The sequence below is a fragment of the Rhodococcus sp. 14-2496-1d genome, assembly GCF_002259365.1.
In the GTDB taxonomy this organism is placed as follows: domain Bacteria; phylum Actinomycetota; class Actinomycetes; order Mycobacteriales; family Mycobacteriaceae; genus Rhodococcoides.
Genome location: NZ_NPFV01000013.1, coordinates 1 through 57,355 on the forward strand (window position 1 = coordinate 1; position 57,355 = coordinate 57,355).

The following is a 57,355-nucleotide window of genomic DNA, read 5'->3' on the forward strand; positions in this document are numbered from 1 at the left end:
ACAACACCGAAAGGACCGCCCCTGACAAACCGGAAACATCAACACGGGCCGGGGCCTTTAACCTGGCCACCAGCGGGGACTTCAACTTGGCCATTGACACTCTGGAAGCCAATTTGAATCGCCATCTGTCGATGGCGAAGGAATGGCATCCGCATGATTACGTTCCGTGGGATCTGGGTCGGAACTTCGCGGCGATGGGTGGGCAGGACTGGTCTCTGGAGCAGTCGTCGTTGTCGGAACTGGCTCGCACGGCGATGATCACCAATTTGCTCACCGAGGACAATCTGCCGTCGTATCACCGGGGGTTGGCAGACAACTTCTCGTTGGACGGTGCCTGGGGGACGTGGGTGGGGCGTTGGACTGCGGAAGAGAATCGCCACGGCATCGTCATGCGCGACTATCTGGTCGTGACCCGAGCGGTCGACCCGGTGGAGCTGGAGCGGGCTCGAATGCATCACATGACGGTGGGCGTCGATGCGCCGATGGATGGCGCGAATTTTCTCCATTCGGTGGCGTATGTGACGTTTCAGGAGTTGGCGACGCGGGTGTCGCACCGGAACACGGGTCTGGCGTGCGGAGATCCGGTGGCGGATCGAATGTTGGCTCGTGTTGCCGCGGACGAGAACCTGCACATGATCTTCTATCGGAACCTCGGTGAGGCGTCGCTGGATCTGGTGCCCGATCAGATGGTCCGCGCCATCACCGATGTCGCGACCGACTTCCAGATGCCCGGTCTGAACATGCCCAATTTCCGCAAGAATGCGATGACCTTGGCCAAGCACGGGATCTACGACCTGCGGCAGCATCTGGACGAGGTGTTGATGCCTGTCTTGCGCAAGTGGAAGATCTTCGAGCGCAACGATTTCACGGGTGAGGGCGAGCGGGATCGTGATCGGCTGGCAGCCTTCGTCGAAGACCTGGCAGTCAAGGCGACCAAGTTCGAGGAGTCTCGCGATCGTCTGCTTGCCAGGGAGGCGGCACGCGCCGAGAAGGCGTCCTGACCTGCTACGTCTTCGCCGGCCAGAGTCGTGATCACGTCTCGGAGGTGTTAGAGTCCGGGCATCGTTGGGTCATGTGAGGCGATGGCCGTAGTGCGTGGGGAGGGCCGATGGTGCCTGGGGGGTATCGGGTGAGTGGTGGTGTTCCTTTCGGTGAATGCTGCCTCCAGTCGGCCGAATCATGGTCTTGCACGGTTGGAATCGACTGGTGAGCAGGCTCAGGTTCGACGAGTCCGGACGCATGCTCGCCGTGTTCGCGGCGGTCACCACGGTTCTGTACGCCGCCAGCGCGATAGCGTCGTGGTCTAATCTGACCGGTGCGCAGCAGGTTCTGGCCGCTTTGGCTCTGATACTCGGTCCGACGGCGATCGTGGTGCTGGCAAGGGCGGGTGTGCCGAGCCCCAAGCAGGCGGTGGGATTGGCGACCGCATTGTCGGTGATGGCCCTCGCCTGTGCCCTGGGGAGCAGCGACACCATGCCGGCGTTCTTGATCTGCGTCCAGGCGGCCATGTTCCTCGGCATGCACATCGGTGCGTTCTGGTCCGAACGCAGTGCAGGCATTTGGGTTGCAGTGCTTGCTGTTTCAGCGGTCATCGGAGCCGCGATCGCGCCGTACGGCACGCCGTTCATCAGTTACATCCTCGTGGCGCTCGGCATCGTCGGTGCCACGGAGGTGTTCGGTGTCTTCGCGCGCCGAATGCGCTATTCCGCGACGCACGACGCTCTGACCGGCCTGCTCAACAGATTCGGGTTCGAGTCCAAGATCGAGAAGATGTTGCCGGCATGTGCCGCTCGCGGATTGTCGGTCAGCCTCGCCGTGCTCGACCTGGACAATTTCAAGGAGATCAACGACGAGTACGGCCACATTGCCGGTGATGTCCTGCTCGCCCGGGTCTCGAAGGCATGGAAGGGGCAGTTGACCCGACGTGACGTTCTCGGTCGGCTCGGCGGAGACGAGTTCGTGCTGTTCATGCCGGGGGTTCTCGAAACGGAGGCCTGGCAGATCATCGAGCGACTGCGCCGCGCTCATCGTGCGGAGTGGAGCGTCGGATTGGCCTGCATGCCCGCGGGTCGCCGCTGGGGTGAGATATATCGGGCAGCCGACGCCGATCTGTACCGGGCGAAGCGAAGCCGGCCGCCGAGGACGAGTCGGCCGTCCGATCCCGACGCCGGGTACAGCGGACCGATTCGCAGGATCGCGCAGTAGCACTCCGCCGATGCAGCGTTGATCCCCAGATTTCATCCACAGGCTGGGGATAGATTTTCCCGCGCGGTGCACTTCTCGCGTTGACTCGTCGACAACGACGATGCTGCGGGGGATACGCGATGGTCACTCTCGACGAGTTCAGAACATGGGACAGCCGAGTGCTGGCAGCCGCGTCCGAAGCCCTGATGTGGCGGTGGCGTGAAGTGACTGCCGTGCACGATTCGGTAGCGGACGCGGCCATGGGCACAGGCTGGGACGGTCCTGCGGCCGAGGCGGCGCGTGAGGCGATGAGCCGCATCCGATCCGATCTGGCAGACATCGCAGCCGAGTTGCTTCGGATCGCGACCTGTACCGCGGATGCCTCGATCGACATGCAGAGTCTGGTCGCTGCCCTCCGCTCGGTGGAGCAGAGAGCGGCGGACGAGCGATTCGCGGTCGAATCCGATGGCTCGGTGTCCGACGCTGCAGCGTCGTATTCGGTTGCGCTCGTGGATCTGTGGTCGACGATGCGAGAGCGGCGGCGGTGCCGTGACGAGCTCGCCGAGCGAATCGCGCAGCTGATTCGTACGGCTACGGACTTCGACGACTTCCTTGCCCGACGCCTCGCCGGGGAAACGTCCGCAGCCTCCGTCGCGGCGGCAGTTGCGGCTTCGGTGCCGCGCGACGGGTCACCGGCGGCCAATGCTGCCTTCTGGAGCGCGCTCTCGCCTGCGGCACGAACCAGGTTGCTCGTCGAACAGCCCGCGCTGATCGGCAATCTCGACGGCCTGCCTGGACGGGTACGGGACAGCGCCAACCGCCGAGTGTTGGCCGCCGAGCGTATCCGCCTCCGCGCCGTCGAGGCCGAACTGCAGAAAGAGTTGGACGACAACGTGTTCGGCGGAATCTTCAGTGACGCCGATGCCGGACTCGAGCAGACTCGCACACGGCTGGCATCACTCGATGCGATCGACGCGACGCTGGCGCAAGGAGCTCGACAGCTTCTTGTCCTCGACAATTCCTCGTACGAGGAGACGATGGCGGCCGTGGCGGTCGGCGATGTCGACACCGCAACCCATGTCGCCGTCTTCGTGCCCGGTCTCGGCTCGACGGTGCACGGTCATCTTCTCCGCTACGACGGCGACATGGAGGACCTCGAAAGCACTGTGCAGCAACTTGTTTCGCAAGACGCACCGCAATCTGCGGCTGCCGTGACCTGGCTGGACTACCAAGCCCCTCAGGTGGGGTGGAGCTTGCTCGATCCGAATCGGACCGTGGTCTCGGGTGCGGCTGCGCAGGCGGGAGCCGATCGACTGGTTCCGTTTCTGAACGGTCTCGACGCCGCGCGTGCGAGCGATCCGCATCTGTCGGTGTTGGCCCACTCCTACGGATCCCTCACGGCAGCATCCGCGCTCCGAGGTGACACGGGAGTCGACGAGTTCGTAGCTCTCGGGTCACCGGGGCTCGGCACCCACAGCCTCGCAGACCTTCAGCTTCCCGTCGGACACGCCTTCGTAGCGGAGGCCCAGGGCGATATCGTCGCCGATCTCGCCGCGTTCGGCCGCGATCCGGGCGCACTCGACGGAGTCACACTGCTGTCCACCGAGCCGTCCGACGGTGCCCGCGGCTCGATCGGTCACAGCGACTATCTCACCGAGGGCACCACCAGCGGACACAACACGGCACTGGTCGTCGCCGACCGCGGCGCTGAGGCCGTGATCAGAACGAGGCCGGGTCTGCTCGACCTGCTGCAGAAAGCTCTGTACCTATGACGGCGTGTCGTCGTAGTCGGCCAGACTCGGCGGAACGTCGGCAGGCGGGGGCACCTCGTTGCGACGGCGACCGAGGAAGAACACGACACCTCCGACGACGGCAGCAGCGGCACCGAACACCAGTATTCGGCGGGTCCGACGCGATCCGGCGTCGACCGTGACCAGCGCTGGGGTGCGATTCGCTTCGGCAATACGTTCCGCGGTCACCGCTCGCCGCTGCGCGGCCTGCTTGCGTGCCAGCCCGTAACCCTGTCTGGCCAACAGCAGGCCCACTCCGGCCGGACCCTTGCTTGCGGCAGATGCGGCTCCGAGCAGCGCGGACGCTGCGGTACCGGTGGTCGACCGACCCCGGTCGGGCTTCGTTGTGCTCGTCATACCCTCACTGTTCCACAACACGCCCCCGCTGAACCCTTCCGATACATCCGACTCGATGCCCGTTGTGAACTGCCCGATCACCCGAGATGGCACGATGGAGGGCGTGACTTCACCAAACAAGACCCAAACGGCCACGCTGCACACCAACCGCGGCGATATCGTCATCGAACTGTTCGGCAATCACGCCCCCAAGACCGTCGCGAACTTCGTCGGTCTCGCGGACGGATCCAAGGAGTACACGACGCAGAACGCATCGGGTGCCAAGACCGGACCGTTCTACGACGGCGCGGTCTTCCACCGCGTCATCGACGGCTTCATGATCCAGGGCGGCGACCCGACCGGCACCGGTGCAGGCGGACCGGGCTACAAGTTCGAGGACGAGTTCCACCCGGAGCTCTCCTTCGATCGCCCGTACCTGCTGGCCATGGCGAACGCCGGCCCCGGCACCAACGGCTCGCAGTTCTTCATCACCACCGGCAAGACCCCGCACCTCAACCGCAAGCACTCCATCTTCGGTGAGGTCACCGACGAGGCGTCGAAGAAGGTCGTCGACGCGATCTCGAGCACGCCGGTCGGCCGCGGAGATCGCCCGGTGGACGAGGTCGTCATCAACAACGTCACCATCTCTTGATCTGACCGAAGGACTCTCGACAAGATGACGAACCCCGGCTGGGGTGGCGCCTACGGCGACCAGCCCAACCCACCCCAGTCGGTGTGCGTCCGACATCCCGATCGCCCCACCGGCCTGGCCTGTTCGCGCTGCGGCCGGCCGGCATGTCCGCAGTGTCTGCAGGCCGCCGCCGTCGGACAGCACTGCGTCGATTGCGTGCGCGAGGGCAACAAGAACATCCGCACTGCGCAGACCGTCGCCGGTGCACCCATGGCACGATCGGCCAAAACCCCACTGACGTACGCCCTCATCGCCGTCAACGTGATCGTCTACGGCATCACGGTGGCACAGTCCGGCGATCCGATGAACAACACCTCCGGATCCGCGCTCGCGCGCAGCTGGGCTCTCAACAGCCTGCTCGTCTCCGACGGCGATGTGTTCCGGTTGATCGGCAGCGGCTTCGTCCACTACGGGCCGATCCACCTGCTCGTGAACATGTTCGCGCTGTACATCATCGGTCGCGACGTCGAACTCGTGCTCGGCCGAACCCGCTACCTGGTCGTCTACTTCCTCTCGCTCCTCGGCGGAAGCGCGTCGGTGATGCTGCTGGAGAACCCACTGGCGCTCACCGTCGGCGCGTCCGGTGCCGTCTTCGGCCTCCTCGGCGCGCAGGCCGTCATCCTGCTGCGGCTCAAGCGAAGCCCGGCACCCATCCTCATCGTCATCGCAGTGAACATCTTCATCAGCATCTCGATCCCCAGCATCTCGCTGTGGGGACACATGGGCGGACTCGTCGCCGGAGCCGCCGCAACCGCCGGTCTGGTGTTCCTCTCCCGACGAACCCCGGACACGGGTCGACAACGAACCATGGCCGGCGTGTCCATGGCCTGGCTCTCGGTCATCGCCGTCGCTCTGGTGTCACTGGGCATCATCGCCATCCGTGTACTCGACCTGCGCGCCCACATGGGCCTCTAGCCAGTCCACTCGATGTGACATCGACCCCCCAAAAGGCCACTGAATGTCACATTGAGTGACCCCTGGGGGCCGGGCGGTCAGGAGTTGCGGGGCACCAGACCGTGTATTTCGAGTGCGTCGTACACATCTCGGGGGTCGGTTCCGAGGTCCCATCTGCCGAAGATGATGAGTCGGTCGTCGTCTTCGCCGGGTGGGCGGACGTCGAGTTCGAGCATCGGGACGCGTCGGCCCAGTCGTGGGTATTTCACGATTTTGATGCGGACGATGTCATTGCGGGTGTACGTGCGTTTGCCGCCGAGGCGTTTCATCACCAGTGATCCGTCGTGGGTGATGGCCAGTCGGGGGCGTTGTGCGGCGGCGAGTGCTGCGATGATCCACATTCCGACGGCGGCGAGGCCGACGAGGAATGTTCCGGCTGCGTCGGTGGATGAGAGTGCAGCTCCGATTCCGAGCGCAATTCCGCCCACGACCAGGGCTGCGACGGCGACGAGGGGCGTCGCCCACTGCTGTTCGTACACACCCTGTGGATCGTTCGTAGAGTTATCCACAGGGTTTATCCACATTGGGGATGAATGACATCGATGTAACTCGGTCGGCTCTCAGCGCCACCGCATGGTCATCACGAGTCCGACGACCATGAACCCGAAGCCGATCAGGAAGTTGTAGGCACCGAGGTTCCCGATGAAGGCGATGTCCTCGGAAGCCAGGTAGTAGACGATCAGCCACAGCAGCCCGACCAGCATGAATCCCAGCATCAGCACCACATACCAGACCGGTGACGGCCCGGCGTTGACCTTGACCGGCGTACGGTTCGCCGGGTTAATCGTGTAGTCGTTCTTCTTCCGTACCTTCGACTTCGGCATTGCTTCCTCTTCGTGTTCGTGACGGCCGGTGGCACTGCGGCCGTACCTGTGGACAACTTACGGTCGGAACCTGTGGATCGGCGGGTGCCGCGCATCCCCAGGCTATTGTCACCTCGAGGACCGTGACGGTCACCGAACCGGTTGCTGTACACGCTAACGCAGGTGAGCCCAGCACCGACCCACCGGACAAATTGCGAGCACCCGTGAGACGACGATCGACTGCCCCCGCCGACACGCGCTGGTGGGTGCTCGCCGTGGTGGTCTGCTCTGTCGTGGGTCTGCTGCTCGGCACCACCAGGCATGTCTCGGACGGCTCCGAGCTGCGCGGCGGCGACACCACTCGGCTCGCGGATCTGGTCGATGCGGCCCGACTCAGCAGTGACGATGCTCAGCGGAGCCGGGACGCGCTCGAGCAGCAGGTCGAGTCCATCCAGCAACGCACTGCGACGGGGGACACCGAGGTTGCCGATGCGTTGGTGCGTATCGATTCCCTGGCCGACGCGGCGGGACGCGAGCCCGCGTCCGGTGGGGGTGTGACCGTCACGATGGCCGACGCTCCCCGTGGACCGGACGGCTCGTATGCGTCCGACGCGTCCGTCGACGATCTGGTGGTTCATCAGGTCGATGTCCAGAGCGTGCTCAACGCGTTGTGGGCCGGCGGCGCGTCGGCGATCGCGATGCAGGATCAACGCCTGGTGGCCTCGTCGGCTCCGCGGTGCATCGGAAACACCCTTCTGCTCGGCGGGCGGACGTACAGTCCGCCGTACGTGATGACGGCGATCGGAGATTCGGATCGGTTGCGCGCGGCCTTGAAGAACGAGCCGGGTGTGCGGTTGTACGAGCAGTACGCGCTTCGATACGGCCTCCGTTACGACGTCGCTGCGTCCGAGAACCTCTCGGTGCCCGCGTACTCCGAATCGGTGCGCATGCGGTATGCACAGCCTCGCTGAGTACGCTGTCCACATGCGTATTCTCGTCGTCGACAACTACGACAGCTTCGTCTTCAACCTCGTCCAGTACCTGGGCCAGTTGAATGCCGATGTCGAGGTCTGGCGCAACGACGACGAGCGCCTCACCGACCGTGACGCCGTTGCTGGCCGGTTCGACGGCATTCTGCTCAGCCCCGGGCCGGGCACGCCGCAGCGCGCGGGTGCCACGATGGATCTCGTCTCGGCCAGCGCTCGCGCGAAGACGCCCCTGCTCGGGGTCTGTCTGGGCCATCAGGCGATCGGTGCAGCCTTCGGTGCGACGGTGGAGAAGGCCCCGGAACTGCTGCACGGTAAGACCAGCCTGGTGCACCATTCGGGCGTCGGAGTTCTCGAGGGGATGAACGAGCCGTTCACGGCCACTCGCTACCACTCGCTGACCGTCCGGGAGGACACGATCCCGGACGAACTCGAGATCATCGGGCGCACCGAATCCGGTCTGGTGATGGCCATGAGGCACGCCGAACTACCGATTCACGGCGTCCAGTTCCATCCGGAGTCCATCCTCACCGAGGGCGGTCACCGCATGCTGGCGAACTGGCTGACCGTCTGCGGGATGCCCACCGACCAGGGTCTGGTTTCCAAGCTCGAAGCCCAGGTCGCCGAGGCGTTCGCCTGAGCCGGCCTCGACGCGGCTAGTTGCCGCTGGGGATTCCCAGCGCCCCGATGCTCACAGTGATGGTGTCGGTCTTGCTGATCTCCGAGCCTGCCGGTTGCGTCTGGTTGACGATTCGCCCGACCATCAGTGGGTCGAGTGTCGACTGCCTCGACGTCGACAGGTTCGATGCAGTTCCGGTCCACCCCGCCGATTCCAGCGCTGTCAGGGCCTGAGCCTCGGTGAGGCCGGACAGGTCCGGCATCGGGATCTTGTCTCCGTTGGAGACCCTCAATGTCACGACGGTGTTCTCGGCGACGTTGGCACCACCGGTCGGGTCCGTCGAGACGACCTGTCCCACCGGCTGACTCGAGTCGATGTTCTGTATCTGGACACGGAGCCCAGCACCCTCGACGTTCGGCTGCGCGACGTCGACGAGCTGGCCGACGACGTTGGGCATCCGGACCTGTGCAGGCCCCGAACCGAGCGTGATGCGAACCTGCGAGTCGGCGTTCATGCTCACGCCCGAGGACGGGTTCTGCTCGATGACCTTGTCGAGGTTCTCCGGCGTCGACGGCGCACGGGCGACGGTGGGATCGAGTTCGAGGCCCACCTCGTTCAAGGCGTCTGCCGCCTCCTGTTGCGTTCGTCCGGTCAGCCGCGGCACCTGCACCTGCTGCGGGCCCGAGGAGACATCGAGCTGAATGTCTCCCGGTGATTCGGTCTGCGACCCTGCGGCCGGGTTGGTGCCTATCGCCGAACCCTCGGGGACCGACGCATCCGGCCTCTCCTGCACGGTGACGCGTAGTCCGACGTTCTCGAGTTCCCGCTGGGCCTCGTCCGCGACGAGTCCGGCGACGGACGGCACGGTGACGGACGTGGGCTCCGCTCCGGGACCGAGGGACCACAGGAATGCTCCGACGATCGCGACGACGATGATCGACGCCGCGGAAACGAGGGCGATCTTGAGGCCGCGACGGCTCCTGGGTTCGTCCTCGCGTTCGGCGTGCCTCGACGCACGGGGTGCGGCGGCTGCGGCCGGTTTGTCCGCGCCGGAGAAGTCTGCCTGCCGTGAGTCGACCGATCCGAGGATCGTGGTGCGGTCCTCGTCGTTCATGACCATCGGGGCGCTCGGGCGTTGACCTCCGAGGACACGGACCAGGTCGGTACGCATCTCGGCGGCGCTCTGGTAGCGGTTGGCGGGGTTCTTGGCCATCGCCTTGAGGATGATCGAGTCGAGTTCGCGCGGCACGGTGTCGTTCACCAGCGACGGCAGCTGAGGATCCTCGCGCACGTGCTGGTAGGCGACGGCGACCGGTGAATCACCCTTGAACGGCGGTTCGCCGGTGAGGATCTCGAACAGCACACATCCGAGCGAGTAGACGTCCGATCGAGCGTCGACCTGTTCGCCGCGGGCCTGCTCGGGTGAGAGATATTGAGCGGTCCCGATGACGGCGGCGGTCTGGGTCATCGGCGACGACGAATCGGCGATGGCACGCGCGATGCCGAAGTCCATCACCTTCACGGCGCCCGCGTTGTTGATCATGATGTTCGCGGGTTTGACGTCGCGGTGCACGATTCCGTTGCGGTGGCTGAAATCGAGTGCAGCACAGACGTCGGCGATGACCTCCATGGCCCGACGCGGCGCCATGGGTCCCTCGGCGCGCACGATGTCGCGCAGGGTGTCGCCGTCGACGTACTCCATGACGATGAACGGGAGCGGTCCGGCCTCGGTCTCGGCCTCGCCGGTGTCGTACACGGCGACGATGGCGGGGTGGTTCAGGGCGGCCGCGTTCTGGGCTTCGCGTCGGAAGCGCAGGTAGAACGTGGGGTCGCGAGCGAGATCGGCGCGCAGGACCTTGATGGCGACGTCGCGATCCAGCCGAGTGTCACGTGCCAGATGAACCTCGGACATGCCGCCGAAACCGAGTATCTCGCCCAGCTCGTAGCGAGAGGACAGCGTACGGGGAGTCGTCATTGTTGTCCTCGAGGATCTTGCTGGAATGGAATCTCGATCAGCGGCCGTCTCGTCGTCGTCTGCGTCGGCTCGGCCGTGGTCGTCGTGGTTTCCTCGGTGGTCGTCGGCACCTCGGTTGTGGTCGTCGTCGTGGTCGTCGTGGTTTCTTCGGTGGTGGTTTCTTCCGTGGTCGTCGTGGGTTCGGTGGTTGTGGTCGTGGTGGTGGTCGGCTGCGTGGTCGTGGTGGTCGGCGGCACGAACGGAGTCGGCGTGTCGTCCCTGCCCCCGGTCAACAGCACGTAACCGCCGATGAGGATGGCCAGCAGCAGCAGTCCGGCGCCGCCCCAGGCGAGGGCCTTCTGCGCCGACGACATTCCGGTGGACTCGGGGACTGCGGCGGCTGCCGTTCCGGTGACCGGTCCGCGGTACTCGCGCTGCGATGTCGGCATCATCTGGGTGCTCGACGGCGGTGCCGCAGGGCTGGGTACGACGCCCGGCATCATGACCCGGCCGGTGCCCGTACCGCGGGAGTTTCCGGGTGCGGGCGGGCGACGGCCTGCACGGACCGCGGCGACGGCGTCGGCGAACTCGCCACCGTTGGCGTAGCGCGCGGCGGGGTCCTTGACCATCGTGATCTCGATGAGTTCGCGTACGGCAGGGGGCAGGTCGAGCGGCATGGGTGCCGGCGTCTCGCGGACGTGCTTCATGGCCACGGTCAGGGCGCCGTCGCCCACGAACGGCCGCGTGCCCGCGAGTACTTCGTATCCGACGACTCCGAGCGAGTAGACGTCGGAAGCCGAGGTGGCCTCTTCGCCGAGTGCCTGTTCGGGGGCGATGTACTGCGCTGTGCCCATGACCATTCCGGTCTTGGTGACCGGCGACGCGTCGACCGCTTTCGCGATGCCGAAGTCGGTGATCTTGACCTGCCCGGTGGGGGTGATCAGGATGTTGCCCGGCTTGACGTCGCGGTGGACGACGCCTGCGGTGTGCGCGATCTGCAGGGAGCGGCCGGTCTGTTCGAGCATGTCGAGGGCATGGCCGAGCGGCAACCGGGACATCCGGCCCAACACCGCGTTCAGCGGCTCACCGTTGACCAGTTCCATCACCAGGTAGGCCAGTGATTCGCCCGCGCCGTCACGGGTCTCGCCGTAGTCGTAGACCCCGGCGATTCCGGGGTAGTTCAGCTGTGCGGTGGTGCGCGCCTCGAACCTGAAGCGCTGCAGGAATTCCGGGTCCTCGGAGAACTCCGCCTTGAGTACCTTGACCGCCACGCGGCGATCCAGGCGGTTGTCCATCGCCTCCCACACCTGACCCATACCGCCGGTGGCGATCAGGCGCAGCAGTCGGTAGCGCTGGGCGATGACAGCCCCGTTGCTCAATGGCACCGTACGTTCACCTCCCCTGCAATGCGGCTGCGATGACGGCTCGCCCGATGGGGGCGGCCACGGATCCACCGGTTGCGGCGAGAGCTCGGTCGCCACCGTCCTCGACGATGACGGCGATGGCGACCTTGGGGTCGTCGGCGGGTGCGAATCCGATGTACCACGCGTGCGGTGGGGTGTTGCGCGGGTCGGAACCATGTTCTGCGGTACCGGTTTTCGACGCGATCTGGACGCCGGGGATCTTGCCTTCGCCGCTGGTGTTGTTCTCGGAGCCGATCATCAGATCGGTCAGCGTCGCCGCGGTCGCCGAGCTGATCGCCTCGCCCATGGCCTTGGGCTGGTAGCTCGACAGGTCCGACAGGTCGGGAGATTGCAGCTGCTGCACCAGGTTCGGGGCCATCCGCACGCCGCCGTTGGCGACGGTGGCGGCGATGACGGCGTCCTGCAGCGGGGTCAGCGCCACGTCGCGCTGGCCGATGCTGGATTGGCCGAGCGCGGCGTCGTCGTCGATGGGCCCGATGGTGCTGTCGGCGACGGTGAGCGGAATGGTCGAGTCCTCACCGATGCCGAATGCCGCGGAGGTCTCACGCATCCTGTCGACCCCGGTGTCGATGCCGAGCTCGACGAAGGCGGTGTTGCACGAGCGTGCGAACGCTTCGCGCAGGGTTGCCGTCTGGCCACCGCCGCACGTCGACCCGTTGTAGTTCTCCAGTGTCGTCGAGGTCCCCGGCAACGTGATGTTCGACGCGGCCGTGAGTTGATCGTCCGGTGTCGCGCCCGCTTCGAGTGCGGCTGCGGTGGTGATCACCTTGAACGTCGATCCGGGTGGGTAGGTCTGCGAGATCGCCCGGTTGACCATCGGCTTCTCGGGATCGTTGCTCAGGTTCTCCCACGCTTCGGTGGTGGTGCTGCCGTCGTGGCTGGCCAACAGGCTCGGGTCGTAGCTGGGGGTGCTGGCCATGGCCAGGATGTTGCCGGTGGCGGGGTCGAGGGCCACTACCGAACCGGTGTATCCCTTGGCGGTCAGCTGGTCGTACGCGACCTGCTGAACGACGGGGTCGATGGTGGTGACGACGTTGCCGCCGCGGGGATCTCGGCCCGAGATGAGGTCGAACAGGCGTCCGCCGAAGAGCCGGTCGTCGGATCCGTTGAGGACGGGATCCTCGGCGCGTTCGAGGCCACTGCTCGAGTACAGCATCGAGTAGTAGCCGGTGATCGGCGCGTTGGCCTGCGGGCTGGCGGGGGAGATCGAATTCTGCGGGTAGGTGCGCAGGTACTTGTAGCGGTCGCCGGTCGGGACCGAGGACGCGAGTACCTGGCCGCCTGCCGAGATCTGACCGCGCTGGCGCGAGTACTCGTCGAGCAGTACTCGCGAATTCCTGGGGTCGGTGCGCAGATCGTCGGCCTTGATGACCTGGAGGTAGGTGGCGTTTGCGAGCAACGCAACGACCATGACCATCACGGCGATGGAGACGCGGCGCAGGGGAGTGTTCATGCGCGCTTCACCATCTCGGTGGGTGCCTCCGCGATGGGCGCTGCGGGAGCGGGCTTCTTCTTGGGCGTTGCCGGCTCACGGGCTGCGTCGGAGATTTTGATCAGCAGCGCGAGGAGCAGGTAGTTGGCGAGAAGCGACGATCCTCCGTAGGACAGATACGGCGTGGTGAGGCCGGTCAGTGGGATGAGTTTGGTGACGCCGCCGACGACGACGAACAGCTGGATGGCAATGGTGAACGACAGACCTGCGGCCAGCAGTTTGCCGAAGCTGTCGCGGACGGCCAGCGCGGTACGCAAGCCGCGAATGATGAACAGCAAGTACAGGATCAGGACCGCGGTCAGGCCGATGAGGCCGAGTTCCTCTCCGACCGTCGCGATGATGAAATCGGTCTTGGCGAACGGAACCTGGGACGGGCGACCGCTGCCGAGCCCGGTGCCGGCCAACCCGCCCGTGGCGAAGCTGAACATGGACTGGACGATCTGGTAGCCGGTGTCGTTGTAGTCGTCGAACGGGTGCAGCCAGGTGTCGGTGCGGATCTTGACGTGGCCGAACACCTGATACGCGAACAGGAATCCGACGAGCAACAGCCCGAATCCGATGATCAACCAGCCGACGCGTTCGGTGGCGATGTAGATCATCACCAGGACGGTTCCGAAGATCAGCAGCGACGTACCGAGGTCCTTCTCGAACACGAGTACGCCGACCGAGACGATCCAGACGACCAGGATCGGCCCCAGATCGCGTGCCCGTGGGAAGTCCATTCCGAGGAAGTGCTTGCCGGCGACGGTGAACAGTTCGCGCTTGGCCACCAGCAGTGAAGCGAAGAAGATGAGCAGCAGGATCTTCGCGAACTCACCGGGCTGAATACTGAAGCCGGGTAGTCGGATCCAGATCTTCGATCCGTTGACCTCGGAGAATGCCGACGGCAGCATGGCCGGGATGGCCAGGAGCACCAGTCCGGCGAGTCCGACGGTGTAGCCGTAGCGAGCCAGGGTGCGGTAATCGCGTAGCAGCACCAGCAGCGCGACGAACCCGGCGATGGCCAGCGTCGTCCACAGCACCTGCTGGTTGGCATCGGGGGACGGAATGGGGTTGCCGAGATACTGGGCCTGCTGCTCGTCGGCCAGATCGAGGCGATGAATGAGCACCAGACCGAGTCCGTTGAGCAACGCCACGATCGGCAACAGCAACGGATCCGCGTAGGGAGCGAAACGGCGTACCGCCAGGTGCGCCACCGTCATCAGCGCGAGATACGCCACCGCGTACTTCGCCAGATCCCAGGTGATGGTCTGTTCCTGACTGGCTTCGACCAGAACCAAGGAGATCGTGGTGATCAGAACGGCAGCGCCGAGCAACAGCAGTTCGATGCCGCGTCGGTTGGATTGAACCGGCGCGGGCGCGAACCCTTCGGGCGGACTCGGAAAGGATCCTCCCGCGGACGGATTGGAACTCATCGAGTACCGGTCCTGCAGTTCTGGCCGGGAATTTGCGGAACCGTCGGTGTCGGCACCGCTGTGGTGGTCGGTGCTGCCTCAGGAGTGGGTTCGACCGTGGGCGGCAGCGGGGCGGCGGGCGGCGGGATGATCGCCGTCGGAGTCGGTTCGACGGTCGTGGTCACGACCGGCTCGGTCTCGCAGACCTGAAGCAGGTCCCCGGAGGCCAACCGCTCGACCTGTCCGCGAGCATCGTCGAGAGATCCCGACGGCAACCCGGCCGTGACCTGCTCACGTGCAGCAGGCAGAAGATCGTCGATCTCGAACGGAACACAGTCCGCCGGGGCGGCATCCGGCGCGGTCAACGTGACGGCTCCGTCGTCGTCGAGGCAGCCGATCAGTTCGACGCTCTGCAGCGAGTACCCCAGCACCGAGCCGGGCAGCCCGCGCAGCACGGTCACCTTGCTGTTGTCGGCACCGACGTAGTAATTGCCCTTGATGATCGAATTGGCCACCACCGCACCGATTCCGGCGAGAACGACCAGGGTCAGGGCAATGAGTGTCCAGCGCAGCTTGTGCGATTTCTTCTCCGGTGCGACAACCGGCGCGGTGACGCGCTTGGGCGTCGTACGGGGGGGACGCATCGCTGCGGCGCGCCCTGCTGCGGTGTTGGGCGGAGGGGCGTCCTCTTCGTCTTCGGTGCTGGCGGCACCGCCGAGGATGGGGTGGCTCTGTCCGTAGTCGAGGTCGATCACATCGGCGACGACGACCGTCACGTTGTCCGGCCCGCCACTGCGAAGCGCGAGTTCGATCAGTCGGTCGGCGCAGGGTCCCGTCTCGCCCTCGTTCAGCGTGTTCTCGATGGTTTCGTCGCTCACGACGTCCGAGAGGCCGTCGGAGCACAGCAGATATCGATCGCCTGCGCGCACTTCCCGAACGGTGAGCGTCGGCTCGATCTCGTTGCCGGTGAGGGCACGCATGATCAAGGACCGTTGCGGGTGTGTGTGCGCCTGCTCGGCGGTGATGCGGCCTTCGTCGACGAGAGACTGAACGAAGGTGTCGTCTCGGGTGATCTGGGTGAGCGAGCCGTCGCGCAGCATGTACGCGCGCGAATCGCCGATGTGTACCAGTCCGATTCGCTTGCCCGCGAACAGGATTGCGGTCAGTGTGGTCCCCATGCCGTCGAGCTCGGGTTCGTCCTCGACCTGATCTGCTATGGACGCGTTGCCTTCGCGGGTGGCTGCCTCGAGCTTGCCCAGCAGATCCTCGCCGGGCTCGTCGTCGTCGAGATGAGCCAATGCGGCGATCATCAACTGCGAGGCCACTTCACCGGCGGCGTGACCGCCCATGCCGTCGGCCAGCGCCAGTAGGCGAGCCCCGGCGTACACGGAGTCCTCGTTGTTGGATCGAACCAGACCGCGATCACTGCGGGCGGCATAGCGAAGGACGAGGGTCACGGGCGCAACTCGATCACGGTCTTGCCGACGCGGACAGGGGTTCCCAGGGGGACGCGAACGGCGGTGGTCACCTTCGCGCGGTCGAGGTAGGTGCCGTTGGTCGAGCCGAGGTCTTCGACGTACCAATCTCCGCCGCGGGGCGAGATGCGCGCATGCCGCGTCGACGAGTAGTCGTCTGTCAGAACGAGAGTGGAGTCGTCCGCTCGCCCGATGAGGACGGGCTGCGTGCCCAGCGATATGCGCGTTCCGGCGAGACCGCCCTGGGTCACCACGAGGTACTTGGCCACCTTCTGCTTGTTGAACGACGGGAGAACTTTCGAGCCGCCGGAGTAGCGAGGAGGCACTCGCATGCCTGCGGCCGCATAGATGTCACTGCGCAAGGTGCGAAGGACGGCCCAGACGAAGAACCACAGCAAGAGCAGGAAGCCCGCCCTTGTCAGTTGCAGAATCAATCCCTGCACGACGATTCACCTCCTCCTTCGCAATCGACCCGTGTTCCGCACACGCGCAAAGTCGCGGCGCGGCAGACATGGTTGCCTCGCAGCATCATAGGGTGAAGCAGCTCGTGTCGACGACATACGGGTGGACGAGAGTGCGAGTCGAACCCCCACCCGAGCCCACGTCGATCGTCAGACGATCCGAACCAGAATTTCGGAGTGACCGGCCCGAATGACGTCGCCGTCGGCCAACTGCCAGTCCTGCACCGGAGCGCCGTTGACGGTGGTGCCGTTGGTGGAACCGAGGTCGGAGAGCATGGCCACGCGGCCGTCCCACCGGATCTCGATGTGTCGACGCGAGACACCGGTGTCGGGGAGCCGGAACTGTGCATCCTGGCCACGGCCGATGATGTTCTGACCGTCACGGAGCTGGAAGTAGCGGCCGCTGCCGTCCTCCAGTTGCAGCGTGGCGGCGAGCGCCTGGCTCCGCCCTGCGTACGAGGCGGGCTGGTCGTAGCCGTAACCGTCCCCGCGGTCGCCCGCACCCTGCGGATAGCCACGGCCGTAGGCGGCCGGCGCAGGCGGGTAGTCGTAGCCGGGCTGCTGGTAGCCGGGCTGTTGATATCCGGCGGCCTGAGGCTCGGCATACCGGCCGGCCGGGTCGTTGTACGCCTGCTCCTGGTAGGGGGCCTCGGAGTACGCGGCACCCTGCTCGGCGGCGTTGTAGTCGTAGCCCTGGCCGTTGTAGCCCTGCGCGTTGTAGGCCTGCGCGTCGTATGCCTGGCCGTCGTACCCCTGCGCGTCGTAACCCTGGGCACCGTAGCCCTGATCCTGGCCGCCGGGCGCGCCGAAGGCGTTGGGGTCGTAGCCCTGTTCCTGGCCGGCCGCGCTGTAGGCCTGACCCTGCTCGGGGTACGACTGCTCGTCGTAGCCACCGTTGTACGGCTGCTGGTCGTAGCGCGGATCGTGATCGGCAGGCGCGTAGGCCTGGGCGTCGTACCCGTTCTGCTCACGTGCGGGGTAGCGCGGATCCTGGCCACCGGCGTAACCGTTGCGCGTGCGCGGATCGGGACGATGGCCGTCCGCGGGATCGCGCTGCGGGTCGTAGCCTGGGTTCTGCGTCATGTGGCCGGCTCCTGGTATCGACATCGGTGGGGCAGACGGTCGCTGCGTAGCTGAAGGGACGGGACTGGGTGCCGGCGGAGCCGATTCGTTCTTCGGGGCCGAGGCACCCTGCTGCGCGTTGCGGCCAGCAGTCGCCGATCGTCCCACATCGGGATCGACCGAGCCACTGGCACGGAACTGTCCGGTGTGCAGGGTGGGCGACGGCTCGAATCGAACCACCACGTCGCCGTAGGTCTGCCAGCCTTGATCGCGGATGTAATCGTCGAGGTGGCGTGAGAACGCCTTGACCGTGAGTTCTCGGTCGCCGGCGAGTTCGTCGTGGTCCGAACTGTTGATGGTGATGACGTAGCTGTTGGGTGCCAGCAGATGCCCGCCGTCCAGGGGCCGAACCAGATCCGACGCTTCCTGCTGGAGCGCTGCCTCCACCTCCGCCGGTACGACGCCTCCGCCGAACACGCGGGCGAAGACGTCGCCGACAGCGCCTTGGAGCTTGCGTTCGAAACGTTGAACGATGCCCATCGTGACCCCTCCTCTCACTGTGTTCTTCCACCGTGTGGTGCCTGCTGGTGTGCAGGACGCGACGGCCGCGTGTCATCACGAAGTCGCGCTGCAAGCATGATATACGGTGCCGCCGACGGGGACTGCCCGCCGCGGTCGGCTCCCGGCTGCCCGACGCGGCGATTTTCGAGCGCGGCATGGTGCGTGTTAGTGTTCTCGCCGTTACCCGGGCGGGTGGCGGAATGGCAGACGCGCTGGCTTCAGGTGCCAGTGTCCTTCGGGACGTGGGGGTTCAAGTCCCCCTCCGCCCACCACACTGGCCGCAGCTGATTCGATCGCTGCGGCCAGTAGTTTCTTCCGGGTCGGTTTCTTCGCGGCCCGTTCCTCGAATCGTCCTACAGGCGTGTGATTCTCGGCCGATGTCGGCCGGGTGGTCCAGTACCCGGTCTCGATGGCGTCTCGTGTACGAGAATTCGCAGGTGAAAGCCCATAATAGGCTTACCTTATTTGCGGGGGCACCCAGGTGCTGACTTATCGTTCGTAGTTGGATCGGCCTCACCACGGCCGGATCCGTCGAGACCCTCACTTTTCTACCATGAGCTCACCCGCTCGTGCAGGGGAAAGCGTCGACGATCGACAGGTGCTGCTTCAACGGCGAGGACGCACCGCAGGCCGTTCGTGCAGCCGGTTACACCACACCGTCGCCGACGAGTATCAAGGCTGGACTTATCCGAAGGCTAGGTATGAAGCACACTCCGGGCCCGCAAGGCCTCTACGATCCCGTCAACGAACACGACTCCTGTGGTGTCGCGTTCGTGGTGGACATGCACGGTCGACGCAGTCGCGACATCGTCGAGAAGGCGATCACCGCACTGGTCAACCTCGAGCACCGCGGTGCTGCCGGCTCCGAACCGAACACCGGTGACGGTGCGGGCATTCTGATCCAGGTTCCGGACGCGTTCTTCCGCGCCGTCGTAGATTTCGAGCTCCCCGCTGCCGGCGCGTACGCGACCGGTGTCGCGTTCCTTCCCCAGGGCCGCAGCGATGCCGCGCGTGCCTGCGAGGGTGTCGAGCGCATCGTCGAGAGCGAGGGCCTGTCGGTTCTGGGTTGGCGTGAGGTCCCCACCGACGACTCCTCCCTCGGAGCTCTGGCGCGCGACGCGATGCCGACCTTCCGTCAGCTGTTCCTCGCGGCCCCCGACGCGTCGGTCACCGACCTCGACCTCGAGCGGCGCGCGTTCGTCATCCGCAAGCGCGTCGAGCACGAGCTGGGCGAAGAGGGCGCGGGCAAGGACGGCCCCGGCCGCGAAACCGTGTACTTCCCGTCGCTGTCCTCGCAGACGTTCGTCTACAAGGGCATGCTGACGACGCCTCAGCTCAAGGGCTTCTACTTGGACCTGCAGGACGAGCGTGTGGAAAGCGCACTGGGACTTGTGCATTCGCGCTTCTCCACCAACACGTTCCCGTCGTGGCCGCTGGCACATCCGTTCCGCCGCGTCGCCCACAACGGCGAGATCAACACCGCCACCGGCAACGAGAACTGGATGCGCGCCCGCGAGGCACTCATCACCTCCGACGTGTTCGGTGGCTCCGAGGCTCTCGAGAAGATCTTCCCCGTGGTCACCCACGGCGCAAGTGACACAGCACGTTTCGACGAGGTGCTCGAGCTGTTGCACCTCGGCGGCCGCAGCCTGCCCCACGCCGTGCTGATGATGATTCCCGAGGCCTGGGAGCGGCACGAGTCCATGGACCCCGCACGTCGGGCGTTCTACAAGTACCACTCCTCGTTGATGGAGCCCTGGGACGGACCGGCCTCGGTGTGCTTCACCGACGGCACCGTCATCGGCGCGGTTCTCGACCGCAACGGCCTGCGCCCGAGCCGGCTGTGGGTCACCGACGACGGTCTGGTCGTCATGGCCTCCGAGGTCGGCGTGCTCGACATCGATCCGTCGAAGGTCGTCCGCAAGGTTCGCCTGCAGCCGGGCCGCATGTTCCTGGTGGACACCGCGCAGGGCCGCATCGTCTCCGACGACGAGATCAAGGACGAGCTCGCCGCCGAGCATCCGTACCAGCAGTGGCTCGACGAGGGCCTGACCTCGATCGACGACCTGCCCGAGCGTCCGCACGTGCACATGCCGCACGACCGCGTCCTCATCCGTCAGCAGATCTTCGGGTACACCACCGAGGAATTGAACGTGCTGGTCTCGCCGATGGCGAAGTCCGGTGCCGAGGCCATCGGTTCCATGGGTACCGATACCCCGATCGCCGTGCTGTCGGCTCGTCCGCGGATGCTGTTCGACTACTTCTCGCAGCTGTTCGCGCAGGTCACCAACCCGCCACTCGACGCCATCCGCGAGGAGATCGTCACCAGCCTCGGCGGCACCATCGGACCCGAGGGCGATCTGCTCAACCCGGGTGCCGACGGCTGCAAGCAGATCGTGCTTCCGCAGCCCATCCTGCACAACGACGACCTCGCCAAGCTCGTCCACATCAACGACGAGGGCACGCAGGAAGAGCTGCGCTCGGTGGTCGTGCGCGGTCTCTACCCGGTGTCCGAGGGTGGTGAGGGCCTCCGAAAGTCGTTGGAGGCCATCCGCGCTCAGGTGTCCGCTGCCATCTCGGGCGGCGCGCGGATCATCGTGCTCTCGGACCGTGAGTCCAGCGAGAAGCTCGCTCCGATTCCGTCGCTGCTGCTCACCTCGGCAGTGCACCATCACCTCGTCCGCGAGAAGACCCGAACCAAGGTCGGTCTGATCATCGAGGCCGGTGACGCCCGCGAGGTGCACCACATGGCTCTGCTCATCGGATTCGGTGCGGCAGCGGTCAACCCGTACATGGCGTTCGAGTCGATCGAGGACATGATCGAGCGCGGTGCCCTCACCGACATCGAGTTCGACAAGGCCGTCGCCAACTACATCAAGGCCGCGGGCAAGGGTGTACTCAAGGTGATGTCCAAGATGGGCATCTCGACCCTCGCGTCGTACACCGGAGCCCAGCTGTTCCAGGTCATCGGCCTCTCGCAGGAACTGGTCGACGAGTACTTCACCGGCCTCAACAGCCACCTCGGCGGTATCGATCTCGATCAGGTCGCCGACGACGTCGCAGCGCGGCACGCGGTGGCGTACCTGGACAACCGTCAGGAGCGTGCGCACCGCGAGCTCGAAACCGGCGGTGAGTACCAGTGGCGTCGCGAAGGGGAGTACCACCTCTTCAACCCGGACACGGTGTTCAAGCTGCAGCACTCCACTCGCACCGGTCAGTACGACATCTTCAAGGAATACACGAAGATGGTCGACGACCAGTCCGAGCGCCTCGCGTCGCTGCGCGGTCTGTTCCGCTTCAAGACCGAAGAGCGACAGGCTATTTCGATCGACGAGGTCGAGCCGGCCAGCGAGATCGTCAAGCGTTTCTCCACGGGCGCGATGAGCTACGGCTCCATCTCGGCCGAGGCGCACGAGACCCTCGCCATCGCGATGAACCGTCTCGGCGGGCGCTCGAACTCCGGTGAGGGCGGCGAGGACGTCTCGCGGTTCGAGCCGGACGAGAACGGTGACTGGCGACGCAGTGCCATCAAGCAGGTCGCGTCGGGACGTTTCGGCGTCACCTCGCACTACCTGACCAACTGCACCGACATCCAGATCAAGATGGCGCAGGGAGCCAAGCCCGGTGAGGGCGGCCAGCTTCCGGCGCACAAGGTGTACCCGTGGGTCGCCGAGGTTCGGCATTCGACGCCCGGCGTCGGCCTGATCTCGCCGCCGCCGCACCACGACATCTACTCCATCGAGGATCTCGCGCAGCTGATCCACGACCTCAAGAACGCCAACCCGCAGGCCCGCATTCACGTCAAGCTGGTCTCCGAGGTCGGCGTCGGAACGGTCGCCGCCGGTGTGTCCAAGGCGCACGCCGACGTGGTGCTCATCTCGGGCCACGACGGCGGCACCGGCGCGACGCCGCTGACGTCGGTCAAGCACGCGGGTGGACCGTGGGAGCTCGGGTTGGCCGAAACGCAGCAGACGTTGCTGCTCAACGGGCTTCGCGATCGGATCGTCGTGCAGGTGGACGGTCAGCTCAAGACCGGCCGCGACGTCATGGTGGCCGCTCTGCTCGGCGGCGAGGAGTTCGGTTTCGCCACCGCTCCGCTCGTCGTCTCGGGCTGCATCATGATGCGCGTGTGCCACCTCGACACCTGCCCCGTCGGTGTTGCAACTCAGAATCCGTTGCTGCGCAAGCGGTTCGCTGGCAAGCCGGAGTTCGTCGAGAACTTCTTCATGTTCATCGCCGAAGAGGTTCGCGAGCTCATGGCCGAGCTCGGGTTCCGCACGCTCGACGAGGCCGTCGGTCAGGTGGGTCTGCTGGACACCACCGCGGCCAAGGAGCATTGGAAGGCGTCGAAGCTGGATCTGGCACCGATCCTCGAAGAGGTCGAGTCGGCGTTCATGAACCAGAATCTCTACAACACCGGCGTCCAGGATCACGGTCTCGACAAGGCTCTCGATCAGCAGCTCATCTCGGCCAGCCGCAATGCGTTGGACAGGGGTGAGAAGGTCGCGTTCGAGTCCAAGATCACCAACGTCAACCGCACCGTCGGCACGATGCTGGGGCACGAGGTCACCAAGGCGTACGGCGGCGTCGGTCTGCCGGACGACACCATCGAGATCACCTTCACCGGCTCGGCCGGCAACAGTTTCGGTGCGTTCGTGCCCTCCGGTATGACGCTCCGACTCAACGGCGATGCCAACGACTTCGTCGGCAAGGGACTCTCCGGTGGACATCTGGTGTTGCGTCCGTCGCTGAATGCTCCGAAGGGATTCGTCGCCGAGGACAACATCATCGGTGGCAACGTGTTCCTGTTCGGTGCCACCAGCGGTGAGGCTCTCATCCGCGGCGTCGTCGGCGAGCGTTTCGCCGTTCGTAACTCCGGTGCCGTTGCCGTCGTCGAGGGCGTCGGAGATCACGGCTGCGAGTACATGACCGGCGGCAAGGTCGTCATCCTCGGCTCGACGGGCCGAAACTTCGGTGCCGGTATGTCCGGCGGAGTCGCGTTCGTCTTCGATCCGAACAAGACGTTCGAGGCCAACCTCAACACCGAGCTGGTCGACATCGAGGAGCTCGAAGGCGACGAGTTCACCTGGCTGAAGGACATCGTCACCCGCCATCAGGAGCAGACCGGCTCCGAGGTGGCCGAGCGGATCCTCGCGGATTGGTCACAGCAGGTGAACCATTTCGTGAAGGTCATGCCTCGCGACTACAAGAAGGTACTGCTGGCCATTTCCGAAGCCGAGAAGAACGGCGCGGACGTGGACGAAGCGATCATGGAGGCAGCTCGTGGGTGACCCACAGGGATTTCTGAAGAACACGGTCCGCGAAGTGCCGAAGCGGCGCCCCGTCGACCTGCGCCTGATGGACTGGAAAGAGGTCTACGAGGACTTCTCGAAGGACACCTTGCGCACGCAGGCCAGTCGATGCATGGACTGTGGTATTCCGTTCTGCCACAACGGCTGCCCGCTGGGTAACCTGATTCCCGAGTGGAACGACCTGGTGTTCAAGGACCGCTGGCGCGACAGCATCGATCGACTGCACGCCACCAACAACTTCCCGGAATTCACCGGTCGGTTGTGCCCCGCCCCGTGCGAGGCGGCGTGTGTCCTGGGCATCAATCAGGATCCGGTCACCATCAAGCAGGTCGAGGTCGAGATCATCGACAAGGCCTTCGAAGAGGGCTGGGTCACGCCGGTCTACCCGACGCATCTGACCGGCAAGACCGTCGCCGTCGTCGGCTCCGGACCCGCGGGACTCGCTGCAGCGCAGCAGCTCACCCGCGCCGGGCACACCGTCACGGTGTTCGAGCGGGCAGATCGCATCGGCGGATTGCTGCGATACGGCATCCCCGAGTTCAAGATGGAGAAGCGCCACATCGACCGTCGCCTGGCGCAGATGGAGGCCGAGGGCACCGTCTTCCGCACCGGTGTCGATGTGGGCGTCGACATCTCGGCCGACGAACTGCGCGAGCAGTTCGATGCCGTGGTCCTCTCCGGCGGCGCCACCGCATGGCGCGACCTGCCCATCGAGGGCCGCGAGCTCGACGGCATCTACCAGGCCATGGAGTTCCTGCCGCACGCCAACCGCGTCCAGCAGGGCGACTTTGCCGCACCGCCGGTGAGCGCCGAGGGCAAGAAGGTCGTCATCATCGGCGGCGGCGACACCGGGGCCGACTGCCTCGGCACCTCGCACCGTCAGGGCGCAGAAAGCGTCCACCAGTTCGAGATCATGGCCCGCCCGCCCGAGGAGCGTGCGACGTCCACCCCGTGGCCGACGTACCCACTGATGTACCGGGTGGCCTCGGCTCACGAAGAGGGTGGCGAACGCGTCTTCTCCGTCAACACCGAGCGTTTCGTCGGCGAGGACGGCAAGGTCACCGCACTCGAGGCCTGCGAGGTCGAGTTCAAGGCGGGCAAGTTCGAGAAGGTCGAGGGCAGTGAATTCACCCTCGAAGCCGATCTGGTTCTGCTCGCCATGGGATTCGTCGGACCGGAGAAGGGCGGCCTGCTGACCGAACTGGGTGTCGACTTCAACCAGCGCGGCAACGTCGAGCGCACCAACGAGTGGGTCACCAACGTCCCCGGCGTGTTCGTCGCCGGCGACATGGGCCGCGGCCAGTCGCTCATCGTGTGGGCCATCGCCGAGGGCCGGTCCTGCGCGGCCGCCGTCGACACCTTCCTGCAGGGAGCAACGGCGCTACCGGCGCCGATCGTGCCCACTCAGGCACCGCAGCGGTAAGTCGCGTTTCTCCGCCGAGCTCGAAGTTGTGGACGGATCGAGGTCCGATTCCGTCCACAACTTCGAGTTCGTCTGCTTTCCGCTGCCATTCGACACACGGTTACGTCCGTTAACCATGTAGGCATCTGATGGTCACAGGCCGCTGTCATTGTGGTGATCGAACAACGAAGCGCGTTCGACCACCAGTGAGGCCCCCTCCCATGAGTGTCAAGAAGATCTGCGCCGGTATCGGCGTCGCTGCAGCTGTTGCATCCGGAATCGTCGTCGGAACGGCATCGCCCGCCGCCGCAGACCCGGCCGATTGTCCGGCGATGTACGTCGTGGCGATTCCTGGCACTTGGGAGACCAGCTCGGGTGCGGCCCCCAAGCCGGGCATGCTGACCGACGTCACCGATCGTCTCGGTGGCGACATCCGCACCGACTACGTCTCGTATCCCGCGACCGCGTTCCCATGGGAGGGCGAGGTTTACGGGCAATCGCGTGCCGAAGCCGTCGCCAACGCGGGCGGCATGCTCGAGGCCATGGCGGATCGTTGTGGCGCAACGAAACTGGGCATCATCGGGTACAGCCAGGGTGCCGACGCGGCGGGCGATCTCGCCGCGGCCATCGGCACCGGAGTGGGCGTGGTGCCCGCGGACAAGGTGGTCGCCGTGGGGCTGATCTCCGACCCGAAGCGCTCCGATACCGACGCTCTCGTGGGACCCGCCGTGGTCGGAACCGGGGTCGGTGGACCCCGCGTCGGTGGATTCGGCTACGTCAGCCCCGTGGTGCGGACGTTCTGTGCCGTCGGCGACCTGTACTGCTCGACGCCCAAGGACGATTACGTCGCGCGGCTGGCCGGCTTCTTGGCCGTCTCGTCCAACCCCGCGCCGAACGTCGCCGATCAGTACTCGCAGGAAGCGCAGTCCCTGATCGCGGACCTCGCCGCGGCCGGTGGTCTGCCGGTGTTGCAGGGCCAGCTCACCGACCAGGCGAACGCTCAGCGTCAGCGTGAGATCGAGGCGTTCTACCGTTCGGGTATCCACCAGGAGTACCAGAGCTACGACGTCGGGGGCGGCCAGTCCGCGACTCGGTGGTTGGCGCGCTACCTCGCCGACGCGGTCTGACGGCGTAGCAGCACGAAAACCGCCACAGCGCTGACGGCCATCAGACCGGCGCTCCAGCCGGCCGCGAGGTTGAAGCCGTCGACGAACGACGAGTTCGCGACGGTGGTCAGTTGCGAGGCGAACGGCTCGGGCAGGTAGTCCGCGACGGCGACGGCACCGCCTATGGTTTCTCGTGCGGGGTCCGCTATCTCGGCAGGGGTGCCCGCGGGGATGGCGTCGTCCATGCGGTGCCGGTAGACGGTGCTGCCGATCGTGCCGAGGATCGCGATACCCACGGCGCCGCCCAGTTCGGCTCCGGTTTCCGAGAGTGCCGATGCGGCACCGGCCTTTTCGGGTGCCGCGGCGGTCAGGACGATGTCGGAGTTGAGCGTCGACGCCGCGCCGATGCCGAACGTCAGCAGAGCCATCCCGGTCAGGAGTAAGGGTAGGCCCGAGTTGCTGGTGACGAAGACCATTGCCACACAACCGAATCCGATGAAAGCCAGGCCGCAGGCGATGATGGTGCCCGTATGGATGACCTTACTCATCGTCGGTGCCAACACAGCTCCGGTCGCTGCAGCCGCGGCGGGAATCAACAACCACAGTCCGGCCTCGAGCGGCCCGAGCCCGACTACCAACTGGAGATACTGCGCGGCGAACAGGCTGAAGCCGGTCATCGCGAAGATCACCAGGAACTGCACGACGACGGCTGCACTGAAGGCACGTTCGGCGAACAGCGTGACGTCGATCAAAGGGTGTGCTGCCTTCCGTTGCCGGACGACGAACACTGCACCGAGCGTCAGCCCGACGAGGGCGGTGACGATCGTTGCCGCGTCGATCCCCTCCTGTGCACCGTGTTTGATGGCGAACACGATCGAGAGCATCGAGGAGATCGCGAGAATCACGCTGATGGGATCGAACTTCCCGGGGTCGGAGTCCTTGAACTCGGGGACCAGAAACGGGGCGGCGACGAAAAGTACCACCATGATCGGAATGTTGATCAGGAACACCGAACCCCACCAGAAGTGTTCGAGCAGAACACCGCCGATGACAGGGCCCACTGCTGCTCCACCGGCGAAGCCGGCAGTCCACAGGCCGATGGCTTCCTTTCGCTGAGTGGGGTCGTGAAACATGTTGCGGATCAACGACAATGTGCTCGGCGCAATGGTGGCTCCGCCGATTCCCAGCAGAGCGCGCGCCGCGAGCAGCATCTCGGGAGAGGTGGAGAACGTCGCGGCCAGAGACGCCACTCCGAACACGACGGCACCGATCATGAGCAGGGTGCGCCTGCCGATGCGATCGCCCAGCGAGCCCATGGTGATCAGTAGGCCGGCAAGCAGAAATCCGTAGATGTCGAGAATCCACAACGACTGATTGCTGGTGGGTTCGAGATCGGCCGTCATGAACGGCAGGGCCAGGTACAACACCGACATGTCCATCGATACGACGAGAATCGGCACCACCAGCACTGCGAGGCCGAGCCACTCCTTACCGGTGGCGCGCTGGTCGGTTGCCGTCTGGCTCACTGTGGTTTCCCTTCCCGAATGGACACCTCAGCTTAGGGGGATCGGGAGTACGTTCGGTGAAGAAACATGTCTCTCGCCGAACGAAGGAAAAATCACCTCATGACCAACGATCTGAAGGTAGTCGCGACGATCATCGCCAAGCCGGATGCCATCGACGCCGTGCGCGACGGCCTCTCCGCTCTGGTTGCCGAATCGCGGAAGGAAGACGGCAACCTCTCGTACGAGCTGTTCGAGTCCGCGATCGAGCCGGGAACCTTCATCACCGTCGAGGTGTGGAAGTCGCAGGAGGACCTCGACGGCCACATGCAGACTCCGCACCTGCAGCAGGCGCTAAGCGAGTTCGGGGCCCACCTCGCGGCTGCGCCCGCCATTCATCCCCTCCGGCCGGTCGGCTGACTCACCCCGCACGCTTGCGTAGACGAGTGTCGACACGATGAGCAGGGCCATCGTGGCCCCGATCGCGAGCCAGCCGGTCCCGCTCATCTCGCCCGACGCGATGACGCGGGCCCCGGCGGCGGTGTAGCTCATGGGCATGAAGGCGGCGAGATCGCCCCAGATCGGTGCCGTCGACGCGTATGCGAAGCCACAGACGACGACCTGCACCGCGAGCGCGGCGACGTTGACGATCTGGCCGATCACGGCACCGAGCACCCGTTGGATCGCTCCCGCTGCGGCGAGGTAGGCCGCAGCCGAGACGATCAGGAACGCACCCGCTCCCAGGACCGGCCCGAGGGCGGCGTCGGTGGCGAAGGCGAACGCAACGGCGGCGCTGATGCCCACTGCGGCGACCGCTGCGGCCTCGGCGAGCCAGCGAGGCTTGCTGTCCCTGCCCAGAACCCGCACGAGACTGACGCACCCGAGAGCACCGAGCGCGATCAGTGCAGCGATCAGATACGGGGTGGCACCGGTTCCGGTGCTCGACGACGTGGCCGCGATGTTCTGGTCCGACGCCGCTTCCTCGGTGCCGGCCGCGGTGCCCGGCGGGAGTGCCGCCGAGGCGTCGCGCACATTGGTGGCGATGCCGTTGACGATTCCCTCGACCGGTTCGACCGACGTCACGAGCTGATCGGTGCCGGCCTTGAGCTGCTGGCCGCCGTCGTCCAGTTGGCCCAGTCCGTCGCGCAACTGCACGGTCGCGTCGCCGAGTTGGGCGGTGGCTCCGAGGAACTGACTGTTGGGGTCGTTGAGTTCGGAGGACAGCTGCTGAGCACCGCTCTTGAGAGTCTGCAGCTGGGCGAGGGTGTCGGGCCCGAAAGCCTGCGTGTTCAGAGTGTCGATGACCCCGCGGATCTCACCGGAGATGGCGTCCGATCCCGGGTGCGGGAATCGATCGACCTGGTCAGCGGTGGCGGCGAGTTTGGCGGTGAAATCGGCCTGCAGAGCGCCGAAGCCGGCGAGCTGATCGACGACCTGGTCGACGCCACCGCTGATCTGGGACGCGCCGTCCCCGAGCTGACCGATGCCGTCGCGGTACTGCCCGAATCCATCGGCGAGCTGAATGGTTCCGTCGTGTGCCTGGGTGATGCCGTCGGCGAGCTGCCCGACGCCGTCGTTGAGCTGCGTTCCGCCGTCGGTCAGCTGGCCGATACCGCTGGAGAGGAACGTGATGGGCAGCGATGCGCTGTTGAGGCTGCTCCTGGCTGCGGCCAGGGGATCGGCCGTCTGCTGGTCCGCTGCCGGTGCCTGCTCGGTGTCGGCGACGACGGTGGTGGTTGCCGCGGACTCGCCACCGAGGTCGTAGCCGGTGCCCAGTGCAAATGCACCTACCGCTACCAGAGGAAACGCCAGCGCAGTGAGAGCAACGGCAGGACGTCGGAAGATACGCAATTCACCCATGATGAGTTCGAGGCTAACCGCACGGTGCAGCGTCGCCGACCAGTCGACGACCGGCGACGCCCTATTTTGTGCCCTCGACCTGGGAGTTTAAGAGGTCTCTGTGGATTACCGATTGCGGGGCAGCAGGTCCCACACGTGCTCGGTTTCGTTCACCGAGGAGACCGACCTCGCGCCGCTGCGCGAGAACAGCACCCGCGTCACCGAGCAGTAGTCGATCGGGAAGCCGAGCACCTTCGGGGTCTGCAGAATGTCCTGCAGCAAGATGTTGATCACGCCGCCGTGAGCGAACAGCGCCACGGTGTCGGTGTGTGCGCTCGCCGAGACGACATCGGCGACACCGTCCAGAACTCGCCGGCGAAACGCCTGCTCGTCGACCTGCTCCGGGAGATGCCCGGCCTTGATGCGATCGAATGCCTCACGGAATTCGGTCTTGGCCGACTCGATCGGAACGTAGCCGCCGAAGTCGCGATCGTATTCGGTCAGGCGATCGTCGGGCTCGACGGTCAGACCGAGCCGATCGGCCAGAGGCTGCGCGGTCTGGACGGCGCGTAGCTGCGAGCTCGAGACGACTCGCGAGATCGGGAACCGGGCGACGGCACCCGGCACTCGCTGGGACTGTTCGACGCCGAGTTCGGCCAGAGCGGGATCGGCCGAGGTCTCCGACCGTTGCGGGAGGGCATGCCGCACCAGAACCAATTGCATCGACTCACCTAATCACGAGTGTTCTGCCGCTGCGCAGCACCATCGATCGAAATGCCGCCACCTGACGCGGCGAATCGGCCCGCGGATCCCACACCATGCCGATTCGCCTGCGCGCGGCCGGTTGGGTGAGTCCGATGTCCACGGTTCCGCCCTCACCGCCGTGCGCGCGTATTCGCGGCAGAATGGCGATACCGAGACCGGCTCCGACGAGTCCGCGCACCGTGTGGGTGTCCTGACCCTCGAAGGCGATACGCGGGCTGAAGCCGGCGTCCGCCCACAACTCGTCGCAGATCGAGCGCATCCCGAAGCCGTGGCCCATCGCGATGTAGTTCTCGTCGGCCGTGTCGGCCAGATCGACCGACCTGCGCGTGGCCAGCCGATGATCGGCCGGAACCACCAGCATCAGTCGCTCGTCGTAGAGCTGGAACGAATTGTGCTCGGTGTGTTCGGCGCTGAGAGAGACGAACGCCAGGTCGGAGACCCCGTCGGCGAGACGGTCGAGGCAGCGTGCCCGGGCACCCTGGTCCAGATCGAACGTGACGGCCGGGTGGTCGACGCGGAACTGGCGGATCAGCGCCGGTACGACGTCCTCGCCCAGGGTGTTCTGAAACGCCACCGCGATACGGCCGCGGGCCCTGGCGTCGTGCTCGGTCATGGCGTCGATGCCGGCGTCGATGTCGCTCAACGCCCGCTGGAGATAAGGAATGAGCACTCGGCCGGTGCTGGTGAGCACGATCCCGCGGCCGCGTCGTTCCACGATGTCGACGCCCAGAATTGCCGAGGCGCGGGCGACCTGCCGACTGACGGTGGGCTGTGGGACGCCCAGCACGTGCGCGGCGTCGGTGATGTGTTCGGTGTCGGCCACTGCGACGAGAGTCGGTAGCAGCGGCAGGAGTTCGATCGTTTCACGACGCATTCGCGAATCATATCGCCGGTGTATCGGTTTGCCCGGTCTCATGCATTGGACGAATATCGTGAGCGCTTCTAACGTGATCTGCATGACCACGACGCAGCCCGAGGTGCTCGGATGGGAGGGACACCCCAGGGGATCGCGCGAATACCGCAGGCTCGTGCTGGCACTGCTGTTCGCCGGAGTCGCAACGTTCGCTCAGCTCTATTCGGTGCAGGGCATCCTGCCCCTCATCGCCGCCAATCTCGACATCACGCCGTCGCAGTCCTCGCTCGCGGTCGGGCTCGCGACGGTAGGCGTTGCGGTGTCCGTCATTCCCTGGTCGGTGGCGGCCGACCGCATCGGTCGTGTTCGGGCCATGACGGCGTCGATCCTCACCGCCACGACGCTGGGTCTGCTGGTTCCGCTCGCGCCGTCGCTCGAAGTACTGCTGGTGATTCGATTCTTCGAAGGTGCTGCACTGGGCGGTCTTCCGGCCATCGCCATCGCGTACCTCAGCGAAGAGATCCATCACAAGCACACAGCCCTGGCTGCGGCGACCTACGTGTCCGGTACGACGCTCGGCGGACTGCTCGGCCGCATCGTCGCGGGACCCGTTGCGGAATACACCAACTGGCGGATCGGCACGTTGACCGTGTCGATGATCGCTGCGTTGGCCGCCGCACTGTTCGTCTGGCTCGCACCGAAGCCGCGAACGACGCTCGTGCACAGCCAAATTCGTGACCTACCCGGACGGCTGTGGGTGAACCTGCGCGAGCCGGGGATGGCGGCACTCTACGGCCAGGGATTTCTGCTGATGGGCGGCTTCGTCGCGATCTACAACTACCTCGGATTTCGTTTGGAGGCCGTGCCTTTCGGGCTCCCGCAGTCTCTGATCAGCCTGATCTTCGTGGCGTACCTCAGCGGTACCGTGTCCTCACGGGTAGCGGGCAATCTCGCGACGAAGCACGGCAGATCGGTGGTGCTCGCCGGATCCACCGCCACGATGATCGCCGGAGTCGCCCTGACGATGGCGTCGAATCTCGCCGTCATTCTGACCGGCTTGGTGATCCTGACCATGGGATTCTTTGCCGCTCACGCCATCGCGTCTGGATGGACCGGACAACGAGCCGTCCACGGCCGAGCCCAGGCGACATCGCTGTACAACCTCTTCTACTACGGCGGATCCTCCGTCGTCGGCTGGATCGGCGGCGTCGTCTTCCAATCCCAGGGATGGAACGCGTTGGCGCTGTTCGTCATTGCGTTGGCAGTGATCGCAGGCGTATGGGCCGCGTGCATGAACGGCCGCTTGGCGAAGCCGGTATCAGTAGGTTGACGTGTTTGCGGCAGCGAGGGCAAAAATGACGATCGCACCCACGATGACGACGAAGAGCGCGATCGAGACGTAACCCACGATCAGGCCCGCCGTCGCAAAACCCGATCCGCCTTCGCCGGTGCGCTTGATCTGACCGCGCGCAATGTGGCCACACACCACCGCGCACACCGACGCAATCAACGGAATGAACGTCAGACCGAGAATTGCCAACACGAGTGACACAATCGCCAAGGTGTTGGTGGACGCCGGAGCCTGATACCCGCCGGCATACGGCGCATTCCCGTACTGCGAATACTGTTGCTGCGGGTTCGGGTACTGGGGGCTCTGTTGCGGGGGGTTCGGGTACTGGGGGTTCGGGTTCTGGGGGTTCGGGTTCTGATAAGGCGGGTACTGCTGCCCGCCGTACGGCTGATCCTTGTTCGCTGCGTCGAACGGATCATTGCTCTCACCCTGCGGATAGCCCATGGCGGGAGTGTGGCACCTGGAGACAGCAGTCGCAACCGCTCTCCCTCGGCGCTACGTGCCGAGCTTGCCCCACCCCACATAGGCGTCGACAGTGACGTACCCGGTCACGCGCGGCTGATCCCGAACCGGATACGGATCGCCGGTGTAATGCGTCGAAATGCGATCGATGTCGACCAGATCGGGATCGTCACGCAACTCGATCGAACCGTGCACCGTCACATGGGTGTACCAACTGGCCTCGTCCAACACCGAAATCGAGACCTTCGGATTCGCCTTGATGTGCTCGAGACGCTTCCGCGACGCATCGAAATTGAGCACGACCTTCCCGTCCTCCCACAGATACCACGTGGGTGCGGTGATCGGCGTTCCATCTGCACGAACCACCGCCATGACCGCGGGATTGGCCTTCTTCAGCAATTCGACAGCGGCATCGGGCAACGGAGGCTTGGGCATACGACAACAGTACGACTCGACCCCCGCCTTGGGTCCCGAATCGCCCCACAGCGTCCCCCGGAGTCCACTCGATGTGCCATTGACTGCCGAAAAGGCCACTCAATGTCACATCGAGTGCACTGGGGTGAAAGGTGTGCACTCGGGAATCGGGTGCATCCGATGTGGATCGGCGACTACAGGTTGGGGAGTTTGACTACCTGTCCGGCGTAGGACAGTCCGGCACCGAAGGCGAGCAGCAATGCTGTGTCTCCTGCTTTTGCTTTGCCGGTGCGCAGTAGTTCTTCCATCGCCAGGGGGATCGAGGCTGCCGAGGTGTTGCCGGTTTCGGCGATGTCATTGGCGACGGGTGTGTCCTCGTTCAGGTTCAGGCTCTTGGCGAGGAGTTCGGTGATGCGGCTGTTGGCCTGGTGGGGGATGAAGGCGTGCAATTCGTCGGTTTTGATGCCCGCGACGTCGAGGACGCGCTGCGCGGCTTTGCCCATCTCGAAGGCGGCCCAGCGGAAGACGGAGATTCCGTTCATCCGGATCCAGGGGCGCTCGAGGCCTTCTTCGGTGATGTAGTCGTACCAGTCGGTGGTCTGGACGATGGCGTCGGATTGCGAGCCGTCGGAGCCCCAGACGGCGGGTCCGATCTCGGTTTCGTCGCTCTGGCCGACGACCACGGCACCGGCGCCGTCGGCGAAGATGAAGCGGGTGGTGCGGTCGTAGGGGTCGGTGGTGACGCTGAGCTGTTCTGCACCGATGACGAGGACGTACTTGGACGTTCCGGCCTTGACCAGGTCCGATGCGACGGCGAGGGAGTAGCAGAAGCCTGCGCAGCCGGCGCAGATGTCGAATGCGGCCGGCCCCTTGGTGCCGAGTCCGTGCGCTACTTTTGCAGCTGCTTGGGGTGTGAGTTCGAGATGCGTCGAGGTGGCGACGATGACGGTGTCGACTTGGTCGGCGGTGATTCCGCTGGCTTCGAGGGCCTTACGACCTGCCGCGATGGACATCTCGACGACGTTTTCCTTGGGATCGGCGAAGCGCCGGTTCTTGATTCCGGACCGCGTCTGGATCCACTCGTCGCTCGAGTCGATGAATTCACAGATCTCGTCGTTGGTCACGACTCTCTCGGGGCGGTGAACGCCGAGTCCGAGTAGTTTCGACTGTCGTCCCTGCGTCGTGCTGATCGCACCCATCTTCAATTTCCTCTCGTGCTACCGCGCCATCGCCGAGCTTCGGCTCGGGTCTTGGGCTACGGGCTCGGTGACACACGTTACGTGCGTCGCCTCGAGGAGTTCACACCAGTTCGGTGATGAGGGCTGCGACCTCGGCGGGCTTGTCGATCATGGCGTGGTGGTGGGCGGGCATGACGACAGTGAAGTCGGCCCGCAGATACGCGGCCAGCTTGCGTTGAGTCTTGATCCATCGCTTGCCCCACGGGGAGGGTCGTCCGGTGTGGGCTGCGGCGACGATGACCGGAACGACGAGGGGCGAACGCTTCCGCATTCTGTTCAGTTCGGCGGCGAGGTCCGGGTAGACGACGTCCTCCACCAGGGCGGCGGCGAGGTAGGTGGGTCGTCGATAGATGTCGTCGACCCAGTCGAACGTCTCCTGCGGTGTGCCGTCGGGCGGTGTCGCCTGATTGAGGACGCGTCGCACACGCGGTCCGACCAGCTTCTGCAGGCCGGTCTTGCTGAGCGCGGTGGCGATGACGTGGGCAGCCTCGACGCGCACGACGGTCGGGACGAAGCGTCTGGGGTCGGATTCGGCGCTGGAATCGAGCAACAGAATTCCGCGGGTGCGCGACGGGTACAGCCGGGCCACAGCTTCTGCGTAGAAGCCGGCTATCGAATGACCTACCACGACGGCCGGGTCGGTGACTCCGAGTGCGTCGAGGACACCGATGATTCGGTCTGCCTCCCCGCGGACGGTAGGTGTGGCACCGGCGGGCAAGGGGTCGCTGAGTCCGAAGCCGGGGCGGTCGAGAACGACCACGTGATGGTGGGCGCTCAGGATGTCGACGGTGTCGTTCCAGTCGAACCAGTTACTGCCGAGGCCTCCGCACAGGACGACCGTGGGGCCGGTTCCGCGTACGAACAGATGCAGACGTTGCCCGTCCACCTCGACGTACTGACCGGGAGGATGTTTCACGGGAAACAACGCACTGCGTTCGGCTCGATCCCCGCTGTCCATGTTTGGTACTCCACGATGCTCTACCGACCTGTCGACTGTTTCACGCTCCAGTTTCCATCATTTTCCCCGTTTTGCACACTCGTGTGCGTGGATCGGTCACGAGGGAAGGTCATTGACGCGGCTTGGCCAGGGGGAACGCGAGCGTTTCCCGAATGCTGCCACCGGTGATGAGCATGACGACCCGGTCGACTCCCATGCCGAGACCGCCGGTCGGCGGCATCCCGTGCTCGAGTGCTTGCAGAAAATCCTCGTCCAGGCTCATCGCTTCCTCGTCACCGCCGGCCGCCAACAGCGACTGTTCGGTGAGGCGCTGTCGCTGATCGACAGGGTCGGTCAGCTCGCTGTACGCGGTACCCAGCTCCACACCCCACGCGACGAGATCCCACTTCTCGGCGACGCCCGGAATGCTCCGATGCGGCCTCGTCAACGGCGACATCGACGTCGGGAAGTCCTTGTAGAAAGTGGGGAATTCGGTGTAGTCCTCGACGAGATGTTCGTACATTCCCTGCGCGACGGCCCCAGCATCCCAGGTCTTCTCGTACGGAATGTCGTTCTCGTCGCACAGGCGTTGCAGCTCCTCCAGAGGAGTCGCCGGTTCGACGGGCACTCCCAACTTCTCGGCGACGGCACCGTGCAACGTCTTGACCGGCCATTCGCCGGAGATGTCGATCTCGATCATTTCTCCGTTCGGGCCGTCCGGGCGCAGGATGATCTCGCGTCCGTGCGCGGCAACGGCTGCTCGCTGAATCAGCTCGCGGCACAACACCATTGCGCGTTCGTAGTCGCTGTGGGCCTCGTAGGCCTCGAGGATCGTGAACTCGGGGTTGTGCTTGAAGTCCGCGCCTTCGTTGCGGAACACGCGGCCGATCTCGAACACCTTCTCCATGCCTCCGACACACAGGCGTTTGAGATAGAGCTCCGGTGCGATCCGCAGGTAGAGGTCGAGGTTGTAGGCATTGATGTGGGTGACGAACGGTGCTGCGTTGGCACCGCCGTGAACCTGCTGCAGAATCGGTGTCTCGACCTCCATGTATCCGCGCTCGCCGAGCGAATCACGAAGTGACTTCACGACATTGGATCGGGCGATCATCAGTGCACGAGCATCGCGATTGATCGCCAGATCGACGTAGCGTTGCCGCACCCGAGCTTCCGGGTCGGTGAGTCCGCGATACTTGTCCGGCAGTGGATGCAAGCACTTGGCATTCATTCGCCAGTCCGTCGCGAGCAGCGACAGCTCCCCACGCTTGCTGCGGCCGATCGCGCCACTGACCTCGATGAGATCGCCGAGGTCGAAATCGGCGTCGAAGTTCTCGATCGAATCCCCGACGCGATCGCGGTCGAAGAGAACCTGGATATCGGCCGACCAGTCACGCACCACAGCGAATACGACACCGCCGTAGTCGCGAATCCGCAGGATGCGTCCGGCAATTCGTACCGTTGTGCCCTGCGGCGAGGCCACCGCCGCCTCGACCGTATGCGTCGGGGGATAGGCGACGGGATAGCCCTCGGTGCCCTCGCGTTCGAGACGATCGAGTTTCGACATGCGTACGCGCACCTGGTCGGGACGCTTACGGCCCGGTGTCGGCTCGTCCGGGACGCTGTCGGGGCCGCTGCCGTCGGGATGAATGTCGTCGGCGTCGGCCAGAGCCGCGGGCACCGCAACGTGAGAACCGGTGTGCTTCGAGGCGCGTCGGAAGGTCGGCAGGGTCAAGAAGCCCTCGGCGATGGCCGACGCGACGCCGACCTTGGGCAACACCCGATTGTCGGCGAAGCAGAGGTAGCGCGGCTCCCATTCCGGAAGGTACTTCACGTTCGAGCGATACAGGGCCTCGAGCTGCCACCACCGAGAGAAGAACACCAGCACGCTGCGCCAGATTCGCAACACCGGCCCGGCACCGATCCGGCTGCCCTCCTCGAACGCCGCGCGGAACACCGCGAAGTTCAGCGAGATCTTGCCGACCCCGAATTGATCGGCGCTGGTGGCGAGCTCGGTCACCATCAGTTCGATCACCCCGTTGGGCGACGCCGGATCACGACGCATCAGATCCAAGGACACACCGGTGCGACCCCACGGCACCAGCGAGAGGACGCCGATCACCTTCTCGCCCTGAACTGCCTGCACCAGAAGACAATCGCCGTCGAGCGGATCACCCAGTCGACCCAACGCCATCGAGAACCCACGCTCGGTTTCGGTATCGCGCCACGCATCCGCGCAGGCGATTATTTCCGACATCTCCTCCGACGAAATGTCACGATGACGACGCACGGTGACCACGACACCCGCTTTACGAGCCCGGTTGACCGCCTGACGCACGGGGCGCATCTCGCGTCCATTGAGGTTGAAATCCTTGGTTTTCAGGATTGCTTCGTCGCCGAGTTCGAGGACACTCAGTCCGGCCCGCTTGTACGCGGTCGCGCCGATCTCGCTGGCGCCCATGACAGCTGGGGTCCAGCCGTATTTCTCGGCCAGGTCCAACCATTCCGAGATCGCATGCGGCCACGCCTCGGGATTTCCGATCGGGTCACCACTGGCCAGACAGACGCCGACCTCGACTCGATACGTCACCGCCGCCTTACCGCTGGTGGCGAAGATGACGCCCTTGTCGCGCCGAGTGGCGAAGTAGCCGAGGGAATCGTCGGCACCCCATTTGTCGAGCAGGCCACGCAGCGCGGACTCGTCGCGACCGGTGAGCGCGTTGCTCGACCGCTGCGACCGAAACAACGTGACGACAGCCCCCAACAACGCCAACGCTCCGAACAGCCCGAGGGCCGTGTTCACGATGCCGTTCGGCCTGCCGTCGAACTGCTCGTTGTCCACCGTCGCCAACGCCGTCACGCGATTGAACGCCCACAGGAACGTCTGACTCTCCGGCAACGATCCGGGGAACAGCGCAACCAGCGCCCACCCGATCACCGTCCCGACGGCCGCGCCGAGCACGAGCACCCCGAGCGCCTTCCACACCGCACCACGACGCACCCGCGTGTAGAACTCCTTGCGCGCGGCGATCAACACCCCCGTCACCACAACATGGACAGCCAGCGCAATCCACGAATTGACGCTCTTGTCCGTGATCCCCTCGACCACATTGGTGATCGCCAACAACACCAGATAGATCGTCAGCAACCACCACGCAATGCGCTTACGACTCGCCAACGCCGCCGCCAACAAACCGACCACCAGCGCCCACGACAAACTCGTATCGGGAGCATCGAAGTAATAGCTGTCGACGTACTCACGCGGAACGTGAATCAGGAAACGAAGAGTCGGCGACAGACTCCACAGAAACAACAACACCGCGAACACACCGAGCACCAGACCCGCGATATGCGGAACCTCACTCAAACGACCGCGCTCGGGTGGCACGAACGACCGCGGAACCATGGACCCGGACCGCTCCGAGGAAACTGCTGTCGCCGTCATATCTCACTCCCGAAGTCAGAATGCACTTGCACCGTAGACGGTATCCCCGCCAAGGCGAGTCAGGTGCCCATTGCCCGCACCCCCGCCCACTCAATGTGACGTTCAGTGGCCTTTTCGGCAGTCGATGTCACATCGAGTGGACATCGGGTCGGGTGCGGGCGGCGGATCTTCAGGTGCGTTGGATCTCGATACGACGTCGCCTCGGCGCGCGTGGGTGAAAGTTCGTCCACAGGGCGTGAGTTATCCACAGGGCAGTTCGTTTCCCGTCGTCGCGGCGGATTCGGGGTGCGCGGACTGTGCATCATCATGGCCATGAAGCGGGGTGGAGCACGAGTCGATGCGAAGGTGATCGCGGCTGCGTCGGATCGCGGCTTCATGAGGACAGCGCACTTACTCGAGCTCGGGGTGGCGTCGAAGACCATCGTTCGACGCACACAGCCGGACGGCAGCTGGTCACGGGCGTTACCTGGGTTGGTGTTCTTGAAGAATCGTTCGCTGACGCCGATCGAACGCGCCTCCGCGGTGGCGATCTACTGCGGCAAGGATGCTCTCATCAGCGGTCGGGCAGGGCTGGCGTTGCATGGATTGGGCACGTCGGGTTCGTTGGAGGAGACGTTCGCACTGATTCCCGAGCCGCAACATCGCAAGTCCGTGGGCTTCGCTGTCGTGGAGCGGACGTGGCGAATGCCGACGGCGGAAATCAAGTCGGGACTTCGCGTCGCCCCGATCGTTCGGTGTCTGTGCGATGCAGTTCGACGGATGAAGAATGCCGAGCAGTGCATGGCGTTGATTGCCGGTGTCGTGCAGCGAGGTGCGGCCACCGTGGACGCGATCATGAAGGAACTGAACGCCGGTAGTACGCGGGGAACTGCGATGCCACGTCGAGTTCTGAGGGAACTGGCTGCAGGTGCGCACTCGGTGGCGGAGGCTCAGGCCCAGAAGCTGTACGCGCGCAGCGGACTTCCGACGATGCAGCACAACGTGGCTGTCCACGACGAGCAGGGCAGGTTCCTGCTGATAGCCGACAACTGGCTCGACGATGTCGCGTTGGATTGGGAGATCGATTCGCTCGAATACCATCTCTCGCCCGCGGCGCACAGGGCGACGGTGGCGCGTCGGGAACGAGCGCAGAATGCCGGCCTCATCGTGGTGACACATCTGCCGAGCGATATTCGGGAGGACCCGGAACGCGTTCTGTCCGACCTTCGTGCGCGTTACGAGCAGGCCAAGGCGCGACCGCGACCGAATGTCACGGTCCGACCGCGAGCGGATCAGGCTCGTAGTCGCTCGGGTTGATACACCCACACCATGTGCTTGCCGGTCTCGGACGTAGCTGCGATCGGCCGATGCTCGATCCTGTCCAGCACGAATCCAAGCCTCTTGGGTACGGCCTGGCTCCGGAGATTCGCTGCGTCACAATGAATTTCGACTCGATTGATTCCGTCCAGCCTTGAGGCCTCCCGTATGAGGGCGGCGACGGCCTCGCTGATCATCCCACGTCCCTCGGCCCGGGCGTCGAGCCAGTAACCCAATTCGATGCCGTGCGGGCCGATCCGGCGATGCATCCCGATCTTGCCCAGAAACGCACCGCCGTCGCGCTCGAAAATTCCGTAATCGAACATCTCCCCGGCATTCCACTGCTCGACGGCCTCCGCAATGCGAGCCGATTGCACCGAAGGCTGGGCCGCTTCTTCGGTCGCCCACCCCATCCACGGCGCAAGGCGCGCGAGATTGCGACCGATCACGTCGGCAACGGCGTCGGCATCGCCGGCCGACTCGCGACGAATGAGAAGTCGGCCGGTGACAATCCGATCGGGAGGTACATCCAGCATGGCCAGCAGTGTGTCAACAGTGCACCCGATCTGCCAACGAATTTCGTTGCACTGTCACCCGGTCGCAGTCCACTCGATGTGCCATCGACGGGCGAAAAGGCCACCGAAGGTCACATTGAGTGGACAAGGGGCAGCGGCAAGGGCGGGGTTCAGGAAGCCGACCAGGATCTCCAGGACAGTTTGTCGATGATGATGACCGGACCTTCGGGTCTGTTGTTTTTGTATTGACTGTATTTCGCGACCAGGGCGTCGGTGGCCGATGTGCCTTCGGCGCTGGAGGTTTCGACGATGTGGGCGGATCCGTCCGCGCGGATCCACCAGAGTTGGGACCAATCGTCGGTGTAGTGGTCGACGATGAGGCTGACGGCGGGGTCGGCGCGGATGTTGTCGAGTCGCTGGAGTTTCTGCGTTGTCTTGGGTTTCCAGTCGATGGCGGTGAAGATTCGGTCGCCGGTGGGGGCGACGGCGAAGACGATCGGGACCAGGTGTGGTGTGCCGTCGGGGTTGATGGTGGAGAGTTGGGCTCGGGGTGCGTCGGTGAAGCGTTGGACTTCGTTGTCGATCTTCACGTTCGGTTCCTCGGGTTATGCGGATTCGCTGTGGGTGCTGTGTCGGGTGATGAATTGTTCGAGTGCCGCAACGGACATGGGGCGTCCGAGTAGGTGTCCTTGGCCGAAGGTTACGCCCATGTCGGTGCAGATCTGGAGTTGTTCCGGTGTCTCGATTCCCTCGATGACGGTGTCTTTGCCGAGAGTGGTGGTGACGTCGACGAGGGCTGTGCAGAGCGTGATCATGGCGCGGCGTCGGTGCAGGTTGTCGCTGTCGAGGTGTTGGGTGAGGGATTTGTCGATCTTGAGGGTGTCGACGGGGAGGGTGGCGAGTCGTTCGAGGGAGGAGAAGCCGGAGCCGAAGTCGTCGATGGCGATGAGGACGCCGTGGCGTTGGACGTCGCGGAGTTGGTAGTGGACTGCGTCGAGGTCGTGGAGTGTCTGTGATTCGGAGAGTTCGAGGGCGAGTCGTCCGGGTTCGATGCCGTAGGTGTCGACGGTGTCGATGACGTCGGTTGCGAGGGTTCCGGTGGCGAAGTGGGCTGGGCTGATGTTGACGCCCACTTGGAGGTGGATGTTGCGGGTCTGCCAGTCCGCGATCGTGTGTGCGACCTCGGCGAGAATCCACATGCTCAGCGGGACGATGAGGTCGGCGTCCTCGGCGAGGGGGATGAAGGTGTCGGGCATCAGCAGGCCGAGTTCGGGGTGGTTCCATCGGATGAGTGCTTCGGCCCCGACGACCGTTCCCGTCGCGAGTTCGACGATGGGTTGGTAGACCATCGTCAGTTCGCGCTCGACCATGGCGGTGCCGCGTAGTCGTTCGATGAGTTCGAGTCGGGTGCGGTTGGTGTGGTGGAGCTCGTCGGTGAAGACGTGGTGTTCGTTGCGTCCGACGGCTTTGGCGGCGTGCATGGCTGCGGTGGCGTTGTGGACCAGTTGGGTGGCGCTGATGTCGGTGGTGGTACTCGAGGCGACTCCGACGCTGGCGGTGAGGGTGAGTTGGCGGCCGGAGAGCTCGAAGGCGGGCTCGAAGATGCTCGCGAATCCGGCAGCCAGGGCGCGCGCGGCTATGGAGTGGCATCCCCGTGCGATGACGACGAATTCGTCGCCGGTGAGTCGGCCGATGGTGTCGCCGGGGCGGGTGGAGGCGAGCAGTCGGTCGGCGACCATGCACAGCAGGCTGTCGCCCTGGGCGGGTCCGAGGGCGTCGTTGAACTCTCGGAATCCGTCGATGTCGACCAGCAGGACGCTGAACTGACGATCCGGGGTGCGTCGTTCGAGCTCGTCGGTGATGAGGGCAAGGATCTCGACGCGGTTCGGAAGACCGGTCAGCGCGTCGCGTTGGGCGGCTGTTCCGACTACGGCGGCGGCTGAGGTGACCGCGGCGACATGACGGGGCGGCGCGTCGTGCTCTCGGCTCACTGTTCCCCCTCATGGCCGGACAGCCATGGATGATACTAGCCGAAGAGTCTGCTTGAACGCTATAAACAGGGAGCATCCCCTTTTTTAGGACTATTAGATCACGGTGTCCTTGGTTTGTGGGCCGTTTGCGCGTCCTGTCGATGCTCGTTCTTCGACGCTCCAGATCGCGTCGTCCACGCTGTCGCTGAGTCCGAGCACCCACCGAGCCGCCGACCGGCCCTGATCGAACAGCGACTGCGCAACGGTGGTCAATCCGGCCTCGGCCGCGGCAGGGGAGTCGTCCCACCCGGTCACGGCCAGTCGCCCCGGAACGTCGATTCCGGCCGTGGCCGCAGCATCGAGCACCCCGAGGGCAAGTTCGTCGCTCATCACGAGCAATGTGTCGATAGCGTTGTCCTGCAACAACACCTGCGCTGCTCGGTCCCCTTCGGGGCGGGCGTTGTTGGTGGTGAACAGTGTCGGTACCGTCGACCATTCGATCCCCGATTGCAGGCATGCGTCTCGGTAACCCTCGAGTCGAGCTCGGGTCACCGGCATCGAGATGTCCGACGCGTCCGCGCCACGCACGATCGTCGATTCGCGTCGGGTATCGGGCCTGAGAGCGACGATGGCAGGTCGAGATCGGCTGTGCAATGCGGCGGTGGCCACTGCGTCGGCTGCCGCTCTGTCGTCGATGGCGATCGAGTTCAGGCCGGGGTGGTCGGGCCCACCCTGGATGCACGTGGGGCGGCCGGTCTCGACGAGCACGTCGAGCAAGGGGTCGTCGATCTCCGTGGTCCACACCACGTACCCGTCGACCTGTGCGTCTCGGATGCGAGCGTTGTCGGTGTCGCGGTGCAGGTTCGGCAGCATCACCAGCGCGGTGTCGGCGTCGAGACACGCTTCGGCGATGCCGGACAGAAAGCGTCGAGCCTGGGGATCCTCGAAGGCGTAGGTGAGCTTCTCGCCGAGGACGACGCCGATGCTGTCGTGCCTGCCGCTGCGCAACGACCGCGCGGTGCGGTTGGGACCGGCGTATCCGAGGGCAGCAGCTGCTTCGTGCACGCGATCGCGGGTGGCCGCGGAAACTCGGCTCGGTCGGTTGTAGGTGTACGAGACGCTCATGGTGGAAACGCCTGCGGACGCTGCGACGTCGGCCATGGTCACCCGAGTGTTCACCGGCCCACTGTAGCGCGCGGCACCGATGATGTGTAACGATACACAGCATGTCGTCGCCGCTACCGAAGCTGCTGGTGCTCGCCGCAGCCGCATTCATCTACGTCACGGCGGAAACGCTGCCCGTGGGGTTGCTCCCCGAGATATCCGGGGACCTCGGCGTCGGCGAATCCGCCGTGGGTCTCCTGCTGACCTTCTACGCGTACGGCGTCGCCGCGATGACGATGCCGTTGATCCGGTTCGTGCGGCAGTGGCCCCGACGACGCGTCGTGGTCATCACCGTTGCCGCACTGGCACTCTCGCAACTCCTCTCGGCGGTATCGGTCGGATATCCGATGTTGGTGATCTCTCGAATGCTCTGCGCGGCAACGCACGGAGTCTTCTGGGCTGTCGTCGCTCCGGTCGCGGCATCGCTGGCACTACCCGGTAAGCAGGGCAAGGCCATCGCGACGGTGTATGCCGGTACCTCGTTGGCGTTGGTTGCCGGCAACCCGCTCACGGCAGCACTGGGCCAATGGCTCGGATGGCGTACCGCAGCAACGATTCTCGGCATCGTCGCCGCAGCCATCGCGGTGGCGCTGTACTTCGTCCTCCCGGCACTACCGGTCACCCGAGCGGTCTCGGAAACGAAGAAGACACCGCGGGTGCTCGACGGCTCCCTTGCCGTTCTGTGTGCAGTGACGTTCCTGGCCGTCCTCGGTCATTTCGCCGCGTACACCTACTTCTCGGTGATCGTCGACCGTGCCATCGGATCGGCGGGAACCACCCTGACCTTGATGCTGATGCTGTACGGACTGTTCGGGGTGGTCGGCATCTGGGTGATCGGGAGAACCTACGACCGGTGGCCCCGGCACTCGACCATCGCGGCCCTCGGTGCGGTCGCAGCGGCAGTGGCAATTCTCTGGTGCACTCTGAGCGGGGCTCCGGGCAGCTGGGCCGTGTTCGCTGTCGGTGCCATCGCGTTGTGGGGGCTGGCCTTCACCACCCTTCCGGTGTGTATTCAATCGGCCGTGGTCAGAGCCGCCCCGGCCGATGCGGACAAGGCGTCGGCGATCTACGTCGTTTCCTTCCAGTTGGCGATCGCGACGGGCGCACTGCTGGGCGGTGTGGTGATCGACCTGAGCGGCATCGGGGCCGTCACCGCTGCTGCAACAGTCCTGGTCGCCGCAGCGCTGGCCGTGGTCGTGGTGGCGCGCAGAACCTTTCCGAGTCGCTACGGACAGGAGCCGGTGACAGCAACGGCAGGCTGACCGTTGAGGTACCCCGCACGATAGGGTCAGCACGCGACGAAAGAGGGAATCCGGTGCAATTCCGGAGCTGGCGCGCAACGGTGACGAGTGAGAGCTCGAAGTCCGAATGCTCGGACGTCGCGATCCACCTCCAACCGCGGCTCCGCGACACGAGCCCTCAGCAGGAAGCTCTTCACGATGCGCACCACCCTCGCCGTACTAGGCGCTGTCTCGTTCCTCGTTCTCGCCGGCTGTTCGTCCACGGCGACGACCGACGCGGCCACCCCGACCACAGGAAACTATCCGCTGACCATCGACAATTGCGGTCGCGACGTCGTCGTCGACGCCCCGCCGCAACGTGCGGTCTCGTTCAATCAGGGTTCGACGGAAATCCTTCTCTCGCTCGGCCTCGCCGACCGTATGGTCGGCACCGCCACCTGGACCGACCCCGTCCGTGCGAACCTCGAGTCGGAGAACGCGAAGGTGCCCAGGTTGGCGGACAACAAACCTTCCCTCGAGGTGGTGTTGGACGCCGAGCCCGACTTCGTCACCGCGTCGTTCGGCGGCACCCTCGGACCGGGAGGCGTCGCCGACAGAGACCAGTTCGAGCAGCTCGGTGTGCCGAGCTACCTCTCTCCCACCGACTGCAACGGCAAGACCGACGACAGCGTCAACTCCGACGGCGCGCGTACGTCGCCACTCGAGATCGAGACCGTCTACCAGGAGATTCGCGACCTCGCGGCCATCTTCGACGTCCGTGATCGCGGTGAACGCTTCATCGCCGAACTGCAGGATCGCTTCGCGAAGGCATCGGGAGCCGTCGACGCCTCCGGTGTGTCGCTGGCGTACTGGTTCGCCGACACCGACACCCCCTACATGGCCGGATGCTGTGGATCGTCGGGCATCATCACCGAATCCGTCGGTGCCGAGAACATCTACGCCGACACCACCGACGAATGGCCACAGGTCAATTGGGAGAGTGTTCTCGATCGTGATCCCACCGCGCTCGTGCTCGCGGACCTGAGCCGACGGAGCATCGCCGGTGATGCTCTCGACAGCAAGATCGCCTTCCTGGAATCGAATCCCGTCACGAGTCGGCTCACCGCCGTCGAGAGCAAGCGGTACATCGTCGTCAACGGCGCCGACCTCAACCCGTCGATCCGTACGATCGACGGGGTCGAAAAAGTTGCTGCTGCTCTGCAGAACTGGGGATCGACCACCCCATGAGCCGGACCGATCGCGGGTTGCTGATCCCGCTTCTGCTCGGTGGCTTCGTGGTGTTGGTGCTCTCGATCGGCGTGGCCGTGACCATCGGTCCGGCCAGCGTGTCGGTATCCGATGTGTATCGAGTGATACTGGGGCACATCGGGATCGGTACGGCCGAGGTGAGCCGCATCGAGGACGGCATCGTCTGGCAGTTGCGATTGCCCCGAACGCTGCTCGCCGCCGTCTGCGGTGCAGGCCTCGCGCTGTGCGGAGCCATCATGCAATCGCTGCTGCGCAATCCCCTCGCCGATCCGTTCGTACTGGGTATCTCGTCGGGCGCATCCACCGGTGCCGTCGTCGTCGCGGTGCTCGGCGTCGGCGGCGGTGCACTGTCGCTGTCCACCGGAGCCTTCGCCGGAGCGCTGCTGTCGTTCGTGCTGGTCATGCTGCTCGCCGCAGGTGCGGGCGGCGGCAACGACCGCGTCGTGCTCGCGGGAGTGGCAGGTACACAACTGTTCTCGGCTCTGACGTCGTTCATCGTCATATCTTCGGCCGACGCCGAGCAAACCCGAGGAGTCTTGTTCTGGCTGCTCGGTTCCTTGAGCGGCGCCGACTGGACGGACGTGGCACTGTGCGGCACTGTGGCACTGCTGGGCATGGCGGTGTGCCTGTTCAACACCTCGGCCCTCGATGCCTTCACTTTCGGGCACGACGCGGCCGCATCCCTCGGCGTTCCGGTGAAGTACGTGCGAATCCTGTTGCTGGTCATCACCGCATTGATCACGGCCGCCCTCGTCAGCGCCGCCGGTGCCATCGGATTCGTGGGGCTGGTGCTACCGCACGCTGCTCGTTTCCTCGTGGGGTCGCGCCATCGAAGATTGCTCCCGACGACGGTGGTGATGGGGGCAATATTCATGGTCTGGGTCGACACCATCGCTCGAACGGTGTTCGCACCACAGGAAATTCCGGTCGGAGTGGTCACGGCCCTCATCGGCGTTCCGGCCTTCGCCCTGATTCTCTTTCGGCTCAGGAGATCTCGATGACACTGCACGCCAGAGACATTCGATGGACCCGGAGTGGACACCCGATCCTCGACGGCATCAGCTTCGCGCCCGAACCGGGAGAGACCATCGGCCTGATCGGCCCCAACGGCTCGGGCAAATCCTCCCTGTTGCGAATTCTTGCCGGCATCGTCGCACCCGACAGTGGCGACGTACTGCTCGACGGAGACAACCTGCGAACACTGCGCCGACGTCGCGTCGCCAGACGGGTGGCCATGGTCGACCAACACTCCGACACCGACGTCGACATCAGCGTCCGCGACGTCGTCCGCCTCGGCCGCATCCCACATCACGGCATCCTCGGCGGCGACGCATCCGACGACGACGCCGCCATCGCACGAGCACTCACCGACACCGCCATGGCATCGAAAGCCACCCGACGCTGGCACACCCTCTCCGGCGGCGAACGCCAACGAGTCCAGATCGCCCGAGCCCTCGCCCAGCAACCCACCGAACTACTGCTCGACGAGCCGACCAATCACCTCGACATCCAACATCAACTCGACATCCTCACCCTCGTCGCAGGCCTACCCCTGAGCAGCTACATCGCCCTGCACGACCTCAACCTCGCCGCCATGTTCTGCGACCGAATCATCGTCCTCGATCACGGCACCATCGTGGCATCGGGAACCCCGAACGAAGTGATCACCGAACACCTCGTGCGCACGGTATACAACGTGAACGCCAGCGTCACGAATGCCGACAACTACCCCCAGGTGACCTATCGCCGCCCCACCCCTTCCGACCCTGGAGTCCACTCGATGTGACATTGACCGCCGAAAAGGCCACTGGATGTCACATTGAGTACCGGCGGATGGCACACGGTGTGATGCCGGGCCGGGTGATCTAGAGTTGCCGCAGTTTCTTCTCGAATGCGTCGATGCGTGTGGTGTCCTCGAAGAAGTCTTCTTGCGAGATGATTTTCCCCCAGCTCGTGCGGACCAGGAGCACGGTGCGGTTGTTGTAGATCTGGGTGCCGTCGGCTGCGTGGGCTCGGTCGTCGAACCGCACGAGCAGGGTCATTCGCCAGGGTGCGCCGCCACTGTAGATTTCGCTGATCTGTCCTTGTATCCCGGCTGCGACGAAGTCCTGGAAGAATCTTTCGATGGCTGCGCGGCCGCGATGGGTGCCCGACCAGCGGCTGTCTCCGTCGGCGAACTTGAGCACTGCGTCTCGGTGGAACGACGCGAGCAGGGGACGGTAGTCGCCGTTGTTCAGCGCTTCGATGTCTCGCTGCAGCTTGAGTGTCAGCGCTCGCATCAGCAGAAGCTTGAATGCGAAGGCCGTCGAGATGCCGGCCAGAAATCTCAGTTGCATGCCCATACGTTTGCCTACCGTTCATCGACGTGTCAATCGAGTCGGCGGTACGTTCTGTCGATGATTCATCATGTGCAGGTCGCGTGTCCGGCGGGCGGCGAGGATCTAGAGCGAGCGTTCTTCTCAGGAGCCTTGGGCTGGGAGGAGGTCCCGAAGCCGCCGTTGTTGGCCGTTCGCGGGGGCTGTTGGTTCCGGGTGCCGGGTGTAGGTGGTCCCGACGGTGAGTTGCATGTCGGCGTCGACGACGACTTTCGTCCGGCAGTGAAGGCGCACCCGGCTTTCGTTGCCGACGTCGATGCAACCGCTGCGGCGTTGACGTCTGCCGGCTACCCGGTCGATTGGGCCGACCCTGAGGGGATCGAGGGTCGACGACGGTTCCATACCCGCGACGGAGTGGGCAATCGAATCGAATTCGTGGCAGCACAATAGGTCACAGACCCACCGAGATGGCTCCGGTGACAATCGCGAACACGATGTACATCAGCGACGCGGCCAACACCCACAGGAATGCGAAGCGTTGGAAGTCGCCCAGTGACGCGCGGACCAGGCCGAGAAGAACCCACAACGGTGCCGACGCCGGTCCGATCGAGTGAGCCATCTGGCCGATCACGGCGGCACGCGCCATCTCTTCGGGTGGGATGGAGTACTGCGCAGCCGATTCCGCGAGTACCGGCACTATCCCGAAGAAGTAGGCGTCGTTGGCCATGAAGAAGCTCAGCGGTATGCCGATCAGCGCGGCTGCGGCGGGAATCATGCCCTCGGCACCGTCCGGAATCAGAGATATCAGCGCGTCGGCCATGGCGGTTGTCATACCGGTTTCGGTGAGGATGCCGGTGAACACGCCGGCACCCAGGACCAATATGACGACGGGGACGGCGTTGGCAGCGTGCGATCGGATCACCTCGCCCTGATCGGAGGGCTTGGGGTGGTTGACGACGAGCACGATGATGAATCCCAGCATGAACAGCACCAATAGGTCCGCGACTCCCAGCACCAGCAGCACCAGCAAGGTGACCGTCAGTGCTGCGTTCACCCACGTTCGCCAGGTTGCCTTCGTCAGAAGTGTTCCCTCCGAGCCCTCTTCGTGCCCGCCAGCAGACACGTGCGCGGTGACTTCGGCGATGCGCTCAGGGGAGATCTTCTTACGTGCGCTGCGCCCCAACAGGTACGCGAGGCCGACGATCGCCGCGGACATCAGCAGCATCGCCGGCAGCATGTGTACGAAGTACTCGGTGGCATCGATCTGCAGCACGCTGATCGCTCGGGTCGCGGCTCCGCCCCACGGCGTAGTACCGGATATGGTCCCGAGAGCCATGGTCGCGATCGTGGCGATCACCAGGGGGTTGATTCCGAGCTTGCGATAGATGGGGATAAACGCGGAGCAGATGATCATGTATGACGTGGTGCCGTCGCCGTCGAGTGCGACCAGGAGTGCGAGAACCGCTGTGCCGACGCAGATCTTGACTGGGTCTCCGCCGGACAGTCGGATGATGCCGCGCGAAATGGGGTCGAACAGTTTGGCGTCCATCATGATCCCGAAGTACAGCACCGCGAAGAGCAGCAAAATTGCTGTGGGAGCAACGGTTTCGATGCCTTTCGCGACCATGTCCGGTAGCGCTGCACCCTGTCCACTGATCAACAGAACAACGATGGGGATGGTGACGACGGCAACCAGTGCCGTCGCCCACTTCTTGATCACCACCAGCATGAAGGATGCGAGTGAGACGAATCCGAGCACTGCCAACATGATTCAGCGCTCCGATTCGAGGTGCTCGATTACTGCGAGCGTGAAGCGCTCGGTGGTTGCGGTTCCGTGGAGGTCCGCCGTGCGGGTCTCGGGCATACCCACGGCCGTGTCGATGGCTCGATGAATCGATCTGCCCGCTGCAGTCAGTCTTTCGTCGCCGCGCTGCTGTCCGATCCAGTCCAGGAGCATTGCGGCAGAACCGATCAGCGACGCGGGATTGGCGATTCCTTGCCCTGCTATGTCGGGTGCCGATCCATGTTGTGCTTGCGCGACGGCGTGCTTGTCACCGACATTCAGTGACGCCGCCAATCCCAAGCTGCCGGAGAGCTCGGTGGCCTCGTCCGAGAGGATGTCCCCGAACATGTTGGTGGTTGCGATCACGTCGAAGGACTCCGGTCGACGTATCAGCAGCGCGGCGACAGCGTCGACCAATAGCTCCTCGTAGGAGACGTCGGGAAAGTCCTGCCGGACGGCTCTGGCCGCCTCGAGGAACAGCCCGTCGCTCAGCCTGAGGACGTTGGCCTTGTGCACCACGGTGACTTTCGATCTACGCGTCCGTGCCAGCTCGAACGCTCGGCGCACGATGCGTTCGGAACCGTGACGAGTCACCTTTCGAATGGCCAGTGCGAGGTCCTCTGTGGGCATGAACTCGCCACCACCGGCGAACATCGTCCGATCGGCATAGAAGCCTTCGGTGTTCTCTCTGGCAATCACGAGGTCGAAGTTCTTGCCGAGAGGATTCGGGAGAGCCGGGACAGTCCTGGCGGGCCGAATGTTGGCGTACAGGTCCAACTTTCGCCGCAGTATTCCCGACGGGTTGACGCCGCCTTCGGAGGTCGGTGGGTAGTCCAGGTGCGACACCGGGCCCAGAACGACGCCGTCTGCTGCACGCGAGAGATCGACGATGGCGTCGGGCATGGTTGTCCGCGAGGCGGCGAGCGCATCGAAACCGATGGTTCCATCGGTGAACCTGGCGGTGATTCCGTTGTGCGCGAGCGCACTTTCGACCACCGAGGCAGTCGCCGCGCTGATCTCGGGACCGATGCCGTCGCCGGCGAGAACCACCAGTTCGACTGTGTTGTCTGGGGCTGGCGCTGGGTGTCCGGTAGTCACGATGTCTCCAGGTGTTCACGTCCGCACTGTTGCGGACTAGGTCACCGATGTGACCTGTGGCATACCTTGCCGCCTACGCAGCGTGAAGACCAGAGATCGTTTCTTACATCTGACTCAAGCAGAATTCATAGCTTCGAAGAGCGTGACGAGCACCGATGTCATGGCATTCGATGCAGGGGACGGCGCCCGCTGCTCGAGGCGGCACAGCAGGATTCGCCGCCTCGAGAGTTCATCCAAGGCAATCGACTCGACGCCCTCGCGAAGGTAGCGAGTGGTCATCGCGGGTGCCACGGTGAGTCCCAGCCCGGCAGCAACCATCGCCTGAGATTCCATGTAGTCGTTGGACTCGATCAGGATCTTCGGCTCGAAACCGGCTTTGAGACAGGCTGTTCGGAACATCGTGGTGATGGAGTGCTGCGACGCGCGAACAATCCACTGTTCGCCTTCGAGCGATTGGAGTGGAACGGGGCCTCTCCGAGACCAACCCGCGGGAACGAGAAGGACCGTGGCGTCCTCGGCGATGACTTCGGTCTCGACGTCGTCGACCACCATCGGCAATTCCGGGTAGTCCCATGCCAAGGACAAATCTACTTCTCGGCCCAGCAGCATCGCGTGCAGGTCGCGCAGCCGCGACGACCGTATGCCCAAATCGATCCCTGGATGCGCAGAGCGAAATGCACTCATGACGTCCGGCAGAAGAGATGCAGCGAAGGAAGGGAAGACGCCCAGGGTGACGTGGCCGCTGCGGGCGTCGAGCAGATCGTCGAGGTCGGCGCGCAGGGCAGACAGTTGCGTGTCGATCGCCGCCGCTCTCCCCGCAACGAGCCGACCGGCCTCGGTGAGGCTCACTCCGCGTGCGTGTCGCTCGAGGACCGGGGTTCCGACGACGGCCTCGAGTCTCTTGACCTGCTGGGACACAGCTGAGGGGGTGAACATGAGCCGTTCGGCAGCGGCCGTCATCGACCCGCTGCGGTCGATTTCCACCAGCAACTTGAGTAGGGACAGGTCCACATCCATCTGTCGAGACTAAGCGGTGTCTGCGACGATGGAGCGCGTGACGACAGGTGGAGGCAATGTGGACCCGCTAGTGGCGTTCTGGCGTGAAGCGGATGACACCGACCCCGTCCGTATGCGTGTCGAGATGGCGGACTTGCTCTCGGCCGCATCCTATTCGGATGCTCGTACTCTGTTCGAGCGTGCATCGCTGGAAGACTTCTTGGGCGACGGTGCGGCCGCAGTCCCGTTGTATGAAGCCTCCCTGTCGGCTGGTCTCGAGGGCGACCGGGAAAATCAGGCCCGGATCCAATTGGCGAGTTCATTGCGCAATGTCGGGCGACCGCACGATGCATTGCATGTGCTCCGAGAGTTCGAGTTCGCGAACGAATACATCTCCGCACGTGACGCATTCGTGGCGCTGGCCCTGTGGGATATCGGGGATGTAGCGCAGGCGCTTCGGAGTGCGCTTCAGGCAGCGAACCCTGCAATGGGGAAATATCGTCGAGCAATCGGGGCCTACGCGGCCGAGTTGTCAACACGACCTGAGGGGAATCCATGACCGACAGCGCATTCGATCCACACGACCTTCTCGAACAGAGCCGAATCGGAGTGTTGGCGACCATCAAGGCCAGCGGACTTCCGCAGCTCTCGCCGGTGACGCCGTTCTACGATCGCGCTGCCGAGACCATCCGAATCTCGGTGACCGAAGGACGAGCGAAAACGGCCAACTTGCGTCGAGATCCACGCGCCGCACTAGAAGTGACCAGTCCCGACGGTAGGGCATGGGCGACGGCGGAGGGCACCGTCACCCTCACCGGTCCGGGATCGTCACCGAACAGCCCCGAAGTCGAGGCACTGGTCGACTACTACCGCGCTGCGGCCGGTGAGCACCCTGACTGGAACGAATACCGAGCAGTCATGGTCGCCGACCGACGAGTTCTGGTGACTATCTCCGTGACCCACGTCTACGGCCAATCGATGGCCTGACACCCCTCCCCGTCCACTCGACGTGACATTGACTGCCCGAAAGGCCACCGAATGTCACATTGACTGCGCGGAATAACGTCGGTCAGGTGATCTGATAGATGTCCAGTTCGATCGAGTTCGGCAGTCGTTTGCCGGATCCGAGAAACAGTCGTTCGTTCATCCATGCGAGGCGGCTTGCGGCGGAGGACAGGCGCGGTTGGCTTCGGAAGTAGACGCGATCGGCGGGCACATCTTCGCCGCGGACAAGTGCGTCGATGTCCTCTTCGGCACCACTTCGTATGCCCATGTTGTGTACGGCGACTCGTTCGCCCGCATCAGTCTCGAGGGCGTATCGGGCGTCCAGTTCTGTGAGTGTGGGGTTGCGGAGAATCTGGTGATCCGCTCCGCCGGGCAGGACTCGGCCGCGCAGCAGGGGGCCCTCGACGGTCCCGCCGAGGATCGGCACGATGCGGCGGTGACCATCGACCACCTCGCCCAAGTCGATCGGTTCGCCCACGGTTACCGACAGATGTGCGACGAAGATCAGATCGGGGCGCACGTCAGTTCGTTCGGTCGGCGAATCCGTCGGGCAGATCGCTGGGCGCGAGCGACACGATCGTCTCGTCGTCGATGCCGACGTGCTCGAACAAAGTGATTCGGGCGAATTCGGGGACCACGTAAATGGGGTAGGTCGGTCCGGCATCACGATAGGCGCGCATCTCGTCGAGATGATCATTCTGGTACAGAACAGTTTTCGTACCGTCCAACTCGATCCACTGAGGGAAGAAGATCGTGCCGTGCAGACGCCGCTTGCCGGGAATGACGTTGACGACGACGGATGTTCCGGTGGGCTCGTTCCATGAGATCTTGTAGACGTCGTCATCGAGTTGGACCAGATCGACTTCCTGGTCCTTGACCCATCGACCACCGACCATGCCGGTGTGGATGCGGTAGTCGATCGTCGTAGCGTTCTTGACGTACATCTCGTACTGCCAGTTGTTCGCGTACGTGTAGATGAAGCGGTGCCCGACGATGCCGCTGAGGTCCTGATTCGGGACCGGATTCTGAACCGAGGTCTCTATATCCATAAGGACATTTTGTCACAAAACTATGTTTGCGGCAAAACTACATGTGCGATCATCGAACGATGCACTCCTCCGCAATCGAGCTCGCGCGACAACTGGGGCCGCTGCGACGCTCGCTGCTCCGCGCGACCCGCGAGGCCGCGGATTTGCCTGACCTCCCCGACTCGCACGTCGAGGTGATGAGGGCGCTGGTCGACAAGCCGTCGATGAGCCCCGGCGTCCTCGCGGCACATCTGAACCTCGCTCGCTCCACCGTGAGCAACCTGATCAAGGCAATGGTCGACGCGGGTCTCGTCGAACGATCGATCTCGTCGAACGACCTCCGGGGAGCGACCCTGACGGCGTCGACCAAGGCCCTCCGCCTCCTCGCCGAATACGACGCAGTCAGCTCGCAGGTCCTTTCCGACGCACTCGACGAGCTGACCGTGGACAGCCGTCGAGCACTCTCTGCGGCAATCCCTGCTCTGGCCGACATCACGGAAATCCTGGCTCGTCGATCGTCCTGAGCGTTTCGCCCAGTCGACCGCAGTCCACTCGATGTGACATTGACTGGCGAAAAGTCCACTGAATGTCACATCGAGTGTCTACCGGGTACGCCGACGGTGGAGTCAGGCAACAGTGTTCATGTCGCGAACCAATCGAGGAGTGCGCAGCTGACGAACAGTCGACAGCCAATGGCGTACGGGATAGGAAAGCCGGACGACGAAGTAGTTGACGAACTCGATGACTCCGAAGAGCCATACCGCGACGACGGCGAGAGCCGCACCGATCCCGGCGGGAAGCCATACGATGATGCCCACCAACCCGGCAGCGAGCAACGCGACGTCGACGATTCGACACACCCGGTAGGTCCCGCGTAGGAAGACGGGCATCGGGTGGTTTTCGACCCAGGAACGCGCCAGCAGCCAGTAGACCCCCGCTTGTACGAGCACGACGAGCAACGGAACAAGGGCGGACCACAACGCGAGACGGTCCTGTCGGTCGTCGAGCCGCGGTATCGCCATGGTGAGGGCAAGCGTCAGGAAGACTACGGCTGCGACCAGCTCGCCGATCCCCAGCGACAGATATCGCCGACGCAACCCCTCTCGTCGGCCGGCCAACATGTCGTCAGACTACCGAGCACGGCGGCCGAGACCGATCGGCCGTGCGCTGGGCTCCCTCCAGCAGTCCACTCGATGTGACATTGACCCCCGAAAAGGCCACTGAACGTCACATTGAGTGGTCAACGGGGGGCAGCGCCGGGAGGGGAGGAGATGAGGACGGCTATGGATTTCGTTGGATGGGGAGCCACAGTTCTCCCGCTCCCGAGGACCAGTCGGGGGAGGCTTCGGTGACGGTCAGGATTTCCGGTCCCGGGATTGTTTCGTAGGGGTTGGAGGGGAACCATTCGCTGAAGGCGTCGGCCCAGAGTTGTTGGAGTGCGGGGGCGAGTGCGGTGTTGCTGCTCGTCTCGAATACCGCCCAGGTCGATGCGGGCACGGCGAGGGTGTCCCAGTCAGGTGTTCCGGCCGACGTGCTTGCAACTGCGAAGTAGTAGTCGAAGAGACTGCCGTCCTCGCGTTCGGGTTCGAAGCCGTCGCTGACGAAGAGGATGTCGGGGAGTTCGGGCAGGTCGGCAAGTTCGCGTAATTCGTCGCCGGTTCCGGGGGCCAGGTTTCGGTGGAATTCGGTCATGGCGGTGTTCTCGCCGTGAAATCGGAGTGGGATTCGGGTGGTTTTGCCGACGATGTGGAATGCAGGCAGGTCGGTGATGCGGTATCGCATGGTGCTTCGTCCTTCGATGGTCAGGTGAAATGTCACTGCTTGTCTGGAACGAAGGATGGCTCCGGGGCGGCGTGCTCGAGATGGTGTGATGCCGTGTAGGTCTCGGAAGGCGCGGGTGAACGCGTCCGCGGTGTATCCGTATTTGGTCGCGACGTCGAGCACACCCTGTCCGTCGAGAATGTCGGCTGCTGCCAGCGTCATTCGGCGTTGTCGGATGTAGTGCGACAGTGGTAGTCCCGCCAGCGCCGAGAACACACGTCGAAAGTGATACTCCGATGTGCGGGTGATCCGAGCGAGTTCGGTCGGATCGATCTCGCGGTCGAGGTTCTTCTCGATGTAGTCGAGTGCTGCGTTCCATCGTTCGAGCATGTGCCGGTGACCTTCCTTCGTTCTGCCCGAAACGATAGGAGCACTGGACCGATGGAGTCTCGACTTTCCGTGCCGCGAAAGGTCGGATTCAGATCGTGCGCAGGTGCCGCTGCTTTCGATGAGAGCGTAACCGGCCGAGTTCGTCCAGCGCAGAACGAGATTGCGCATCGACAGGCCGGTAGACGATCAAACGTAGATCAGGGTCGCCGAGTGGAGTGAGGACATCGAACGTCACGGTCACCGGTCCGACGAGCGGATGTCGCATCGGTTTGTCACCGCGGCTGCGCACCGACACTTCACGGGACTGCCAGTAGCGGGCGAATTCTGCGCTGCCTCGTTCGAGTTCGTCGATCGAGGCGGCGAGCTCCTGGTCGTGAGAGTGGTTCACCCATGCGGCACGCAGGTCTGCCACCGCGCCTCGGACGACGTCGTCGCGTGCCTCGTAGAATCCGTCGAATCGTCTGTCCAGGAAACACATTCGTAGAACATTGCGCTCCGACACCGGGCGTTCGTCGATGTCGAGGAGGAGTGCGGCCATGGTGTCGTTCGCGGCGAGGATGTCGAGTCGGTGGTTGAGTACCATCGCCGGCAGCGGACCGATGTCGTCGATCAACGCTCGGATGCCGTCGGGCACCTGCTGGACGGCGGGTCGGTCGGGTGCGCGATGGCCGGCGAGCGTGAACAGGTAGCCCGTCTGATCAGCAGACAACTTCAGCGCATTCGACAGTGACTGCAC

Annotated in this window: 53 protein-coding genes, 1 tRNA gene and 1 riboswitch (1 of these 55 cut by a window edge); of the genes, 22 read left to right on the forward strand and 32 right to left on the reverse strand. The window is 64.6% G+C overall.

The annotated features are described in order from the left end of the window. Positions 1-86: 86 nt before the first annotated feature. The 3 genes from CH296_RS09735 (at position 87) to CH296_RS09745 (ending at position 3,956) form a co-directional block, all read left to right on the forward strand. Entirely contained in the window at positions 87-1,001 is a 915-nt protein-coding gene (locus tag CH296_RS09735; RefSeq protein WP_256980398.1) for an acyl-ACP desaturase, read from the forward strand. Between the two features lie 205 nt (positions 1,002-1,206). Continuing rightward, entirely contained in the window at positions 1,207-2,205 is a 999-nt protein-coding gene (locus tag CH296_RS09740) for a diguanylate cyclase (protein WP_235386946.1), read from the forward strand. 119 nt (positions 2,206-2,324) lie between these two features. After that, the gene (locus CH296_RS09745) at positions 2,325-3,956 is read left to right on the forward strand and encodes an alpha/beta hydrolase (RefSeq protein WP_094684607.1); all 1,632 of its coding nucleotides are present in this window, start codon (positions 2,325-2,327) and stop codon (positions 3,954-3,956) included. On the opposite strand, the gene CH296_RS09750 is transcribed toward CH296_RS09745, so the two are convergent. After that, entirely contained in the window at positions 3,951-4,331 is a 381-nt protein-coding gene (locus tag CH296_RS09750; RefSeq protein ID WP_141214685.1) for a hypothetical protein, read from the reverse strand. The two genes, CH296_RS09745 and CH296_RS09750, sit on opposite strands and share 6 nt — an antisense overlap. Before the next feature lie 94 nt (positions 4,332-4,425). On the opposite strand from CH296_RS09750, the gene CH296_RS09755 reads away from it, so the two are divergent. Together CH296_RS09755 and CH296_RS09760 are read left to right on the forward strand one after the other, a co-directional pair. After that, positions 4,426-4,962, forward strand: coding sequence for a peptidylprolyl isomerase (locus tag CH296_RS09755; RefSeq protein ID WP_094629007.1), 537 nt, complete (start codon positions 4,426-4,428; stop codon positions 4,960-4,962). 24 nt (positions 4,963-4,986) lie between these two features. Next, entirely contained in the window at positions 4,987-5,916 is a 930-nt protein-coding gene (locus CH296_RS09760) for a rhomboid family intramembrane serine protease (protein WP_045197780.1), read from the forward strand. 77 nt (positions 5,917-5,993) lie between these two features. On the opposite strand, the gene CH296_RS09765 is transcribed toward CH296_RS09760, so the two are convergent. Next, entirely contained in the window at positions 5,994-6,479 is a 486-nt protein-coding gene (locus CH296_RS09765) for a PH domain-containing protein (protein WP_094684608.1), read from the reverse strand. 36 nt (positions 6,480-6,515) lie between these two features. Beyond that, positions 6,516-6,779, reverse strand: a complete 264-nt coding sequence (gene crgA / locus CH296_RS09770; protein WP_032396997.1) for a cell division protein CrgA — start codon at positions 6,777-6,779, stop codon at positions 6,516-6,518. A gap of 203 nt (positions 6,780-6,982) precedes the next feature. Between crgA and CH296_RS09775 the strand changes: the two genes are divergently transcribed. Together CH296_RS09775 and CH296_RS09780 are read left to right on the forward strand one after the other, a co-directional pair. Beyond that, positions 6,983-7,729 carry a DUF881 domain-containing protein gene (locus CH296_RS09775; protein WP_094656798.1) on the forward strand — a complete coding sequence of 249 codons (747 nt, stop codon included), beginning with the start codon at positions 6,983-6,985 and terminating at the stop codon, positions 7,727-7,729. A gap of 13 nt (positions 7,730-7,742) precedes the next feature. Then, positions 7,743-8,384, forward strand: coding sequence for an aminodeoxychorismate/anthranilate synthase component II (locus CH296_RS09780; protein WP_094684680.1), 642 nt, complete (start codon positions 7,743-7,745; stop codon positions 8,382-8,384). A gap of 16 nt (positions 8,385-8,400) precedes the next feature. Here the strand turns inward: CH296_RS09780 and pknB are convergent, their stop codons facing one another. The 7 genes from pknB to CH296_RS09815 form a co-directional block, all read right to left on the reverse strand. After that, a complete protein-coding gene (pknB, locus tag CH296_RS09785; protein ID WP_032397000.1) occupies positions 8,401-10,338 on the reverse strand; it encodes a Stk1 family PASTA domain-containing Ser/Thr kinase in 1,938 nt (645 codons plus the stop codon). After that, entirely contained in the window at positions 10,335-11,702 is a 1,368-nt protein-coding gene (locus tag CH296_RS09790) for a serine/threonine-protein kinase (RefSeq protein WP_094684609.1), read from the reverse strand. The genes pknB and CH296_RS09790 overlap by 4 nt, the downstream gene beginning before the upstream one ends. A 7-nt stretch (positions 11,703-11,709) precedes the next feature. Next, positions 11,710-13,194, reverse strand: a complete 1,485-nt coding sequence (locus tag CH296_RS09795; protein WP_094684610.1) for a penicillin-binding protein 2 — start codon at positions 13,192-13,194, stop codon at positions 11,710-11,712. Beyond that, on the reverse strand, positions 13,191-14,648 hold the full coding sequence (locus CH296_RS09800; RefSeq protein ID WP_032397003.1) for an FtsW/RodA/SpoVE family cell cycle protein: 1,458 nt from the start codon (positions 14,646-14,648) through the stop codon (positions 13,191-13,193). The genes CH296_RS09795 and CH296_RS09800 overlap by 4 nt, the downstream gene beginning before the upstream one ends. Then, entirely contained in the window at positions 14,645-16,084 is a 1,440-nt protein-coding gene (locus CH296_RS09805; protein ID WP_045197786.1) for a PP2C family serine/threonine-protein phosphatase, read from the reverse strand. The genes CH296_RS09800 and CH296_RS09805 overlap by 4 nt, the downstream gene beginning before the upstream one ends. After that, entirely contained in the window at positions 16,081-16,545 is a 465-nt protein-coding gene (locus CH296_RS09810; protein ID WP_032397005.1) for an FHA domain-containing protein, read from the reverse strand. The genes CH296_RS09805 and CH296_RS09810 overlap by 4 nt, the downstream gene beginning before the upstream one ends. Positions 16,546-16,713: 168 nt before the next feature. Beyond that, positions 16,714-18,165: a DUF3662 and FHA domain-containing protein gene (locus CH296_RS09815; RefSeq protein ID WP_094684611.1), complete on the reverse strand. Its 1,452-nt coding sequence runs from the start codon at positions 18,163-18,165 to the stop codon at positions 16,714-16,716. Positions 18,166-18,372: 207 nt separating this feature from the next. Here CH296_RS09815 and CH296_RS09820 point away from each other — a divergent pair. From CH296_RS09820 to CH296_RS09835, 4 genes are all read left to right on the forward strand, one after another. Further along, positions 18,373-18,458 (forward strand) — tRNA-Leu (locus CH296_RS09820). Between the two features lie 429 nt (positions 18,459-18,887). Next, a complete protein-coding gene (gene gltB / locus CH296_RS09825; protein WP_032397007.1) occupies positions 18,888-23,477 on the forward strand; it encodes a glutamate synthase large subunit in 4,590 nt (1,529 codons plus the stop codon). After that, positions 23,470-24,921: a glutamate synthase subunit beta gene (locus CH296_RS09830; RefSeq protein ID WP_094684612.1), complete on the forward strand. Its 1,452-nt coding sequence runs from the start codon at positions 23,470-23,472 to the stop codon at positions 24,919-24,921. Before gltB ends, CH296_RS09830 begins: the two co-directional genes overlap by 8 nt. A gap of 200 nt (positions 24,922-25,121) precedes the next feature. After that, a complete protein-coding gene (locus CH296_RS09835) occupies positions 25,122-26,027 on the forward strand; it encodes a cutinase family protein (protein WP_094684613.1) in 906 nt (301 codons plus the stop codon). On the opposite strand, the gene CH296_RS09840 is transcribed toward CH296_RS09835, so the two are convergent. Next, entirely contained in the window at positions 26,006-27,532 is a 1,527-nt protein-coding gene (locus tag CH296_RS09840; RefSeq protein ID WP_094684614.1) for an MFS transporter, read from the reverse strand. The two genes, CH296_RS09835 and CH296_RS09840, sit on opposite strands and share 22 nt — an antisense overlap. A 99-nt stretch (positions 27,533-27,631) precedes the next feature. On the opposite strand from CH296_RS09840, the gene CH296_RS09845 reads away from it, so the two are divergent. Continuing rightward, entirely contained in the window at positions 27,632-27,928 is a 297-nt protein-coding gene (locus tag CH296_RS09845; RefSeq protein ID WP_045197796.1) for a putative quinol monooxygenase, read from the forward strand. Here CH296_RS09845 and CH296_RS09850 read toward each other — a convergent pair. The 3 genes from CH296_RS09850 to CH296_RS09860 form a co-directional block, all read right to left on the reverse strand. Then, the gene (locus CH296_RS09850; RefSeq protein ID WP_094684615.1) at positions 27,863-29,368 is read right to left on the reverse strand and encodes a phage infection protein; all 1,506 of its coding nucleotides are present in this window, start codon (positions 29,366-29,368) and stop codon (positions 27,863-27,865) included. The genes CH296_RS09845 and CH296_RS09850 overlap by 66 nt on opposite strands. Before the next feature lie 105 nt (positions 29,369-29,473). Next, positions 29,474-30,070, reverse strand: coding sequence for a histidine phosphatase family protein (locus CH296_RS09855; protein WP_045197800.1), 597 nt, complete (start codon positions 30,068-30,070; stop codon positions 29,474-29,476). A 4-nt stretch (positions 30,071-30,074) separates the two neighbouring features. Next, positions 30,075-30,986 (reverse strand): LysR family transcriptional regulator, encoded by a 912-nt coding sequence (locus CH296_RS09860; protein ID WP_235386947.1) that lies wholly within the window; start codon positions 30,984-30,986, stop codon positions 30,075-30,077. An 82-nt stretch (positions 30,987-31,068) separates the two neighbouring features. Between CH296_RS09860 and CH296_RS09865 the strand changes: the two genes are divergently transcribed. Then, positions 31,069-32,295 (forward strand): MFS transporter, encoded by a 1,227-nt coding sequence (locus CH296_RS09865; protein WP_094684616.1) that lies wholly within the window; start codon positions 31,069-31,071, stop codon positions 32,293-32,295. On the opposite strand, the gene CH296_RS09870 is transcribed toward CH296_RS09865, so the two are convergent. From CH296_RS09870 to lysX, 5 genes are all read right to left on the reverse strand, one after another. Further along, positions 32,284-32,760: a DUF4190 domain-containing protein gene (locus CH296_RS09870; protein WP_094684617.1), complete on the reverse strand. Its 477-nt coding sequence runs from the start codon at positions 32,758-32,760 to the stop codon at positions 32,284-32,286. The genes CH296_RS09865 and CH296_RS09870 overlap by 12 nt on opposite strands. A gap of 51 nt (positions 32,761-32,811) precedes the next feature. Then, positions 32,812-33,213, reverse strand: coding sequence for a PPOX class F420-dependent oxidoreductase (locus CH296_RS09875; protein WP_045197803.1), 402 nt, complete (start codon positions 33,211-33,213; stop codon positions 32,812-32,814). Between the two features lie 173 nt (positions 33,214-33,386). After that, complete coding sequence (locus tag CH296_RS09880; RefSeq protein ID WP_032397016.1) at positions 33,387-34,391, reverse strand: beta-ketoacyl-ACP synthase III; 1,005 nt, start codon at positions 34,389-34,391, stop codon at positions 33,387-33,389. 100 nt (positions 34,392-34,491) lie between these two features. Next, the gene (locus CH296_RS09885) at positions 34,492-35,388 is read right to left on the reverse strand and encodes an alpha/beta fold hydrolase (RefSeq protein ID WP_176459181.1); all 897 of its coding nucleotides are present in this window, start codon (positions 35,386-35,388) and stop codon (positions 34,492-34,494) included. Positions 35,389-35,497: 109 nt separating this feature from the next. Continuing rightward, the gene (lysX, locus tag CH296_RS09890) at positions 35,498-38,809 is read right to left on the reverse strand and encodes a bifunctional lysylphosphatidylglycerol synthetase/lysine--tRNA ligase LysX (protein ID WP_094684618.1); all 3,312 of its coding nucleotides are present in this window, start codon (positions 38,807-38,809) and stop codon (positions 35,498-35,500) included. 306 nt (positions 38,810-39,115) lie between these two features. Here lysX and CH296_RS09895 point away from each other — a divergent pair, with 306 nt between their 5' ends. Continuing rightward, a complete protein-coding gene (locus CH296_RS09895; protein ID WP_256980399.1) occupies positions 39,116-40,105 on the forward strand; it encodes a hypothetical protein in 990 nt (329 codons plus the stop codon). Here the strand turns inward: CH296_RS09895 and CH296_RS09900 are convergent. The 4 genes from CH296_RS09900 to CH296_RS09915 form a co-directional block, all read right to left on the reverse strand. Further along, positions 40,081-40,641: a GNAT family N-acetyltransferase gene (locus tag CH296_RS09900; RefSeq protein WP_094656703.1), complete on the reverse strand. Its 561-nt coding sequence runs from the start codon at positions 40,639-40,641 to the stop codon at positions 40,081-40,083. The two genes, CH296_RS09895 and CH296_RS09900, sit on opposite strands and share 25 nt — an antisense overlap. Before the next feature lie 149 nt (positions 40,642-40,790). Beyond that, positions 40,791-41,210 (reverse strand): TIGR03668 family PPOX class F420-dependent oxidoreductase, encoded by a 420-nt coding sequence (locus CH296_RS09905; protein ID WP_032397019.1) that lies wholly within the window; start codon positions 41,208-41,210, stop codon positions 40,791-40,793. 15 nt (positions 41,211-41,225) lie between these two features. Beyond that, the gene (locus CH296_RS09910) at positions 41,226-42,611 is read right to left on the reverse strand and encodes a bifunctional diguanylate cyclase/phosphodiesterase (protein ID WP_094684619.1); all 1,386 of its coding nucleotides are present in this window, start codon (positions 42,609-42,611) and stop codon (positions 41,226-41,228) included. 93 nt (positions 42,612-42,704) lie between these two features. Beyond that, a complete protein-coding gene (locus tag CH296_RS09915) occupies positions 42,705-43,769 on the reverse strand; it encodes a substrate-binding domain-containing protein (RefSeq protein WP_032397020.1) in 1,065 nt (354 codons plus the stop codon). A gap of 47 nt (positions 43,770-43,816) precedes the next feature. Here CH296_RS09915 and CH296_RS09920 point away from each other — a divergent pair, with 47 nt between their 5' ends. The 4 genes from CH296_RS09920 (at position 43,817) to CH296_RS09935 (ending at position 48,029) form a co-directional block, all read left to right on the forward strand. Beyond that, positions 43,817-45,016, forward strand: coding sequence for an MFS transporter (locus tag CH296_RS09920; protein ID WP_094684620.1), 1,200 nt, complete (start codon positions 43,817-43,819; stop codon positions 45,014-45,016). A 45-nt stretch (positions 45,017-45,061) separates the two neighbouring features. Continuing rightward, a riboswitch (cobalamin riboswitch) is annotated at positions 45,062-45,126 on the forward strand. Between the two features lie 67 nt (positions 45,127-45,193). Continuing rightward, complete coding sequence (locus CH296_RS09925; protein WP_094684621.1) at positions 45,194-46,222, forward strand: ABC transporter substrate-binding protein; 1,029 nt, start codon at positions 45,194-45,196, stop codon at positions 46,220-46,222. Continuing rightward, entirely contained in the window at positions 46,219-47,244 is a 1,026-nt protein-coding gene (locus CH296_RS09930) for an iron ABC transporter permease (RefSeq protein ID WP_032397023.1), read from the forward strand. The genes CH296_RS09925 and CH296_RS09930 overlap by 4 nt, the downstream gene beginning before the upstream one ends. Next, positions 47,241-48,029: an ABC transporter ATP-binding protein gene (locus tag CH296_RS09935; protein WP_045197814.1), complete on the forward strand. Its 789-nt coding sequence runs from the start codon at positions 47,241-47,243 to the stop codon at positions 48,027-48,029. The genes CH296_RS09930 and CH296_RS09935 overlap by 4 nt, the downstream gene beginning before the upstream one ends. A 79-nt stretch (positions 48,030-48,108) precedes the next feature. Here the strand turns inward: CH296_RS09935 and CH296_RS09940 are convergent, their stop codons facing one another. Next, positions 48,109-48,579 (reverse strand): nuclear transport factor 2 family protein, encoded by a 471-nt coding sequence (locus tag CH296_RS09940; RefSeq protein ID WP_082074044.1) that lies wholly within the window; start codon positions 48,577-48,579, stop codon positions 48,109-48,111. A gap of 60 nt (positions 48,580-48,639) precedes the next feature. On the opposite strand from CH296_RS09940, the gene CH296_RS09945 reads away from it, so the two are divergent. Then, positions 48,640-49,008, forward strand: coding sequence for a glyoxalase (locus CH296_RS09945; RefSeq protein WP_094646277.1), 369 nt, complete (start codon positions 48,640-48,642; stop codon positions 49,006-49,008). Between the two features lies 1 nt (position 49,009). Here the strand turns inward: CH296_RS09945 and CH296_RS09950 are convergent, their stop codons facing one another. The 3 genes from CH296_RS09950 to CH296_RS09960 form a co-directional block, all read right to left on the reverse strand. Next, the gene (locus CH296_RS09950) at positions 49,010-50,326 is read right to left on the reverse strand and encodes a CitMHS family transporter (protein WP_094682409.1); all 1,317 of its coding nucleotides are present in this window, start codon (positions 50,324-50,326) and stop codon (positions 49,010-49,012) included. Between the two features lie 3 nt (positions 50,327-50,329). Continuing rightward, positions 50,330-51,391, reverse strand: coding sequence for an isocitrate/isopropylmalate dehydrogenase family protein (locus tag CH296_RS09955; protein ID WP_230596961.1), 1,062 nt, complete (start codon positions 51,389-51,391; stop codon positions 50,330-50,332). Between the two features lie 162 nt (positions 51,392-51,553). Beyond that, complete coding sequence (locus tag CH296_RS09960; protein WP_094684622.1) at positions 51,554-52,456, reverse strand: LysR family transcriptional regulator; 903 nt, start codon at positions 52,454-52,456, stop codon at positions 51,554-51,556. A gap of 28 nt (positions 52,457-52,484) precedes the next feature. Between CH296_RS09960 and CH296_RS09965 the strand changes: the two genes are divergently transcribed. Then, positions 52,485-52,994, forward strand: coding sequence for a tetratricopeptide repeat protein (locus CH296_RS09965; protein ID WP_094646280.1), 510 nt, complete (start codon positions 52,485-52,487; stop codon positions 52,992-52,994). Further along, the gene (locus CH296_RS09970) at positions 52,991-53,422 is read left to right on the forward strand and encodes a PPOX class F420-dependent oxidoreductase (RefSeq protein WP_094646281.1); all 432 of its coding nucleotides are present in this window, start codon (positions 52,991-52,993) and stop codon (positions 53,420-53,422) included. Before CH296_RS09965 ends, CH296_RS09970 begins: the two co-directional genes overlap by 4 nt. A gap of 82 nt (positions 53,423-53,504) precedes the next feature. Here CH296_RS09970 and CH296_RS09975 read toward each other — a convergent pair whose 3' ends face one another. Together CH296_RS09975 and CH296_RS09980 are read right to left on the reverse strand one after the other, a co-directional pair. Next, positions 53,505-53,960 carry a DUF3237 domain-containing protein gene (locus tag CH296_RS09975; protein WP_094684623.1) on the reverse strand — a complete coding sequence of 152 codons (456 nt, stop codon included), beginning with the start codon at positions 53,958-53,960 and terminating at the stop codon, positions 53,505-53,507. Between the two features lies 1 nt (position 53,961). Then, the gene (locus tag CH296_RS09980; RefSeq protein ID WP_094628960.1) at positions 53,962-54,489 is read right to left on the reverse strand and encodes a phenolic acid decarboxylase; all 528 of its coding nucleotides are present in this window, start codon (positions 54,487-54,489) and stop codon (positions 53,962-53,964) included. Positions 54,490-54,548: 59 nt separating this feature from the next. On the opposite strand from CH296_RS09980, the gene CH296_RS09985 reads away from it, so the two are divergent. Continuing rightward, entirely contained in the window at positions 54,549-54,992 is a 444-nt protein-coding gene (locus tag CH296_RS09985) for a MarR family winged helix-turn-helix transcriptional regulator (protein WP_217901355.1), read from the forward strand. A gap of 102 nt (positions 54,993-55,094) precedes the next feature. On the opposite strand, the gene CH296_RS09990 is transcribed toward CH296_RS09985, so the two are convergent. The 3 genes from CH296_RS09990 to CH296_RS10000 all read right to left on the reverse strand — a co-directional run. Then, positions 55,095-55,589: a hypothetical protein gene (locus CH296_RS09990; protein ID WP_045197834.1), complete on the reverse strand. Its 495-nt coding sequence runs from the start codon at positions 55,587-55,589 to the stop codon at positions 55,095-55,097. A gap of 160 nt (positions 55,590-55,749) precedes the next feature. Beyond that, on the reverse strand, positions 55,750-56,619 hold the full coding sequence (locus CH296_RS09995) for a helix-turn-helix domain-containing protein (RefSeq protein WP_094682408.1): 870 nt from the start codon (positions 56,617-56,619) through the stop codon (positions 55,750-55,752). 88 nt (positions 56,620-56,707) lie between these two features. Then, positions 56,708-57,355, reverse strand: the 3' portion of a protein-coding gene (locus CH296_RS10000; protein WP_094684683.1) for a helix-turn-helix transcriptional regulator. The gene runs 213 nt beyond the window's last position; only the last 648 of its 861 coding nucleotides appear in the window; the start codon falls outside the window, past its right edge — the gene reads right to left on this strand; its stop codon occupies positions 56,708-56,710.

What these genes read in the sequence shown, in the direction of transcription:
- CH296_RS09745 (WP_094684607.1), top strand. Translation starts at nt 2,325, where the DNA reads ATGGTCACTCTCGACGAGTTCAGAACATGGGACAGCCGAGTGCTGGCA.
- CH296_RS09750 (WP_141214685.1), bottom strand. Translation starts at nt 4,331, where the DNA reads ATGACGAGCACAACGAAGCCCGACCGGGGTCGGTCGACCACCGGTACC.
- CH296_RS09755 (WP_094629007.1), top strand. Translation starts at nt 4,426, where the DNA reads ATGGAGGGCGTGACTTCACCAAACAAGACCCAAACGGCCACGCTGCAC.
- CH296_RS09760 (WP_045197780.1), top strand. Translation starts at nt 4,987, where the DNA reads ATGACGAACCCCGGCTGGGGTGGCGCCTACGGCGACCAGCCCAACCCA.
- CH296_RS09765 (WP_094684608.1), bottom strand. Translation starts at nt 6,479, where the DNA reads ATGTGGATAAACCCTGTGGATAACTCTACGAACGATCCACAGGGTGTG.
- crgA (WP_032396997.1), bottom strand. Translation starts at nt 6,779, where the DNA reads ATGCCGAAGTCGAAGGTACGGAAGAAGAACGACTACACGATTAACCCG.
- CH296_RS09780 (WP_094684680.1), top strand. Translation starts at nt 7,743, where the DNA reads ATGCGTATTCTCGTCGTCGACAACTACGACAGCTTCGTCTTCAACCTC.
- pknB (WP_032397000.1), bottom strand. Translation starts at nt 10,338, where the DNA reads ATGACGACTCCCCGTACGCTGTCCTCTCGCTACGAGCTGGGCGAGATA.
- CH296_RS09795 (WP_094684610.1), bottom strand. Translation starts at nt 13,194, where the DNA reads ATGAACACTCCCCTGCGCCGCGTCTCCATCGCCGTGATGGTCATGGTC.
- CH296_RS09800 (WP_032397003.1), bottom strand. Translation starts at nt 14,648, where the DNA reads ATGAGTTCCAATCCGTCCGCGGGAGGATCCTTTCCGAGTCCGCCCGAA.
- CH296_RS09815 (WP_094684611.1), bottom strand. Translation starts at nt 18,165, where the DNA reads ATGGGCATCGTTCAACGTTTCGAACGCAAGCTCCAAGGCGCTGTCGGC.
- gltB (WP_032397007.1), top strand. Translation starts at nt 18,888, where the DNA reads ATGAAGCACACTCCGGGCCCGCAAGGCCTCTACGATCCCGTCAACGAA.
- CH296_RS09835 (WP_094684613.1), top strand. Translation starts at nt 25,122, where the DNA reads ATGAGTGTCAAGAAGATCTGCGCCGGTATCGGCGTCGCTGCAGCTGTT.
- CH296_RS09845 (WP_045197796.1), top strand. Translation starts at nt 27,632, where the DNA reads ATGACCAACGATCTGAAGGTAGTCGCGACGATCATCGCCAAGCCGGAT.
- CH296_RS09850 (WP_094684615.1), bottom strand. Translation starts at nt 29,368, where the DNA reads ATGGGTGAATTGCGTATCTTCCGACGTCCTGCCGTTGCTCTCACTGCG.
- CH296_RS09855 (WP_045197800.1), bottom strand. Translation starts at nt 30,070, where the DNA reads ATGCAATTGGTTCTGGTGCGGCATGCCCTCCCGCAACGGTCGGAGACC.
- CH296_RS09860 (WP_235386947.1), bottom strand. Translation starts at nt 30,986, where the DNA reads ATGCGTCGTGAAACGATCGAACTCCTGCCGCTGCTACCGACTCTCGTC.
- CH296_RS09865 (WP_094684616.1), top strand. Translation starts at nt 31,069, where the DNA reads ATGACCACGACGCAGCCCGAGGTGCTCGGATGGGAGGGACACCCCAGG.
- CH296_RS09870 (WP_094684617.1), bottom strand. Translation starts at nt 32,760, where the DNA reads ATGGGCTATCCGCAGGGTGAGAGCAATGATCCGTTCGACGCAGCGAAC.
- CH296_RS09875 (WP_045197803.1), bottom strand. Translation starts at nt 33,213, where the DNA reads ATGCCCAAGCCTCCGTTGCCCGATGCCGCTGTCGAATTGCTGAAGAAG.
- CH296_RS09880 (WP_032397016.1), bottom strand. Translation starts at nt 34,391, where the DNA reads ATGGGTGCGATCAGCACGACGCAGGGACGACAGTCGAAACTACTCGGA.
- CH296_RS09885 (WP_176459181.1), bottom strand. Translation starts at nt 35,388, where the DNA reads ATGGACAGCGGGGATCGAGCCGAACGCAGTGCGTTGTTTCCCGTGAAA.
- lysX (WP_094684618.1), bottom strand. Translation starts at nt 38,809, where the DNA reads ATGACGGCGACAGCAGTTTCCTCGGAGCGGTCCGGGTCCATGGTTCCG.
- CH296_RS09895 (WP_256980399.1), top strand. Translation starts at nt 39,116, where the DNA reads ATGGCCATGAAGCGGGGTGGAGCACGAGTCGATGCGAAGGTGATCGCG.
- CH296_RS09900 (WP_094656703.1), bottom strand. Translation starts at nt 40,641, where the DNA reads ATGCTGGATGTACCTCCCGATCGGATTGTCACCGGCCGACTTCTCATT.
- CH296_RS09920 (WP_094684620.1), top strand. Translation starts at nt 43,817, where the DNA reads ATGTCGTCGCCGCTACCGAAGCTGCTGGTGCTCGCCGCAGCCGCATTC.
- CH296_RS09925 (WP_094684621.1), top strand. Translation starts at nt 45,194, where the DNA reads ATGCGCACCACCCTCGCCGTACTAGGCGCTGTCTCGTTCCTCGTTCTC.
- CH296_RS09930 (WP_032397023.1), top strand. Translation starts at nt 46,219, where the DNA reads ATGAGCCGGACCGATCGCGGGTTGCTGATCCCGCTTCTGCTCGGTGGC.
- CH296_RS09935 (WP_045197814.1), top strand. Translation starts at nt 47,241, where the DNA reads ATGACACTGCACGCCAGAGACATTCGATGGACCCGGAGTGGACACCCG.
- CH296_RS09940 (WP_082074044.1), bottom strand. Translation starts at nt 48,579, where the DNA reads ATGCAACTGAGATTTCTGGCCGGCATCTCGACGGCCTTCGCATTCAAG.
- CH296_RS09945 (WP_094646277.1), top strand. Translation starts at nt 48,640, where the DNA reads ATGATTCATCATGTGCAGGTCGCGTGTCCGGCGGGCGGCGAGGATCTA.
- CH296_RS09950 (WP_094682409.1), bottom strand. Translation starts at nt 50,326, where the DNA reads ATGTTGGCAGTGCTCGGATTCGTCTCACTCGCATCCTTCATGCTGGTG.
- CH296_RS09960 (WP_094684622.1), bottom strand. Translation starts at nt 52,456, where the DNA reads ATGGATGTGGACCTGTCCCTACTCAAGTTGCTGGTGGAAATCGACCGC.
- CH296_RS09965 (WP_094646280.1), top strand. Translation starts at nt 52,485, where the DNA reads ATGGAGCGCGTGACGACAGGTGGAGGCAATGTGGACCCGCTAGTGGCG.
- CH296_RS09970 (WP_094646281.1), top strand. Translation starts at nt 52,991, where the DNA reads ATGACCGACAGCGCATTCGATCCACACGACCTTCTCGAACAGAGCCGA.
- CH296_RS09980 (WP_094628960.1), bottom strand. Translation starts at nt 54,489, where the DNA reads ATGGATATAGAGACCTCGGTTCAGAATCCGGTCCCGAATCAGGACCTC.
- CH296_RS09985 (WP_217901355.1), top strand. Translation starts at nt 54,549, where the DNA reads ATGCACTCCTCCGCAATCGAGCTCGCGCGACAACTGGGGCCGCTGCGA.
- CH296_RS09990 (WP_045197834.1), bottom strand. Translation starts at nt 55,589, where the DNA reads ATGTTGGCCGGCCGACGAGAGGGGTTGCGTCGGCGATATCTGTCGCTG.
- CH296_RS09995 (WP_094682408.1), bottom strand. Translation starts at nt 56,619, where the DNA reads ATGCTCGAACGATGGAACGCAGCACTCGACTACATCGAGAAGAACCTC.